This is a genomic window from Kaistella antarctica (genome assembly GCF_900109615.1).
Lineage (GTDB): Bacteria > Bacteroidota > Bacteroidia > Flavobacteriales > Weeksellaceae > Kaistella > Kaistella antarctica.
Genome location: NZ_FOIX01000004.1, coordinates 1 through 57,671 on the forward strand (window position 1 = coordinate 1; position 57,671 = coordinate 57,671).

56 protein-coding genes (1 of these 56 running past the window's edge) are annotated in these 57,671 nt (G+C 37.1%); 34 read left to right on the forward strand and 22 right to left on the reverse strand.

The genetic code is table 11. The annotated features are described in order from the left end of the window. Positions 1-260: 260 nt before the first annotated feature. The 7 genes from BMX49_RS11660 to BMX49_RS11690 all read left to right on the forward strand — a co-directional run bounded on the left by BMX49_RS11660 (position 261) and on the right by BMX49_RS11690 (position 6,525). Positions 261-728, forward strand: a complete 468-nt coding sequence (locus tag BMX49_RS11660; protein ID WP_034719893.1) for a Pvc16 family protein — start codon at positions 261-263, stop codon at positions 726-728. A 68-nt stretch (positions 729-796) separates the two neighbouring features. Further along, complete coding sequence (locus tag BMX49_RS11665) at positions 797-2,575, forward strand: phage tail sheath family protein (RefSeq protein WP_051803773.1); 1,779 nt, start codon at positions 797-799, stop codon at positions 2,573-2,575. 25 nt (positions 2,576-2,600) lie between these two features. After that, positions 2,601-3,026, forward strand: coding sequence for a phage tail protein (locus BMX49_RS11670; protein WP_034719891.1), 426 nt, complete (start codon positions 2,601-2,603; stop codon positions 3,024-3,026). Positions 3,027-3,113: 87 nt separating this feature from the next. Then, positions 3,114-4,823, forward strand: coding sequence for a type VI secretion system tip protein VgrG (gene vgrG / locus BMX49_RS11675; RefSeq protein WP_034719890.1), 1,710 nt, complete (start codon positions 3,114-3,116; stop codon positions 4,821-4,823). Positions 4,824-4,836: 13 nt separating this feature from the next. Then, the gene (locus BMX49_RS11680; protein ID WP_034719888.1) at positions 4,837-5,106 is read left to right on the forward strand and encodes a PAAR domain-containing contractile injection system baseplate protein; all 270 of its coding nucleotides are present in this window, start codon (positions 4,837-4,839) and stop codon (positions 5,104-5,106) included. Continuing rightward, on the forward strand, positions 5,106-5,627 hold the full coding sequence (locus BMX49_RS11685) for a contractile injection system tape measure protein (RefSeq protein ID WP_034719887.1): 522 nt from the start codon (positions 5,106-5,108) through the stop codon (positions 5,625-5,627). Before BMX49_RS11680 ends, BMX49_RS11685 begins: the two co-directional genes overlap by 1 nt. 52 nt (positions 5,628-5,679) lie before the next feature. Next, positions 5,680-6,525: a class I SAM-dependent methyltransferase gene (locus BMX49_RS11690; RefSeq protein ID WP_034719884.1), complete on the forward strand. Its 846-nt coding sequence runs from the start codon at positions 5,680-5,682 to the stop codon at positions 6,523-6,525. A 192-nt stretch (positions 6,526-6,717) separates the two neighbouring features. Here BMX49_RS11690 and BMX49_RS11695 read toward each other — a convergent pair whose 3' ends face one another. Continuing rightward, positions 6,718-7,824: an acyltransferase family protein gene (locus BMX49_RS11695; RefSeq protein ID WP_034719883.1), complete on the reverse strand. Its 1,107-nt coding sequence runs from the start codon at positions 7,822-7,824 to the stop codon at positions 6,718-6,720. Positions 7,825-8,113: 289 nt separating this feature from the next. Here BMX49_RS11695 and BMX49_RS11700 point away from each other — a divergent pair, with 289 nt between their 5' ends. From BMX49_RS11700 to BMX49_RS11715, 4 genes are all read left to right on the forward strand, one after another. Then, on the forward strand, positions 8,114-9,199 hold the full coding sequence (locus tag BMX49_RS11700) for an endonuclease/exonuclease/phosphatase family protein (RefSeq protein WP_034721385.1): 1,086 nt from the start codon (positions 8,114-8,116) through the stop codon (positions 9,197-9,199). A 226-nt stretch (positions 9,200-9,425) separates the two neighbouring features. Continuing rightward, positions 9,426-10,490 (forward strand): Gfo/Idh/MocA family oxidoreductase, encoded by a 1,065-nt coding sequence (locus BMX49_RS11705; RefSeq protein WP_034719881.1) that lies wholly within the window; start codon positions 9,426-9,428, stop codon positions 10,488-10,490. A 161-nt stretch (positions 10,491-10,651) separates the two neighbouring features. Next, the gene (locus BMX49_RS11710) at positions 10,652-11,794 is read left to right on the forward strand and encodes a vWA domain-containing protein (protein ID WP_034719878.1); all 1,143 of its coding nucleotides are present in this window, start codon (positions 10,652-10,654) and stop codon (positions 11,792-11,794) included. Between the two features lie 136 nt (positions 11,795-11,930). Further along, positions 11,931-13,385 carry a sigma 54-interacting transcriptional regulator gene (locus BMX49_RS11715; protein WP_051803772.1) on the forward strand — a complete coding sequence of 485 codons (1,455 nt, stop codon included), beginning with the start codon at positions 11,931-11,933 and terminating at the stop codon, positions 13,383-13,385. A gap of 203 nt (positions 13,386-13,588) precedes the next feature. Here the strand turns inward: BMX49_RS11715 and BMX49_RS11720 are convergent, their stop codons facing one another. Beyond that, on the reverse strand, positions 13,589-14,227 hold the full coding sequence (locus BMX49_RS11720) for an ankyrin repeat domain-containing protein (protein WP_051803770.1): 639 nt from the start codon (positions 14,225-14,227) through the stop codon (positions 13,589-13,591). A 378-nt stretch (positions 14,228-14,605) separates the two neighbouring features. On the opposite strand from BMX49_RS11720, the gene BMX49_RS11725 reads away from it, so the two are divergent. The 3 genes from BMX49_RS11725 to BMX49_RS11735 all read left to right on the forward strand — a co-directional run bounded on the left by BMX49_RS11725 (position 14,606) and on the right by BMX49_RS11735 (position 16,646). Then, a complete protein-coding gene (locus BMX49_RS11725) occupies positions 14,606-14,920 on the forward strand; it encodes an HPF/RaiA family ribosome-associated protein (RefSeq protein WP_034719876.1) in 315 nt (104 codons plus the stop codon). 240 nt (positions 14,921-15,160) lie between these two features. Beyond that, the gene (locus BMX49_RS11730; RefSeq protein WP_034719874.1) at positions 15,161-15,637 is read left to right on the forward strand and encodes a hypothetical protein; all 477 of its coding nucleotides are present in this window, start codon (positions 15,161-15,163) and stop codon (positions 15,635-15,637) included. 148 nt (positions 15,638-15,785) lie between these two features. Beyond that, a complete protein-coding gene (locus BMX49_RS11735; RefSeq protein ID WP_034719872.1) occupies positions 15,786-16,646 on the forward strand; it encodes a hypothetical protein in 861 nt (286 codons plus the stop codon). A gap of 286 nt (positions 16,647-16,932) precedes the next feature. On the opposite strand, the gene BMX49_RS11740 is transcribed toward BMX49_RS11735, so the two are convergent. Then, entirely contained in the window at positions 16,933-17,292 is a 360-nt protein-coding gene (locus tag BMX49_RS11740) for a hypothetical protein (protein WP_034719870.1), read from the reverse strand. Between the two features lie 509 nt (positions 17,293-17,801). Further along, positions 17,802-18,293: a hypothetical protein gene (locus BMX49_RS11745; RefSeq protein ID WP_034719868.1), complete on the reverse strand. Its 492-nt coding sequence runs from the start codon at positions 18,291-18,293 to the stop codon at positions 17,802-17,804. A 285-nt stretch (positions 18,294-18,578) separates the two neighbouring features. Between BMX49_RS11745 and BMX49_RS11750 the strand changes: the two genes are divergently transcribed. Both BMX49_RS11750 and BMX49_RS11755 read left to right on the forward strand, forming a co-directional pair. After that, positions 18,579-18,962 carry a hypothetical protein gene (locus BMX49_RS11750; protein ID WP_034719865.1) on the forward strand — a complete coding sequence of 128 codons (384 nt, stop codon included), beginning with the start codon at positions 18,579-18,581 and terminating at the stop codon, positions 18,960-18,962. A gap of 2 nt (positions 18,963-18,964) precedes the next feature. After that, complete coding sequence (locus BMX49_RS11755; protein ID WP_034719863.1) at positions 18,965-19,690, forward strand: hypothetical protein; 726 nt, start codon at positions 18,965-18,967, stop codon at positions 19,688-19,690. A 111-nt stretch (positions 19,691-19,801) separates the two neighbouring features. On the opposite strand, the gene BMX49_RS11760 is transcribed toward BMX49_RS11755, so the two are convergent. Beyond that, the gene (locus BMX49_RS11760) at positions 19,802-20,248 is read right to left on the reverse strand and encodes a KTSC domain-containing protein (RefSeq protein WP_034719861.1); all 447 of its coding nucleotides are present in this window, start codon (positions 20,246-20,248) and stop codon (positions 19,802-19,804) included. A gap of 288 nt (positions 20,249-20,536) precedes the next feature. On the opposite strand from BMX49_RS11760, the gene BMX49_RS11765 reads away from it, so the two are divergent. Then, complete coding sequence (locus tag BMX49_RS11765; RefSeq protein WP_081864369.1) at positions 20,537-22,093, forward strand: T9SS type A sorting domain-containing protein; 1,557 nt, start codon at positions 20,537-20,539, stop codon at positions 22,091-22,093. Positions 22,094-22,195: 102 nt separating this feature from the next. Here BMX49_RS11765 and BMX49_RS11770 read toward each other — a convergent pair whose 3' ends face one another. The 6 genes from BMX49_RS11770 to BMX49_RS11795 all read right to left on the reverse strand — a co-directional run bounded on the left by BMX49_RS11770 (position 22,196) and on the right by BMX49_RS11795 (position 28,067). Continuing rightward, on the reverse strand, positions 22,196-22,921 hold the full coding sequence (locus BMX49_RS11770; RefSeq protein ID WP_034719857.1) for a sterol desaturase family protein: 726 nt from the start codon (positions 22,919-22,921) through the stop codon (positions 22,196-22,198). A gap of 115 nt (positions 22,922-23,036) precedes the next feature. Next, positions 23,037-23,960 carry a mechanosensitive ion channel family protein gene (locus BMX49_RS11775; RefSeq protein ID WP_034719855.1) on the reverse strand — a complete coding sequence of 308 codons (924 nt, stop codon included), beginning with the start codon at positions 23,958-23,960 and terminating at the stop codon, positions 23,037-23,039. A gap of 182 nt (positions 23,961-24,142) precedes the next feature. Further along, a complete protein-coding gene (locus tag BMX49_RS11780; RefSeq protein WP_034719852.1) occupies positions 24,143-25,303 on the reverse strand; it encodes a metal ABC transporter permease in 1,161 nt (386 codons plus the stop codon). Next, on the reverse strand, positions 25,296-26,420 hold the full coding sequence (locus tag BMX49_RS11785; RefSeq protein ID WP_034719850.1) for a metal ABC transporter permease: 1,125 nt from the start codon (positions 26,418-26,420) through the stop codon (positions 25,296-25,298). Before BMX49_RS11785 ends, BMX49_RS11780 begins: the two co-directional genes overlap by 8 nt. 1 nt (position 26,421) lies before the next feature. Next, entirely contained in the window at positions 26,422-27,156 is a 735-nt protein-coding gene (locus tag BMX49_RS11790; RefSeq protein ID WP_034719848.1) for a metal ABC transporter ATP-binding protein, read from the reverse strand. Further along, positions 27,156-28,067, reverse strand: a complete 912-nt coding sequence (locus BMX49_RS11795) for a metal ABC transporter solute-binding protein, Zn/Mn family (RefSeq protein WP_034719845.1) — start codon at positions 28,065-28,067, stop codon at positions 27,156-27,158. Before BMX49_RS11795 ends, BMX49_RS11790 begins: the two co-directional genes overlap by 1 nt. A 198-nt stretch (positions 28,068-28,265) precedes the next feature. On the opposite strand from BMX49_RS11795, the gene BMX49_RS11800 reads away from it, so the two are divergent. The 5 genes from BMX49_RS11800 to BMX49_RS11820 all read left to right on the forward strand — a co-directional run bounded on the left by BMX49_RS11800 (position 28,266) and on the right by BMX49_RS11820 (position 32,032). Then, positions 28,266-28,829 (forward strand): YeeE/YedE family protein, encoded by a 564-nt coding sequence (locus tag BMX49_RS11800; protein ID WP_034719843.1) that lies wholly within the window; start codon positions 28,266-28,268, stop codon positions 28,827-28,829. After that, on the forward strand, positions 28,826-29,239 hold the full coding sequence (locus BMX49_RS11805) for a DUF6691 family protein (protein WP_034719841.1): 414 nt from the start codon (positions 28,826-28,828) through the stop codon (positions 29,237-29,239). The genes BMX49_RS11800 and BMX49_RS11805 overlap by 4 nt, the downstream gene beginning before the upstream one ends. Positions 29,240-29,403: 164 nt before the next feature. After that, positions 29,404-30,699, forward strand: a complete 1,296-nt coding sequence (gene tyrS / locus BMX49_RS11810) for a tyrosine--tRNA ligase (RefSeq protein ID WP_034719839.1) — start codon at positions 29,404-29,406, stop codon at positions 30,697-30,699. 105 nt (positions 30,700-30,804) lie between these two features. Further along, positions 30,805-31,557 (forward strand): acyl-CoA desaturase, encoded by a 753-nt coding sequence (locus BMX49_RS11815; protein WP_034719836.1) that lies wholly within the window; start codon positions 30,805-30,807, stop codon positions 31,555-31,557. 181 nt (positions 31,558-31,738) lie between these two features. Then, positions 31,739-32,032 (forward strand): hypothetical protein, encoded by a 294-nt coding sequence (locus tag BMX49_RS11820; RefSeq protein ID WP_034719833.1) that lies wholly within the window; start codon positions 31,739-31,741, stop codon positions 32,030-32,032. A 77-nt stretch (positions 32,033-32,109) separates the two neighbouring features. On the opposite strand, the gene folK is transcribed toward BMX49_RS11820, so the two are convergent. From folK to asnB, 6 genes are all read right to left on the reverse strand, one after another. Continuing rightward, positions 32,110-32,877: a 2-amino-4-hydroxy-6-hydroxymethyldihydropteridine diphosphokinase gene (folK, locus tag BMX49_RS11825; RefSeq protein ID WP_051803768.1), complete on the reverse strand. Its 768-nt coding sequence runs from the start codon at positions 32,875-32,877 to the stop codon at positions 32,110-32,112. A gap of 95 nt (positions 32,878-32,972) precedes the next feature. After that, complete coding sequence (locus BMX49_RS11830; protein ID WP_034719830.1) at positions 32,973-33,692, reverse strand: SDR family oxidoreductase; 720 nt, start codon at positions 33,690-33,692, stop codon at positions 32,973-32,975. A 75-nt stretch (positions 33,693-33,767) separates the two neighbouring features. Next, on the reverse strand, positions 33,768-34,577 hold the full coding sequence (locus tag BMX49_RS11835; protein ID WP_246005128.1) for a ferredoxin reductase domain-containing protein: 810 nt from the start codon (positions 34,575-34,577) through the stop codon (positions 33,768-33,770). Between the two features lie 25 nt (positions 34,578-34,602). Continuing rightward, positions 34,603-35,073: a plastocyanin/azurin family copper-binding protein gene (locus tag BMX49_RS14530; RefSeq protein ID WP_051803766.1), complete on the reverse strand. Its 471-nt coding sequence runs from the start codon at positions 35,071-35,073 to the stop codon at positions 34,603-34,605. A gap of 2 nt (positions 35,074-35,075) precedes the next feature. Further along, a complete protein-coding gene (locus BMX49_RS11845; RefSeq protein ID WP_034721375.1) occupies positions 35,076-35,633 on the reverse strand; it encodes a DUF4142 domain-containing protein in 558 nt (185 codons plus the stop codon). 318 nt (positions 35,634-35,951) lie between these two features. Beyond that, complete coding sequence (gene asnB, locus BMX49_RS11850) at positions 35,952-37,622, reverse strand: asparagine synthase B (protein WP_034719828.1); 1,671 nt, start codon at positions 37,620-37,622, stop codon at positions 35,952-35,954. A 225-nt stretch (positions 37,623-37,847) separates the two neighbouring features. Here asnB and BMX49_RS11855 point away from each other — a divergent pair, with 225 nt between their 5' ends. Continuing rightward, complete coding sequence (locus tag BMX49_RS11855; RefSeq protein ID WP_034719827.1) at positions 37,848-41,099, forward strand: T9SS type A sorting domain-containing protein; 3,252 nt, start codon at positions 37,848-37,850, stop codon at positions 41,097-41,099. Between the two features lie 75 nt (positions 41,100-41,174). On the opposite strand, the gene BMX49_RS11860 is transcribed toward BMX49_RS11855, so the two are convergent. The 3 genes from BMX49_RS11860 to BMX49_RS11870 form a co-directional block, all read right to left on the reverse strand. Beyond that, positions 41,175-42,779 (reverse strand): GMC family oxidoreductase N-terminal domain-containing protein, encoded by a 1,605-nt coding sequence (locus BMX49_RS11860; protein ID WP_034719825.1) that lies wholly within the window; start codon positions 42,777-42,779, stop codon positions 41,175-41,177. 103 nt (positions 42,780-42,882) lie between these two features. After that, positions 42,883-43,299 (reverse strand): hypothetical protein, encoded by a 417-nt coding sequence (locus BMX49_RS11865; RefSeq protein WP_126337125.1) that lies wholly within the window; start codon positions 43,297-43,299, stop codon positions 42,883-42,885. Between the two features lie 453 nt (positions 43,300-43,752). Beyond that, positions 43,753-44,958, reverse strand: coding sequence for an RsmB/NOP family class I SAM-dependent RNA methyltransferase (locus BMX49_RS11870; protein WP_034719822.1), 1,206 nt, complete (start codon positions 44,956-44,958; stop codon positions 43,753-43,755). Between the two features lie 255 nt (positions 44,959-45,213). Between BMX49_RS11870 and BMX49_RS11875 the strand changes: the two genes are divergently transcribed. From BMX49_RS11875 to BMX49_RS11930, 11 genes are all read left to right on the forward strand, one after another. After that, positions 45,214-46,194 (forward strand): tol-pal system YbgF family protein, encoded by a 981-nt coding sequence (locus tag BMX49_RS11875; RefSeq protein WP_034719819.1) that lies wholly within the window; start codon positions 45,214-45,216, stop codon positions 46,192-46,194. A 111-nt stretch (positions 46,195-46,305) separates the two neighbouring features. Then, a complete protein-coding gene (locus BMX49_RS11880; RefSeq protein ID WP_034719817.1) occupies positions 46,306-47,703 on the forward strand; it encodes an MFS transporter in 1,398 nt (465 codons plus the stop codon). Positions 47,704-47,992: 289 nt separating this feature from the next. Next, the gene (locus tag BMX49_RS11885) at positions 47,993-48,868 is read left to right on the forward strand and encodes a pirin family protein (RefSeq protein ID WP_034719814.1); all 876 of its coding nucleotides are present in this window, start codon (positions 47,993-47,995) and stop codon (positions 48,866-48,868) included. Positions 48,869-49,057: 189 nt separating this feature from the next. After that, positions 49,058-50,566, forward strand: coding sequence for a catalase (locus BMX49_RS11890; protein WP_034719812.1), 1,509 nt, complete (start codon positions 49,058-49,060; stop codon positions 50,564-50,566). Positions 50,567-50,767: 201 nt separating this feature from the next. Further along, complete coding sequence (locus BMX49_RS11895; RefSeq protein ID WP_034719810.1) at positions 50,768-51,952, forward strand: MFS transporter; 1,185 nt, start codon at positions 50,768-50,770, stop codon at positions 51,950-51,952. Between the two features lie 125 nt (positions 51,953-52,077). After that, positions 52,078-52,371 carry a GNAT family N-acetyltransferase gene (locus tag BMX49_RS11900; RefSeq protein ID WP_051803762.1) on the forward strand — a complete coding sequence of 98 codons (294 nt, stop codon included), beginning with the start codon at positions 52,078-52,080 and terminating at the stop codon, positions 52,369-52,371. Positions 52,372-52,413: 42 nt separating this feature from the next. Next, positions 52,414-52,875 (forward strand): hypothetical protein, encoded by a 462-nt coding sequence (locus BMX49_RS11905; RefSeq protein ID WP_051803761.1) that lies wholly within the window; start codon positions 52,414-52,416, stop codon positions 52,873-52,875. A 229-nt stretch (positions 52,876-53,104) separates the two neighbouring features. Continuing rightward, positions 53,105-54,667, forward strand: coding sequence for a sodium:solute symporter (locus tag BMX49_RS11915; RefSeq protein ID WP_034719806.1), 1,563 nt, complete (start codon positions 53,105-53,107; stop codon positions 54,665-54,667). Between the two features lie 192 nt (positions 54,668-54,859). Next, positions 54,860-55,054: a type II toxin-antitoxin system HicA family toxin gene (locus BMX49_RS11920; RefSeq protein ID WP_034719804.1), complete on the forward strand. Its 195-nt coding sequence runs from the start codon at positions 54,860-54,862 to the stop codon at positions 55,052-55,054. Between the two features lie 15 nt (positions 55,055-55,069). Next, positions 55,070-55,462, forward strand: coding sequence for a type II toxin-antitoxin system HicB family antitoxin (locus BMX49_RS11925; RefSeq protein ID WP_034719802.1), 393 nt, complete (start codon positions 55,070-55,072; stop codon positions 55,460-55,462). Between the two features lie 101 nt (positions 55,463-55,563). Beyond that, positions 55,564-56,100, forward strand: a complete 537-nt coding sequence (locus BMX49_RS11930) for a hypothetical protein (protein ID WP_034719801.1) — start codon at positions 55,564-55,566, stop codon at positions 56,098-56,100. Positions 56,101-56,217: 117 nt separating this feature from the next. Here the strand turns inward: BMX49_RS11930 and BMX49_RS11935 are convergent, their stop codons facing one another. Together BMX49_RS11935 and BMX49_RS11940 are read right to left on the reverse strand one after the other, a co-directional pair. Further along, positions 56,218-56,766: a phage tail-like protein gene (locus BMX49_RS11935; RefSeq protein ID WP_034719799.1), complete on the reverse strand. Its 549-nt coding sequence runs from the start codon at positions 56,764-56,766 to the stop codon at positions 56,218-56,220. A 55-nt stretch (positions 56,767-56,821) separates the two neighbouring features. Further along, positions 56,822-57,671: the 3' portion of a phage tail-like protein gene (locus BMX49_RS11940; RefSeq protein WP_051803759.1), read on the reverse strand. Its footprint extends 2,003 nt past the window's final position; 850 of the gene's 2,853 nt are visible here — the last part of the coding sequence; its start codon lies off the right edge, out of view; its stop codon occupies positions 56,822-56,824.

Genomic DNA, 57,671 nt, shown 5'->3' on the forward strand with positions numbered 1-57,671 from the left:
GGTGAAAAACAAAATTGCATATCAACAAGATTATCAGAAAAACTTAAAAATTTTAACCTAAATAATTTGCAAAATAACATAGAACATCAGGGCTACAATTTCAGGCTTTTTTACATTCGAAGACGGACTATTAATTAAAAAAAGCGGCTGCAAATTTTAAGGTGTATTCACCCTATTTTCCCTAAAGAGCTCAATAATTTTTGCCTGTCAGTTATTTAATGATAATTTTATATAGCCTAACAACACAAAACAGATGAATCATGATCTTCTTATTACTGAACGATCTGCTCCATTACTTACAAGCGAACATTCCAGAGAGAACCTTCGAGCTCAACTCTTTACCCGACCGCAACATCACTTATCAATGTGAACTTGATTGTATTCATATTACTTTGTTAAACGTTGCTGAAGATTCATCTTCTAGAATCCCGTATACTAGACCGCAACCTGGAGCTGTCACCTATAGACCAGAAAACCCTCCGGTGAATCTTAATTTAAACCTGATCATTTCTTGCTCCTTTAAGCAATATGGTGAAAGTCTGAAAGCGCTTTCGGAAGTGATTACAACTATAAACTCCAAACAAGTATTTATAACAGAAAAGTTCAAGTACACGGTTACGCTACAAAGTCTGACCATTGATCAAAATATTCAGCTGTGGAGCGCGTTTTCAGCGGGTATTTTGCCAAACGTGATATACAAAATACGTTCAGTTCCGACAGGTAATTAATCTCACTCAAACATATAATACTTAGATAATTAACTGCTACAACTTTATCTTAAAAACGAAAAAAAGCTATGCCTACTTTCAAAACTCCAGGCGTTTACGTTGAAGAAACTCCCTCACTTCCACCGAAAGTAATCGAAATAAATTCGTCGATTCCAGCACTTATTGGCTACACGCAGCGGACATCTTTTAATGAACAAGATTTACTTTACCAACCCACAAAAATAAAATCGATCTTGGAATTTGTCAGTATTTTCGGAAAGTCAGCACCATTCAACATTACAGGAGTTACCGCTAATCTTGCTGAAACCGACGCGAAGGCTAAAGTTGAAAATCAATATTTCCTCTATGATTCATTACAACTCTATTACCTCAATGGCGGCGTTCCCTGCTACATTGTTTCCATTGGCTCCTATTTTGAAACCCCAACTCTAATAGATTTTGAATCAGGTTTAAATGCACTTGATTATTTCGATGATCCCACTATTTATCTTTTTCCAGATGCGGTGAAATTGAATGCTGATGATCTTGGGAAACTTCAACAACTTTCGTTAAATAAATGTGCGAAGCTGGGCGACCGATTTAGTATTTTCGATTTCCATCGAAATACCAATTCTTCAGCTAATTTAAATTCTGCGGCGACCTTTAGAGAAAAAATTGGAATATCAAACCTGAGTTACGGTGCTGCCTATACTCCTTGGCTGAAAACGACTTTAGATAAAGATCTTACGGCAAATTCCATCGCGGGTATTTTTGAAACTATTAATGGTTTAGATGACATCATTCTCAATCAAAACATTAAAGGGAAAACGGTCAAATCTCATGTTAAAGAATATCAGGACTTATTAAGCGATATCAATAGTTTGCAAACAAATGTTGCAATCTCGGCGGTTTACCAGAAATTTCCAGATGAAGTTGCTGACTTCTCAACTGGTCCTTATGCAGATGGATCTAGAAATCCTTTTGAAAACGATGAAATTTTTAATTCTATTATCAAGTTCGTTCCGACCTCTTCCTATTTTCAAACTTTTTGGAAAGACGAGTTTTTATCAACGATCGCTACTTACAAAACCAATTATACAGGAAATCCGACTGAAAAGGAGAAATATCTGATTGCCTTATTAAATAGTCCATCGATGCGTCGCTTCAGGAATTTAGCAGAGTTTGTAAGCAATGACTTAAAATCAACTTTAGATTCTTTTGAAAAGGTGCTGTTTGATAACATTCCCTACTACGCCGCATTAATAAAAATATTAAAAAACAAAATAACCATTCTTCCACCCTCTGGACCTATTGCAGGAATTTATTGCAAAACCGATAAAGAAAAGGGAATTTGGAAAGCTCCAGCAAATATTTCCTTAAGCGCAGTTACTGGCGTCGCTCAACAATTTTCCACTACTGATTTAGACGCTTTAAATATCGATGCTGTCGCTGGCAAATCGATTAATGTCATCCGGCAAATTACGGGTCGTGGCACTATGGCAATGGGCGCCAGAACGCTGGCCGGAAATAATTCTGATTGGCGCTACATTCCAGTTCGAAGACTATTAATTTTCATTGAAGAAAATAGTAGAAGGTCTTTAGCATGGGTGGTTTTTGAACCTAATAATCAATTGCTTTGGTTAAAAGTAAAAAGCCAGTTGGAAAATTATTTGTTTGAACTTTGGAGAAGAGGAGCCTTATCCGGCTCAAAACCTGAGCAATCTTACCATGTCAATTGCGGCTTGAATTCTACAATGACTGCGCAAGATGTGTTGGACGGAAGACTTCGGATCGACATCAACTTGGCACCAATAAGACCAGCGGAGTTTATCGTGTTGAAAATTATTCAGCAATTGCAAAAGTCATAATTCACTCCTATAAAAATTAGTAATCATGGACCCTCAAAAGCACTTAGCAAAATCAAATTTCCGCGTAATTTGCGGAGAGAGCAGCATTGAATTCGCTGAAGTTTCTGGGCTTCAGGTCAAATTAAATAATTTTGACTTTAAAGTAAAAGCTGATCAAGATCTCAAGCCTGAAGATATTTCCAGCTTACAGAAATTTGTTACCCTCTCTTTGAAAAGAGGAGTAACCACCTCTGATAATGAATTTTTTAAATGGCTAAATACGAAAGCTCCTAATCAAGCAGAGAGTCGATTGATTGGTATCGCGATTTTAGACGACAGACACCGTACGGTGGGATACTATGAAATTTCAGGCATGTATCCTTCAAAAATAGATTACGTAACGCTTGATCCTGAAACTGATAAAATTGCCATTGAACGAGTTGAGCTTTCCGTTGCTAAATCGGATTCATAAATCGTTTCAAAAGATAGAGCCCAACAATGTATTATACCCAGGAACGGAAGCTGAAGGAATTATTAAAATTTGCTTAAAAACACTAAAATGCCAGAAAACAAATCTAAACCCAGCCTTTCAATTTTAAGAAATGATATTGAAATTTCTTCAAAACTCATTTATTCTGTGAGTGTTGAATTTGCGTTTTCAACCATCCCAAAAGCTACAATATTGATTAACGATCAAAATCTCGAACATCAGTTTTTCGGAGAATCTGAAAAAGAAGAATGGCAGATTGGCGAAAGAATCGATTTAAGGTTCGGGTACAATCAACAATTTGATTTGATTTTTTCTGGCGTCATTATAAAGCAAGGAATACGTTCGTCTGGAACCGAGCATTATAAATTATATCTCGAATTACGACACCGCTATTATCTCAGTTCACTTAAAAAATCTTCACGGGTTTTTAACGATAAAAGAGACAGCGAGGCGATCGAAGAAATTATGACTGATTATGGTTTTAAAAAAGAAATTGATGTTACGAACGGCTATCAGAGCCAACTCATCCAGTTCAATAGCACCGATTGGAACTTCATTAATCTGCGCGCACAAGCTAATAATAGATACGTCATTCCAAGAAATGATCTTTTTTTAGTGAAAAATATAAATAGTCTCTCGGCTGAAAAGGCGCAACTTGTTTTCGGACCTGACATTTTGAAATTGAATTTAGAAACAGACAGCAGATTTAGTTTTGAAACCTTCAGCACTATTACTTGGGATGTAAATAATCAAGAAGTCGCAGAATACGAATCGTCGAAAAATACGCCTTCCACAGCGGGAATAATCTCTTCGGTACAAATTGCTGAAAAAAGCAAACATGGAAAGGAAGATTTTTTAGGATTGGGTTCACTTTCAGAAATAGAAGCGACCAATTTATCCGACCTATATCATGGCAATGCAGAACTTTCGAAAATCAGAGGAATGATAAAATGCACAGGGAATAACGCAGTGGTAATTGGCGACTGGATTATATTAGAAGGTGTCGGAAAACAGTTTAGCGGAAAACTTTTGGTAAGTGGAATTATTCATGAACTTTCTGCCACTGAATGGTTTACTACTTATCAAATTGGAACCGATCCACAAGATTATGCAAATCAAAATGATGATAGTTTCAAAAAGCCCACCACAGAATTATTACCAGGAATTAATGGTTTACAAATTGGGATTGTTACAAAAATAACAAGTGATGATGAGAAAATTCTGGTTGAATTACCACATTTAAATCAGGGCGTAGGTTCTGTCTGGGCCCGATCTGCCAGAATGGAAGCCGGACATGAACGCGGCTGGATATTCCGACCCGAAATCGGCGATGAAGTGATTTTGGGTTTCATTAATGATGATCCACGCCAAGCCATTATTCTTGGCTCCCTGCATAGTGCAAAAAACGCGGCTCCAATTGTTGCTGAAGATGAAAACAATCTTAAAGGCTATATCAGCAAAGAAAATTTGAAGTTATTGTTTGATGATGAGCATAGAATTATCAGTATTTTAACGCCAACTGCCACGATTCAACTGGATGACAATGCCGGGAAAATCACCTTAAGAAATGAGGAAAATTTAGTAGAAATAAGCGCTGACGGAATTAAAATGGAAACTCAAAAAGATATTAAATTAAAAGCCGCCGGAAACATTGATCTTGAAGGGATCAATATCACCCTAATTGCCAATACCGAATTGACTGTGGAAGGAAAAAGAAGTACAAAAGTAACTTCTGCTGGAAGTACCGTAATCAAAGGAACTATCGTACAAATCAACTAAAACAAGATAAAAAATGCCAGATGCAGCACGAATAACAGACACAACGAGCCATGGTGGAACGATAATAGGACCAGGAATTCAGACTGTAATCATTGGCGGATTGCCTGCGGCCGTAATCGATTCTGTTCATGTTTGCGCCTTAAATCCACAACATGCGCCTGGACCATTCTTGTTGGGAAGTATGACAGTCTTGATCGGTGGAAAAATGGCTTTACGAGTTGGTGATATGGCAGCCTGCGGAGCAATAATTGTAAAAGGATGTCCCAATGTAATTATTGGGTAATGGAAACTTCAAATAATAATTTCCCAGTGCCTCTTCCAAATTGCGGAATCATTTTTCTTCATTTCTATTTTACGCAATTCTTTGAAGAGCAAGGATTACTATTAAATAAGGAATTCAAAAATTCAAATAGTAAAATCAAGGCAATTCAATTGCTGCTTTATTTAGCCACTTCTCAAGTTGATTTTAAAGATGATTTCGAATTGTCTTTTTTTAAAATACTGGTTGAAATCCCCAATGATGATTTAATCACCTTTCCAAAACCACTGACTGAAAGAGAAATAACGGATTGTAGAGTCGTGCTTCAAAGTCTGATAGAACATTGGTCTGTTTTAAAAAAAACAAGTATCGAAACGTTGCAGATTCAATTTCTTCAAAGAAAAGGCTTAGTGATGTTCGAAGATGAGTCAATAAAAGTTCACCTTGAACAAAGTGGCCTCGATATTCTGCTAACCTATTTTCCTTTCGATTATAGCCTCGTAAAGTTTGAATGGTTAAAGAAACTGTTAAGGACGAGCATATAAGTAATCTTTACAGCAAGTAACAAAACATCAAGTTTACTCCAAAACAAAAATCATGGAAGACCATTTTCAGCAAATCAGCGATAGTCAAAAAACATCCTGGAATAAATTTTCTCCTGGCTGGAAAAAGTGGCAGTCAAAATTATACGACCATATGCAACCTGCTGCGGATGGAATTATCAATCTGTTAAACCCCAGCGGTTCACAACTTATTTTAGACATTGCCGCTGGCACAGGCGAACCAGGTTTAAGCATTGCCAAAATGCTGACTGGAGGAAAAGTCATCCTTACCGATTTATCCCCGCAAATGCTAGATATTGCTAAGGAAAACGCCGCGAAAAAGGGGATCACAAATGTAGAATTCGAAGCCTGTGACGTGACTGAACTTCCTTTTGCTGACAATACGTTTGATGGTGTAAGTTGTCGCATGGGATTTATGTTTTTTCCAGACATGATTTTAGCAGCAAAAGAAATACGCCGCGTTTTAAAGCCAGGTGGAAAACTGGCAACTTCCGTTTGGGGCACTCCTGAACAGAATTTTTGGGGCACCGCGATTGGCGATGCGATCATCCGAAATATGAACTTACCCAATCCCAAACCAGATTCCCCCGGAATTTTTAGATGTGGCGAAAGTGGTCTGATGACGAATATTCTAGAGCAAGCAGGTTTCAAAAATATTACTGAACGAGAAGTAACCTGTGAACTCAACTGCGGAACCGCTGAAATTTACTGGGAAATAATGACCGAAATCGCCGCGCCAATTGTGACCGGACTTCACAATGCTGATAGAGCGATGAAAGAAAAAATTAAAAAAGAAGTCTGTGGAATAATCCGGGAAAAGTATTCTGAGGGAGAGGTAATTATTTCTGGAACAGCATTTTTAATTTATGGTAAAAAATAATGCAAGGATTTTTTACGTGCGAAAAACTTAATAATTATTGCTATTTTTAATTTTCACCTGCTTTCGGTAACGTATTGTGCTGCTTTACCGGACAAAACTGATCAGCTTTTTTAATGCCACTGACACACCCACATTAATTTAAAGCATCAATAAAAATTCTTAAATTAATCTTAATCTATAAAAACGATTACATCATATCCTTAATTTTCTCATTAAAAAATCATACAGTAAATAAAGTAGATAACTGAGAATAAAAAGCAGGAATAGATATAAGAATGTCCGTTCAAATTTTAAGGCAGGATCAACCATAAATAAAGGATTTGCCCGAAATGGACCATTGACCACAAACAAAATCATAGAGATCTTACCCATAAATAAGAAAGTTCTTCTAAAATAATCATTTGAATATTCTTTTATTTTCGTAATCAAAATCAACAACAAAACAGTCATCGACAGAAAACTTAGCGGAAAGAGCCACTCAGTTAATTGCGATCCAATAAAAACAATCAGTGCTAGAATGATAGCTGCTGGATGAAACGATTTTAATTTAAAATGCGCCATTGAAATTCCCAAAATTAGCTCTGGTAAATGTCCAATAATATTACTAAAAACTTGAAGGCTAAATGACTTATTCTGAATAGTAAATTCCAAGCCATCAACTGTAAAATAAAGAATGTAAATAATTGAGAAAGAGATTAGAAGAGGAATATAAGATTTATGTAAATTAAATTTGATGACAAACCGGTAAAGAAAAGGGAATAGAATATAGAACTGTATAATCGCCGCAAAAAACCAAAACGGACCGCTTAAAATTAGAATATTGGTAAAGCTATTTAAAGTCGACGCTAATATTAAAGAACGAATAAGAGAACCCAAAAAATCTGGCGCATTGCCGAGTTTCAGATAATAGAGTAAGCAGAATAGAATACCAAAAGCGAAAAGAAAATAAACTTTTTTCAACCTCTTTACCACAAATTTTAAATCAGACCCAATCCATTTCTTATATTGAATTGTTAAACCGTAAGCCGAAAAAAAGAAGAATAGTTGCACTCCATAATGACCTAAAAATGAAAACACCCCACCAACAATTCCCATTGCGGTTCCGCTACTAACCTTATCTAAAAACTGAAAGACGCTCGTCGAACTAAATGAAAATTCATTCTCAATGCTGTAGCCTGGTAGAAAATGCAGATAATTATGAAGAATAATCATCATAATCGCAATCCCTTTAAAAAAAAGGGTATCACTTTTTGAAAATAGATCAGAGGACGTGTTAAACTTTTTATTTTTATAAATCATCAGATTTTGTAAAAATCGATTAAGACAAATTATATTCAAACTTAGTCGATTGATCAAAAATAACAATAAAGATGTTTAAAACAATAGGCATATTGCGGGACCTTAGTTAAAAACTTTTCATCTGTACTTTTCACTAAAAATATAGATGCTCCGTCACTTTGAATATAAATTTGAATTTTTAAAAAATACTTTCAACGACAAGCGCAACCTTACAAATTTTATTATCTTTAGTGCAAATAAGTCCACGACGCCAATGTGTCGGCAAAAGGACCGCTCCTATCAAAAATTTATGCATCTATTTTATTACATTTTTTCCTCTTTTTGTATTCTAGCCAGTCTTCTTCCCTTAATTCCGAATCAGCATTGGATTTTTAGAATTTGGGAGTTTGCCAGAATTCAAGTAGTCATCTTCCAAGTGGCAATTTTGGCTTTGGGATTAATATTCTTCGAACCGAAGACGTTTATTTTCTGGGCCATAGTTGTGATAAGTATAGCATTCATAACCAATCATGTCATCATTTTAATTCCTTATACTTTTATTTATAAAAGGAAACCGGCGAAAAATGTATCTACAGATTCAGACCCAATTTCTATTATTTCGGTCAATGTGTATCAGTTTAATAATGATTATCAAAAGCTCATCGATCTCGTAAATGAAGTCAAGCCCGATATTCTACTGACCATGGAATCGAATCAAGACTGGGAAAATGCTTTAAAGGTTATTGAAAAAGATTATCCGAACTTTAAAAAAGTGGCCCTCGAAAATACGTATGGAATTCATTTTTACACCAACTTAGAGGTCGAAAATATTAAAGTCAATTATTTCATTGCCGATGATTTACCCAGCATTCAAGCCTCTTTATTAACCGAGAATGGACAACCCTTCACCTTTTTCGGCGTTCATCCGCCACCGCCAAGTCCGACCGAAGAAGATACCTCCAAGGAAAGAGATGCCGAATTATTAGCCGTGGCAAAAAAAGTAAGAGAAATAGAAAATCCCGTGATCGTGGTCGGCGATTTCAACAATGTCGCCTGGGCACGCTCTTCCATTTTGTTCAGGAAAACCTCGGAATTAATTGATCCCAGAATCGGGCGCGGATTTGTCGCCACCTTTCACGCAAACTACCGTCTGCTGAGGTTTCCCATAGATTTATTTTTCCACTCTACGGAAATATTTGTCGACGATTTTAAAACCTTGCGCAATATCGGCAGTGATCATTTGCCGCTCTATTGTAGTTTTTTCATTAATAAAAATGAAGATTTGCAAGAGGATGAAATCGAAACCCTGCACGAAGATGAGCTGGAAGAAGTAGACGAATTAATCGAGGAAGGAATTGAAGAAGATGGTAATCGCCCAACCGTCGCGACGGAATAAATGATTTTTATTACACCGAAAAAACTATTTGTTTTTAGAAGCATCAAAATTATAACTTCTTAAAAACCCGTCCCGCTGTCCACTATATCCGCTCACTGCTATCGCAGATTCGCGGGATACCGTTGCCATCGCGGCTAGAAGATCAGGCAGTTTCTATCTTCACCGAAAAAATAAGTAGCTTTTATAAAACCATCCTATTATCAATATATTTGTAAAAATTTAGCCTATGCAATTGGTAAAAGTCGGACTTTGCGCCTTTGGAATGAGTGGAAAAGTTTTTCACGCGCCGTTTTTAAAAGAACATCCGGGATTTTTCATGACTGCCGTGGTAGAAAGAACTAAACAAGAATCCAAATCAAAATATCCTGTAAGCACAATTTACAAATCAGTTGCAGAAATGGTGCAGAACGCAGATATTGATTTAGTTATCGTCAACACACCCGTTCAAACCCATTTTGAATATGTGAAAATGGCTTTGGAAGCCGGAAAAAATGTAATCGTTGAAAAACCTTTTACCGTAGATGTTTCCGAAGCTGAAACTTTAGTTAAGTTAGCCAAAGAGAAAAATCTGTTTCTGAGTGTTTATCAAAACCGGAGATTCGATCGAGATTATCTTCAAGTCCAAAACATGATAGCCGACGGAAAACTCGGAACTTTAAAAGAAGTTGAAATCCGTTTCGACCGATTCCGAACCGAACCCAGCACAAAAGAACATAAAGAAAACCCACAACTAAAAGGTTCTGGCGCGCTACATGATTTGGGTTCCCATCTCATTGATCAAGCCACTCAACTTTTTGGCTTTCCAGAAAAACTTTTTGCAGATGTTTTTTCAATGAAAGGTTCAGCCTTCGCCAATGATTATTTTGAAATTCTGCTTTTTTATAAAAATGATTTGCGTGTCCGGCTGAAATCCTCTGTCTTCAGCAAAGAAGCCCGTTACGCTTATATTCTTCACGGCGACAACGGAAGTTTATTACAGGAAAGATCGGATAATCAAGAAAATGAATTAGTCGGCGGAGCAATCCCAACTTTTAACGAAGACTGGACAAAACCTCGAACCGAACCGGATGGAATTTTAAACTATCTCACCGAGAATTCCGAAACCGAACGAACACTCACTTCCAGCCAGCCGGGAAATTACATGAATTACTATCAGGAGATTTACGAACATATCGTTTTCAGATCAGCTTTACCTTCTACTGGTTCCGAAATTATTAAAAATATGAAAATAATTGAAGCCGCTTTGGAAAGTTCGCGGCAAGGGAAAGTTGTTGAGTTGAAAGATTATTAAATTTTGCTGAGAAGATTATCCACATTTTTAAACCACCTCCACTTTTTCCTGATTTTCCAAACCCCATTTTCAAATAGCCATCATTACTTCTTTCTATATTTCAGACCACCCCTTTGGAACAATATTTCTATACCTTGCTGTCACAAATTAGGAGATAGAAGATGACGAATAAAGAATTAAATTTTGGAAAAGGATTTACTTTTCAAAAACATACTCCCGAAGAAATTTCCCATTTCGATCGGGTTTTTGATGTTTTCAAAGATTTACTGACCCACACTTCCGGCGATATTGAAGAAGCCTTCGAATGGTTGGAAATGCTGGATAAAGAATACAATATTTTTACAGATGAATATACGCTTGAAAATTTTGAAGAAGATTTAAAAAAGCGCGGTTACATCAAAGAAGATCCAGATCAAAAAGATGGAAACACTGGAACTGGAAAAGGCAAAAACTTACTTACCGCCAAACTCGAAGCAGCTTTGCGCGAATTTGCCTTAGACCAAATCTTTGGAAAACTAAAGAAAAGCGGCATCGGAAATCACAACACCAAAAAAGTTGGCGTTGGTGACGAGCGCGATGGCGAGAACCGTTCCTTTCAATATGGCGACGATTTATCCACGGTAAATATGACGGAAAGTTTGAAAAACGCCCAGATTAACAACGGAATTTCAGACTTACGTTTAACCGAAGATGACCTCATCGTCGAGGAAACCAAACACAAAGCACAGATGAGCACGGTCTTGATGATCGACATCAGCCACTCCATGATTCTCTATGGTGAAGACCGAATCACGCCGGCGAAAAAAGTTGCCATGGCTTTGGTGGAACTAATTAAAAGAAAATATCCCAAAGATTCCATCGACATTATTGTTTTTGGAAATGAAGCCTGGCCGATCAAAATTAAAGACCTTCCCTATCTGCAAGTCGGACCGTATCACACCAACACCGTTGCCGGACTTGAACTCGCTATGGATATTTTGCGCAGAAAGCGAAATACCAACAAGCAGATTTTTATGATCACCGACGGAAAACCAAGTTGCATCAAATTGCCATCTGGGGAATTTTACATGAACAGCAATGGTCTCGATGAAATCATCGTTTCCCAATGTCTGACCAAAGCCGCTCAAGCCCGAAAACTGAAAATTCCAATCACCACTTTTATGATTGCCCAAGATCCTTACCTTCGAAAATTTGTGGAAGTTTTCACCGCCCAAAATCAAGGAAAAGCTTTCTTGACTGGACTCTCTGGATTAGGCGAAATGATTTTTGAAGATTACGAAAAAAATCGAATTAAAAGAATTTAAAAGACAATAGATAATAGACCGATAGATAACAGACCTGCAAATAGAAGCGATAGAGACTCCTAAAACCCTTGCGTTCATTGCGTTTTTCACTTTGCGTCTTTGCGAGAAAAAAATAGAAATAAATCATAACATTTACATGAAAAAAGATATCACCTTTAAAGAATTAAAAGATTCCGGGTATACCCACAAAACAATTAACCAGGAAATTCAGGCCAACTTAATTGCCAGAATAAAAGCTAAAGAACCCGTCTTCGAAGGACTTTGGGGTTACGAAGACACCGTAGTGCCACAATTGAAAAAAGCAATTTTAGCTGGACATCACATCAACCTTTTAGGTTTACGTGGACAAGCGAAAACCAAAATTGCCAGGAGTATGGTAAGTTTGCTCGACGAATACATGCCGATAGTCAAAGGATCTGAAATTAATGACAGTCCCTTTCAGCCGATTTCAAAGCATGCCCGAGATTTAATCGATGAGCACGGCGACGAAACCATGATTTCCTGGATTCATCGCTCCAACCGTTTTTATGAAAAACTGGCGACGCCGGATGTGAATGTAGCCGACTTGATCGGTGACATCGATCCCATTAAAGCGGCGACTTTAAAATTACCGTACTCCGACGAACGCGTTTTGCATTACGGCATGATCCCACGTGCGAACCGTTGTATTTTTGTCTTGAATGAATTGCCCGATTTACAGGCAAGAATTCAGGTTTCCTTGTTTAATATCTTGCAGGAAGGCGACATTCAAATCCGTGGGTTTCAATTGAGAATGCCGTTGGACATTCAGTTTGTCTTTACGGCAAATCCAGAAGATTACACCAACAGAGGAAGTATTGTGACGCCTTTAAAAGACAGGATCGGCTCTCAGATTTTCACGCATTATCCTAAAACGATTGAGCTGGCGAAACAGATTACGGCGCAGGAAGCTAAAGTTTCAACTGATGATTTAGCCCAAATCACTATTCCAGATTTGGCAAAAGATCTATTAGAAGAAGTCGCTTTTGCCGCACGGGACAGTGAATACGTTGATGCGAAAAGTGGAGTCAGTGCGAGATTGACCATCAGTGCCATGGAAAACTTAATTGCCGCCGCCAAGTTGCGTTTGATTGAATCAGCTGCCAAACAAACGACGGTTCGTTTGTTAGATTTCATGTCCATCATTCCATCCATTACCGGAAAGATCGAACTGGTTTATGAAGGTGAACAGGAAGGTGCCGATCACGTTGCAAAAATATTGATCGATCAAGCCGTGATGACGCAGTTCGAACTGATTTTCCCACGCGTACCGAAACTGGAGAAAGAAGGAATCAACACGCCTTACACCGACGTTATTAAATGGTTTAATAAAAACTCACTCGAATTAAATTACGACGATACCGACGAACAATTCTACACCAAACTCAACAGCATCACGCCGATTGCGGAGGTGGTAGAAGAATACGCCGAACATTTGAGCGATGAAGATAAAGACTTTTGCAAAGAACTTATTTTATGGGCGCTGACCATTAATAAAAAACTCGATAAGTCAGAAAATGAATCTGCTTATATCTTCGACTCTGCTGGAATCGGAAAATATTACAGCAACTAAATAACTTTGCTGAATTAATTTCAGATTCACCAAGTAATAGAAATAAAAATCATCAATTTTCCTTAAAAAGAAAAACTTTGATTCAAAATAATTCCGACCAGTTTCGCTGGTCGGATTTTCTTTATCCTAAATAAAACTTACTCAGTTGCCCCAGCTTTAAGCAGTAAATCCGCAATTTTTGTCAGCGATTTATTTTTTGCATGTCACACCGGAGAAACGCCCTCACGGTCAGGAATATTGACATCAGCGCCCGCCTCGACCAACGTCTTGATAATTTTATGTTGCGTTTCATTGACGTCACTCAAGATAACCGCCTCCATCAGCGCCGTCCAGCCCAGATTGTTAACATGATCAATGGGAAAACCTGGCGTTTTACACAGAATTTCTACCACTTCCAAATGACCTTTCTCAGCCGCCGGTATAAGTGCCGTTCCGCCGTAACGATTGAATATTTTGAAATCGGCACCGTGGCTTAGACAAGAATTTAAAAGCGGAACATTTCCATTCGCGCCGGCAAATAAAAACGGACTGTTGAGCATATCATCCTGCGCATTTACATTTGATCCGGCAGAAATTAACAAGTTGGCAATTTCATTATCAACTTGGTAAGCCGCCACCATCAACGCGGTGCGCCCTTTTTTGTCCTTCAATTCCAGGTTGGGGTTGGTCCTCAAAATTTCAGTTACGAGGTTGACATCTCTTTTCTCAACCGCTTCTAATAAAGTAAATTTCGCACGCTCGGAGGGACTGTTCATCACGGTATTTTGTTTTTTATTGCCACAACTTTGTACCAGCAAACCGCCAATGAAAAAGAAGTAAATTATTTTAAAAAGCTTACACATTCTGGTAAGATAAAGTTCAAATCTTGAAATTACAAATTTACCGTGCGTATTTTTTTTATTTGGGCGCCTATTTCCATCCTCCACTCCCACTTTTTTTATTTTCGCCGAAGCTTTCCCCACGCAAAAAATAAAAAAGAGTTCCGTTCAGGCTGGGGCGTGGGGTTTCGCTACCAAAAAAAGTCAGCCCAAAATTAAATTCTAAAACCTGAGGATCGCTCAAAAATTATTCTTGCAAAAATCGGCCAGACTCTAATGCTAACCATATATTATGTTAATCTGATGTTAAACTGGTATTTTATCTGCGCTACTCTCTTCGTATAGTTTACCTTTAAATACCGATAAAAAATCGACAAACAAACAATTAAAAAATAGACTAAAATGGAAATCTTAATCAATACCGATCACAATATTTCAGGGAGCGCCGAAATGAGATCATACCTCACCGCAGATTTAGAAAGTTCTTTCGAAAGATTCAGCGAACACCTCACCCGACTTGAAGTAAAGTTGAGCGACGAAAACGCTGGCAAAGAAGGTGACAATGACAAAAAATGTGTCCTAGAAGCCCGCCTCAAAGGCATGCAACCCGTAGTCGTAACCGGCCAGGGCAACTCCATCGACCAATCGGTTACCGATGCCACCAACAAATTGAAAACCTCCCTGGATTCGATGATGGGCAGATTGAGAAGTTATTAATAGTAGTTTTTATATAATTGATATTGAAGACGCTCTTTTGGGGCGTCTTTTTCCTCATTCAATATTCTTATTTTTTTTGTTCCTTTACCCTGCATTAATTAAAATAAGGAGATTTTTATTTATTTCATCGCGCATATATTATCTGTAGTAAATTTAGTTGTTGAAAACAGATGCAAAAAGGCTCTTTTAAAAGTTGACTGTGATAAAATCATAATAAGAATCAGACAAACTAGTAAGTAAATGAAAATATCAAAACAATTATGTGGTGTAGCAGGTGAATATTATGTTGCAGCTGAAATTTCTCGGCGTGGATTTTTAGCTGCAATAACTTTAAGAAATTCGGATGGAGTGGATATTTTAGTAAGTAATATTGCAGGAAATAATATATTTTCCATTCAAGTAAAAACCACTCAAAATAAACGAAAATGGATATTTAATAAGAAAATAGAGAATGAGAAATCAGAACACAAATATTTCGTATTTGTAAATATTCCTGAAAATTTAGATTTCCAGCCTGAGTATTATATTATCAAATCCACTATTTTATCTACAAATATTTATAATGGTCATAGAATGTGGTTAAAACAGACTGGTAAGAACGGTCTGATTAGGAATGATTCAGATGCGAGACAGTTTGATCCCAAGTATTATGAAAAAGAAGATCTCTTAACCTGGAATTCATTAATCGAAATAATATCACAAGACGAAAATAAATAAAGTATACCTATATCGAGAATAAAAAATTATCTTAAAAGTTTGAACGTAGATTTAAAAAAAATCTTTTTAAACTTGATTCAGAAAAATTTTGTAATAAATATCTTTTAGAACCTAACAGTGTTTTTACCTAAAATAACTCAAGACTAATATGACACCAGAATATAGAATTGATACTGAAAAAAGAATAATTCATTACTTCAAATCATATAATGATAGCGAAGCTATCACAAACATCAAGTGCGAGAAAACCTTTTCAGATTTAGATTACGATGTAAATGTTTGGAATATCAAAACAATCAAGGAAGCTTTTTGGGTAGTTGAAGGCAAAGATATTCCTATGAATATATATACTCAAAATGCATTTTATTTTTCAGCAGATGAAGCTTACTCTTTTCACATAGGTATAATTGAAAGATTATCTAAAAGCCACCAAAATAACTTTAAGCACATAATTGACGAATTACCTTTAGATATTGAACGAATTAAATCCATTAATAGAAAACTAAATTTAGCCTCTGAAAAATTATCGCTTGATTTAGAGCCCGAAGAATTTCAAGCTGTCGGATTAATTTGTAGAGAAAGTTTGGTCGAACTATCTAAGGAACTATGTAAAAGAAATGAAGAATTAATTAAAGAAAAAGATTTTAAGGCTTCTGATTTTAAAAATGTTGCTTCCACATTCATAGATTTATATATAGATGGCTCAAAAAATTCTGCTTTGAGAAGTCATTCAAAAAAAATAGTAGACATTGCTTGGAGTTATTGTTCTACTATTGTACACTCACAAAATAAATCTTATCCTGATGTGAAGATTGCCTTATTATTCACCTCAATGGCAGTTAGTTTATTAGAAAATCTATTTTTAAAATATATAGGATTTGATAATGAAGCTATTTGTAGCGTCTGTGGAAGTAAAAAAATCATCATCGTCCAAAAAACAGAAGACATATTTATAAAATCATGCGAATCATGTAAAAACGAAGAGGCAGTTGAACAAATTGAAGAATAACCACTCCATTAGTTTATAATTTGCAGAATTACTAACCGCATTGGTCCACATTCAGAGGTCAATTTACAACTCTTTAATCCGCTCGACCTTTTTCTGCCAACTCAGCGCGCGCTGCTTTTTCAGCTTTGGTATCAAAAGGAATATTCAAAAATTAAGAGTAAGTATGTTTTCTTGAAAGTACATTTCTTATCAACCACTCATTTGTCATTCCGTAGGAATCTCAGCAGTTCAGATTCCTACGGAATGACAAATACCGTTTCCACCATTCGTGCATTTGGTTTTAAAATCACTTCTCCACAATCCTCTTATAAACCCCAAGCTCAATTTCCATCGTTTTAATCAGCTCCTCTTTTTCTACCAACTCGGCGCGCAACTCTTTTTCAACTTTGGTTTCAAAAGGAATATTCAGATGTTCGCCAATGGCCATCACCAGATTAAATTTCATGGCCTGACTCAAGCGCCACAAAATGCCAAACTGCATCGAGCGCTTTTTGAAATATTGATTAAGTGTCGTGGGCAGAATTTGTAAAGTATCTGCAATATCCTTTTTTTTCAACTGAAATTCCAAAATATACCAGTGCACGAAATTGCCTAAATCGGGATGATCATTCTCCCCTTTGGCCAAATATTTTTGTTCTCTTCCCATCACTTTGTGTTTTTATGATAACTCAAATGTAAGACATTTTAGGAAAAAATCAGCTCAACTTAAGCGCTAATTAGATAAGCTTCAACGAAGTAGGTTATTTGTTTGAACCAATAAAGGTGGTAGCTTGAACCAGTAAAGGTGGTATCTTGAACCAATAAAATTACTTGATTGAACCAATAGACTTACCTAATTGAACCAATAAAATTAGTAGCCTGAACCAATTAGAGTAGTTGCTTGAACCAATAAACTTACTTAATTGAACCAATAATGGTGGTAACTTGAACCAATAGACTTACTTGATTGAACCAATAAAGGCAGTAGCTTGAACCAATAGACTTACTTGACTGAACCAATAGTAGCATCTGATTCAATTAATTAGAAACCTAGACCTCACCAACCCTGAATTCTTTCCAAAAAAAAGCGCCCCATAGAAGGAGCGCTTTGTAAAAACATTGCCAAAGCCTACGACTTTGGCAATGATGATCAAGATAAATGTCGACAGAAATTTGCTACACTGGATTTTTTGGGAGCGTGTTCGGCGTATTTCCCTGCGAGCTAAATCGCTCGCGAAGCTGCGCCACAATTGCATCTGCCCCTGGAATCCCGGAATCGGCTGCGGCTCCAAATAATTTGTAAAGCATCAGCGCTGAACTGTAAGATTCGCTCCCCGCCAGGAGTTGGGTATCATCTAATTTTTCCACCGTTTGTTTCAGCATAGCGATCAGCTCATCCAGCTGATTAAAAAGCGCCAGGTCGGTTTGCATGTCACTCACTGAGAGAAAATTCGGCAACATACCGGCATTATTAACCCCGGCGTTGATGGCGTCTTCCGTGAAAACTTTGTTATCTACGTTAATAGCGGGCAGCAAAATTCGCTCTTCTGTGGTTAATCCGATAAGAAACGGAAGATTGGTGTCGATTGTTGTCAGCGCAGCTTTCACCGCGGCGATCTGAGCCGCCGTCGCTACAACATTGAGTCTGTTGTTTGTTAAATTTGCCATAATTTGTGTTTTTTAGGCGTTAATGTCCTATAAAATTACACAATTGTTGCGGATAATATAAAATATTTACCAACTTTTCACATACTGCAATCTAATATTTTCTACAAACAATGATCAGGTAAACTGAGTAACTATTTTAAGAAATTAAAAAAATATTTTTTTAATAAAACATCTTTTTATTCATTTTTTAACAATTTCGTATCGTTCGCAAATAATTTATTAATCACATTATATAAATTATGCGTATTTTTAACTTAGTAATTACATCACTACATTTAATAAATTATGGAAAAAAAAGATTTTGTTAAAAACCTCACATATCTCCAGTCTGCAACTAGTTTGACGGGAAAAAAATACAGATTAGATAAAATATTTGATGGCAAAATATACTTTACACGAGAAAATAAAAGTCAGTCTGAAACAATTTACATTTCAGAATTATTTGAATTATTTACAAAAGAAAGAGTACTAAACACCACAGTTGCAAAATCCTATATTTCAGGCAGAGTTCAGTCACCTGCTGTTGCTATATTAAACGAATTGAAATTAAAACAAAATAATTATCTCACTACTGTTTCTGCTTTAGCAGATGAAAAAGAAAAAATCTTTAAAAATGAAACAGCGAAGAAATCTGCAAATAATTTAAAAGACGAAACTAGATTTTTGTAGCAATGTCAGAACTTATAGGAGAAGATTATTTACTTTCTAAAAGTATTAACAAACCAATAGATTCATCACATTTCTTTTTATCAAATAATTTTGAAATGTATAAGTTCCCGGATGTGGTAAATTCAAGTTATCTGAAAATACTATCAGATTTGAAATCAAACAAACAATTTAGTTCTGATAGCTTAGCTCATTTCATAGATGGTGCAATTATGAACCATCCGATTTTAAAAAGTAGAATTGTTGAATTTGATGAAGAACAACATTTCACACCAGCAAGATTAAGTACAATAAAACACCTTAAAAAAATATTACCTGATAACTATTTTTCGACTGTCAGCAATATTTGTAATGACAAAACCTACCTCAATAATCATGTTTTGAAAAAACATCGGATGAAAAACAAAATAGAAAATTTACCAAAATCATTTTCTGATTTCATTGAGTGGCTGGAGCAATCAGACGAAAAATTATCAGGATACATTTGTGAGAAAAATGGTTTTAGATTTTTAGGTGGACGTATGGCGCAGAGAGCATATTATGATTGCTTACGCGACACGGCCCATCTTTCTGAAAAAAATAAAGATTTAGAAAGTCCATTAAGATTTGCAAAAAAAAGTTTTGAGGATATAGAAAAAATTAGTTTTAATAAGATTGAAAATAAAAGAATTAAAGAAATAATTGTGGAAATTCTACAAACTGATTATCAACTATCAATTGCTAGTACGTAAATTAGTTCCAAAAGTTTTTTTGATTTAAAATCGATTTTCACGAAATATTACCATCAAAAAAGCACAACCTCATCCAAGATTGTGCTTTTTAAATTGTAGAACAACGGGAAATTAATCCTCCATTGCTTCCCCATTTTTTCTGTAGATGTAGCTTCCGTAAATGTGTCTACGGGCAAAGCGGCTCGGCGAATCAGCGTTGACCATTTTGATGTAGGTATTACGGGGAACACCGATGTATTCGTACATTTTACCATTCAAATGCTGCACTTTCAAGATTTGTTTTTCGTAATCGAAATCCTGAATGTTTGATTTTGAAATAGTCTCGGTATATTCTTCTTTGTATTTTGCCTGCGTTTCTGGGTTGATGCTCACCAAAAAATGGTAGGCTTCAATCACAGACTTGCTTTTTTCTTCGGCTTCCAGTTTTGCCGCATCGTCGTTGACAAATTTATCAGGATGCGCATCTTTCATCGTATTCCGGTAAATGGATTTTAAATCTTTTAAAGTAGCGGTTTTATCAACCCCAAGAAGCTTTCTGTGCTCACCAACTCTTTTCATAAATGCTTTTTTATATTTTAAAGGGTGTAGAGAAGCGGCGTTTTAAATTTGATTTAAATAAGTCTTTAAAAATAACCTCTTCCACTATACCTTTTTAGCGGGTGCAAAAGTAGGGAATTAAAATTTAATGAAACCAGAAAATATAAGGTAATATTAAAACCAGGACTCACTAACTAAGACAAAACGAATACCTTAACGATTTATAATGAGTAAAAAATGGGTGTTTTCACCCATAAATTACAGTGTGGATGCAATAACTTTGGTATCTAACCAATAAATACAATTGCTATGAAAACTCTGTTTACCTACTTACTTCTATTTGTAATGTCAGTCGGCGGTTTCAAGGCACAGAAGTCTCTGAAAACTTTAGCCCCACCAATTAATAATGATTGCGCAAATGCGATTTCTCTAACGGTTAATGCAGATACAAACTGCACTATATTTAAAACCGGCACAACCATCGATGCGTACCAATCTTCAGAAATAGAACCGACCTGTGGCGCTGCTTTAGATCAACGCGATGTGTGGTTCAAATTTATTGCAACTCGTAAGATTCAAACCATTAAACTTTTAAATATTATCGGAAATCCTGATATGGTATTGGCGGCTTATATTGGCGCCTGCGGAAATTTGACACAAATTAAATGTAGCGATCCAGAAACAATGACGCTTACCAAGCTTGTGATTGGTTCAGAATATAAAATCCGGGTCTGGACCAACAGTGATACCGACACCAGATCAACATTTGATATCTGTGTGACTTCAGGACCCATACCTATTAATGACGATTGTGCCGGAGCTATTTCACTAAACGTAAGCAATACAGAATTCTGCACTGCACCCCAGAGTGGAACCACAATTAATGCAACCAATACCAGTGGCGGTCCTAATTGCAATGGTGCCGGAGTTGACGATGATGTTTGGTATTCATTCATTGCGACCTCTACAACGCACTTGGTGACGGTAGATTATGAAGATTTTCATACCAGTATGCAGATCTATTCCGGATCTTGTACGAATGAGATGATAGGAGCGTGTGTGAATGGAAATTATGGAAACTCCAACATATTGTGGAAGACTTTCACCGTAGGACAAAAATACTATCTGAGAATTTTTTCTACAAATCCAAACAACACCTTTTCTAATTTCAAAGTCTGTATTACGACTCCCTCCGTCCCTACAAATGATAACTGCGCCACACCACAAACAATTCCCTGTGACGGAATGGTCAGCGGATCGAATGCGCTTGCTACCAATGATATAATACCTACCTCTTCATGTGGATTTGCTAATCCCATCGCTTCCTCCAGAGGGGTTTGGTTTAAAGTGACTGCAACTAAAAATGGCCCGATGACGATTTCTGCGTGTGGCACAGATTACGATTCTTTCCTAAGAGTTTACACTGGCGATTGTGCAACACTGTCGTGCACCAGCAATGTTAATGGTGCTGGTTATGCAGACGCTGGCTGTCCCGGGTTAAATAATAGTCCAATAGTTACTTTCAATGCAACGATGGGAACGACCTATAGAATATTATTGACCGCCTACTCTGATACCCAGTTTGGTAATTATATAATTTCTGCAAACTGTTCTGCATTAGCAACTTCAAACGTAATTGCGACAGACGAAATTAAAGTATATCCAAACCCCTTCACGGATGTTTTGAATATTTCCGATGTGAAAGATCTTGCCACAATTTCTGTTAGGGATTTATCAGGAAGATTAGTTAAATCACTTAAAGCAAGTTCTACACTCAATCTTGTTGATTTGAAATCAGGTATTTATTTGGTTTCACTTACCTATAAAGACGGAAGTGTGAAGACGATAAAAGCAATTAAAAAATAAATGGGTAATAATCTTAGATTAAAGAAGTGGTAACAGCCACTTCTTTTTTTATGGAAAAATGTTAGACTTAAGATTAACTGAGCTCATTTTAAACTCTCGACCCTACATTTTACGACTTTCCGTACCCATCCATTTGTCCCAAAACGTAAAGTACAACCCGTAATTGGTGGTGAATTCTTTGTGGTGAAAGTGATGATGCGTGGCATCAATCCACATTTTCCCGAACTTACTTCGTCTGAAAGGAGCCGGATAAATTTCAATATCCAGATGATTGACCATGCTGCTGAAGGTCATGAAAATCAGATAAAATAAAAGTACATAAATATTCAGCGGAATGATTAATAAAATAATCGGTAGAATTAAAGCTTCCAAAATAGTTTCCCAGGGATGAAATGAAAAGGCCGTCCACGGCGTAGAACTCAAACTATTGTGATGAACTTTGTGAACTACTTTGTAGATTTTTGGAATATGCATGGCGCGATGCAGCCAGTAATAATACGTCTCGTGTACCAGCAAAACCGCGACGATGCTGACAGGTAAATACCAATATCCGTACTCCGCAGGATCGAGATAAATCCCGGTAAACTGATGGAGATACAACCAATAAAGCAAGGCGCCAAAAAAAGCAAAGATGGCGGAAGAAATAATGCTCCAGTAAATTTCTTTTTTGACTTGATCTTTTTTAAGTGGTCTTTGACTTAAGATCTTTTTGTCGGTTTTTTTGTTTTTAACTTTCAGATAATAGGCATAGAAAAAACCAGCCGTTATAAAATAGCGAATCAGTAAAATCGCGAAAAAGGCGATGACATAACCAAGAAAATCTCCCATGAATACTTTTCAGAATTGAAGAATTAAAATACAAAACTAAGGAAAACCATTTGAATTTTTCAGGATTTTTTAAGGGAGATATTTTTAAAGAAAATACTTAAAAAAACAAATCAATCTATCTTCTGATTCCTTCTGGAAACTGAACCTGAGCTGGCGCCGCATTCAATTTTGGCAACACCATTTTCAAAATTCGATTCCGTCGATCAGTCGTATCTCTGGGTTCAACGGGATACATCAATACGGCTTCCATCCAGGCATACGCATTATTTCTAAAGTAAACGCCGGGTTCCCAAAGGCTATGTTTCTGCATATTGATTCGGGGATATTTTTGTTTAAAATCTTGCCGTGCCGCCTCGAGCAGACAATCTTCCACAAACTGTAAATCGCTGGTGAAGGCCACCTGAATGGCAGTTTCGTTCCAGATAAAAGGAACCTGCGGCCCAGAGTAATTAATGATTTCTTCACGCAAAATTAAACTATTGGGAAACCGAATGGTTCGGCCACTTCGTCGGTCATTGCCCAAATAATCGCCACTGCATTCCAGAATCGACGTATCTAAATAATTAATTTCTACGACATCACCACGAAATCCTTTGATCTGAATACGATCGCCAACTAAATAGGAGCGTCTTAAAATTAAATAAATCCAGGCGATAAAAGAGGAAATCGGCGCTTGCAAGGCAAACCCTAAAATCAAGGAAATCAACCCAAAACTCACGGCCGCGGCATATAAATTTTGAAACAAGAAAGAGGCTGCAACAATTAAACTGAAGACTAAGGCTAGAAACCTGACGATGCGCAAAAGGTTGTAGCGATCGCCCTCGAGATGGTTCTGACTGTAAATCAGTTTCTCAATAAATTTGCTGATGAAAAAAATAAGGGAGATGAGAAAGAGACTTAAACTCAACTTTCGGAGGAAAGGAATATAATGTCCCCACGAACTGAAGATGGGCAGATTCACCAAATAATAAATGGCGATTAGGACCATTGCGACGGATCCGTAAATGATCGTCCATTTTCTGTTATGTTGTTTTTCCATAAAGGATAATTGAAATTTAGAGACTGAAAATTCTGCGGATTTTGTTAGAATTTAAAATCGAAAAAAAGATATGAAAAAAATAGACCAGTCGCAAATCTTTGTGAAGACTTGCGGAATGTTTTTAGAAAACCTTTAAAAATCGAGAAATTTTAACGGTGCCAGTTTAAGATGAATCGCAGAGGTTATCCTCTAAATAAAAAGAAATCATCTTTCATATCTTCAATTTGGGCATCTTCATTGGTCACAATATAATCAATGGCTTTGGTAGTAAAGTCATTTCCCTTCTCCGTCAATGAAACGATGTCGTTATCAATGGTAAACAAATTATTTTTCAAGCCTAAATTCAACACCGTTTTGCTGCGAATCTTCTGCCAGTTGATATGCTCGTTGAGATGATTCACATGACGTTCCTTTTGCTCGTGATGGTTTTTTAAATGTAGAATAAAAGTAATCAAGGAAACTTCAATTCGCTGCTGTTTCTCGCGATACAAAACCGCAATTAATCCTTTACTCGGCGCAAATAAATAGACGACCAAAAACACCAGACCCAACATGGTTGCGATACTTCCGGCAATCGAGGCATCTAAATAGTTGGCGGCCCAATAGCCGGCAATTGCACTAAAGACGCCAAAAAAACAAGCCAGCACAATCATTTTCGTAAGGTTCGTCGTCAGCAAATAAGCGGACGCCGCAGGAGCAATCATCAAAGCCACCACTAAAATAGCACCGACGGCATCAAAGGCGCCAACGGTCGTAATCGACGCCACACTCATCAAACCATAATGGATAATGGCAGGCGAAAACCCTAAGGAAGTAGCCAATCCCGCATCAAACGTACTCATCTTTAATTCTTTATAAAAAGCAAATAAAAGCGCGAGCGTTGCCAGCAAAATAATACTGATCACCCATAATGATTTCGGACCTAGATCCATGCCGTCATAATAAATCCGGTCAAACGGCGTGAAGGCCAGTTCGCCCAAAAGCACTGCGTCGATATCCAGGTGCACATCATTCGCATATTTCGCAATCATGATCACGCCAATACTGAAGAGCGCTGGAAACACCAGGCCGATGGCTGTATCTTCCTTTACCAATTTGGTCTGCTGAATTTTCTCCACCAAAACCACGGTCAAAACACCAGTCATCGCGGCGAGCAAAATCAATAAAGGTGAATTTAAATCTTGGGTAATAAAAAATCCAACCACAATCCCAGGCAAAATAGAATGGCTGATGGCATCACTAATCATCGCCATCTTCCGCAGAACCAAAAAAGTTCCTGGAATGGCGCAGGCAATCGCTACCAAACTGGCTATGATCTGTATTTCTAACTGAGCACTACTCATCTTTCAGGTTTTGATTGTACATATTCGTAGCCACTTCCACGCCTTGAGGAGTTAAACTCCACATCTCACCTTGCAAAGTCACGTAGTTTTTATTGACTAATTTTTGCAGCCCTTTCCGACTGTAGCCTTGAAAATTATTTAAAATTTTGATGGCGTGTGGATGAGAAATGTCTTCGTGATCCTCTACAATGTGGTACATAAAAGCCAAGGTTTTCTGTAATTCTAAATCGTTCCGGTTTTGAATCAATCTTATTTGTCGGAATAAAAGGCCACGTTTGGGTGAAAATATAAACGAGAACAAAACAAAAACTGAGGCAACTAAAACGATCACAGGTCCGGTTGATAAATTATTTTGAGTCGAACTGATGGCGGTGCCAAAAACTCCAGCAGCTGCACCTAAAACTGCGGCCAGAAAAACCATGACGCTTAAACTATTCGTCCACTGTCTCGCTGCGGCAGCGGGTGCTAGAAGCATGGCGCTCATCAAGACAACTCCGACCGTTTGCAAGCCCAGCACAATTGCAAGCACAATAAAACTCGTTATTAAAACATCAATGAACTTGGTATTAAACCCGAGCGTATGCGCATAATCTTTATCAAAAAGTAGAATTTTGAATTCTTTCCAGAAAAGCAGAAGTACAATTAAACATAACCCAGTGACGATGCTCATGAGCCAGACATCGCTTTCGACCAAAGTAGCAGCTTGTCCGAACAGATATTTATCCAGTCCAGCTTGATTCGCGTTGGGTTGTTTCTGTATAAAAGTCAGCAACAACATTCCAAAACCGAAGAAAACGGACAGGATTAATCCTAAAGCCGTATCCGATTTCAGATGGGTTTTGGTGGTGATTCCACGAATCCAAAAAGTACCGATGAGGCCACTAATTAAAGCTCCGATTAGAAGAACGTTGGTATCTTTGGAACCCGTAATCAGAAAAGCTAAAGCAATCCCAGGCAGGGCTGCGTGAGAAATCGCGTCACCTAATAAACTTTGTTTCCGCAACACGGCGAAACTGCCCAACATTCCGGTGACTCCGCCTAAGATAGCAGTTCCCAGCGTGATTGTTCGCAAGGTATAATCACTAAAAACAAGTTTGATGTATTCTAGTATTTCCATTTTATTTTTGAATACTCACTTTGTAATTGATGCCGTAAGTCTTCGTAAGATTATCATCATTAAAGATATCTTTCACTGGTCCAGTGGCAATTTTTTTCACATTGAGAAAGGTTACCCAATCAAAATATTCAGGAACGGTTTGCAAATCGTGATGCACCACCACAACCGTTTTGTTGGCTTTTCGAAGTTCTTTTAAAATATTGATGATCGCAACTTCAGTCGTGGCGTCAACTCCTTGAAAAGGTTCATCCATAAAATAGATTTCAGCATCCTGCACTAAAGCGCGTGCTAAGAAAATCCGCTGTTGTTGTCCGCCCGAAAGTTGGCTGATCTGTCGATCTTTAAAGGAAAGCATTCCCACTTTTTCCAAAGCTTCTAGAGCCTGTTTTTTCTCTTTTTCTTTGGGACGTTTAATCCAGCCCAGAGTACCGTAAGTTCCCATCATCACCACATCGAGCGCAGTCGTAGGAAAATCCCAATCGACACTACCCTTTTGCGGAACATAAGCGACTTTTTTGCGTTGAGAATCATAAGGTTTTCCAAAAATAGTAACGCTTCCAGCGATAGGTTTTAAAATTCCTAAAATGGCTTTAATTAAAGTTGATTTCCCCGCACCATTGGGTCCGACAATCGCCATCAAAACACCTTCGGGAATCTGTAAATCAATATCCCAAAGAACCGGTTTGTAGTTGTAAGCGACCGTAAGATCGTCTACTTTAACTGCTATTTTTTCCATTATTTTAAAGCGCTAACGATGGTGTGAACATTAAATTTAAACATTCCTATATAGGTTCCTTCGGGTGTTCCCGGATTTCCTAAAGCATCAGAAAACAAAGTTCCTCCAATAACCACGTTGTGATTTTTAGAGTTGACAGCTTTCTGCAGAGCTTCTACCGTACGTTTCGGAACGGAACTTTCAATAAAAACTGCTTTTACTTTATGATCGATAATATAGGCGGCGGTTTTTTGAACATCCTGCACCCCAGCTTCTGTCGCGGTGGACAATCCCTGCAAACCGACGACATCAAACTGATACGCTCTGCCAAAATAAGAAAAAGCATCGTGTGCCGTAACCAATCGGCGTTTGTCAACAGGAAGTGTTGCGATTTCCGCTTTAATTTCTTCTTCTAAAGTTTTCAACTTCGCCAGATAAGCTGTAGCGTTAGCTTGAAAAAACGCCTTGTCTTCTGGACGCGCTGCCGATAATTGATCAGCAACAAAAACGGTAATTTTTTCCCAATTGGTAACATCAAACCAAATATGCGGATCATAATTCGATGCAAATAAGGTGGAGCCAATCAAATCTTTTTTATCTAAAGCATCGGAAACCGCGACAGTCTTGATATTTTGTTTTTGCATTTTTTCAAAAACTTCTACCAACTTTCCTTCTAAGTGAAGACCTCCGTACAAAATCATGTCCGCATTCGAAAGTTTTGAAACGTCGCCTTCAGACGCTTTATACAAATGTGGATCTACTCCTGCACCCATTAATCCTTGAACTACCACTTTGTCTCCGCCGATATTTTCAACGAGATCGGTAATCATAGAAGTCGTGGTAACGATGTGGAATTTACCATCTTTCGGTTTTGTGTCCTTACATCCCAATAAAAAAACGCTTAGAAAAGCGATGAGTATAAATTGTTTCATTAATCTAACATTTACGGCGAAGTTATAAAAAAAAGATGATTTATAATCAATAAAGATAATTAAAGACACTGAAGACGCGAGATTAAAACAGAAAATTTTTAGAATATAATTACTAGCAAATATTTTCAACGCTGCACCCAAGTTAAGTTTCGCAACTTATCTTTTCATAAGCTTATCTTTGCCGCAAATTAAGAAAATATGAATTTGATTTATGAGCCGTGGCCGTGGTATGTCGCCGGACCTTTGATTGCCCTAACAATGTTTTTACTCCTCTACATGGGAAAACATTTTGGCATGTCTTCTAATTTGAGAACCATGTGTGCGATTGGCGGCGCTGGGAAAGTTTCCTCTTTCTTTCAATTTGACTGGAAAAGCCAACGCTGGAATTTAATGGTTGTAATTGGTGCAATCATCGGTGGATTTTTAGCTTCAACTTTTATGTCGAACAATGTGGTTGAAATCAACCCAGAAATCGCGACCCAACTTTCTCAGGATTACGGAATTGAAAGCGCTAATAATGCGTACTTACCTACGGAAATTTTTAATGTTGAAAAACTTTCTGATCCGTTTACGCTTGCGATTTTAATTGTGGGTGGATTTTTAGTTGGATTCGGAGCAAGATACGCAGGAGGCTGCACCTCAGGTCATGCGATTTCTGGGTTGAGTAATTTACAAATCCCGTCGCTGATTGCAGTGGTCGGTTTCTTCATCGGAGGTCTTGTGATGATTCATTTATTATATCCCTTAATTTTCGGTTCATGAAATATTTAAAATTTTTAGCAGTAGGTATATTCTTCGGCATCGTCATGTACAAATCAGAAGCAGCGTCGTGGTTCCGAATTTACGAGATGTTTCACTTTGCCTCTTTTCACATGTACGGAATCATTGGTTCAGCGGTGATCATTGGATTAATAGGCGTTCAGTTGATTAAGAGAAATGATATCAAAGCGTTTGACAATCAAGAGATGTGTTTGACACCAAAGAAACTTGGCATTTATAGATATTTGATTGGAGGAACGATTTTCGGTTTAGGCTGGGCACTAACTGGCGCATGTCCGGGACCGATGTTTGTTTTGGCTGGCGCTGGTTTTTACTCAATTTTAGTTGTAATTGCTGGTTCGATTTTAGGAACTTTGGCTTACGGACTTTTACATAAAAAGCTGCCACATTAAAAGTTGAAATTGTCGATACATTTAGTTTTGGAAAGTTTGGTTTAATAGAGAAAGTAGGTCTTTTCATTATTGAAGTTGAGATTCATTGTATGAAATTTCACAGACTGTCCATCTTCCATTCTCCCTCAAAATTCTTACCTTTGCCTCTTAAAATTTTTAAGATAATGAACGCTTTTATTGAAGAACTGAAATGGCGCGGGCTATTTGCCGACATGATGCCAGGAACCGAAGAACAATTGAATAAGGAAATGACCACGGCGTATATAGGCTTTGATCCGACCGCTGATTCGTTGCATATCGGAAGTTTAATCCCTATCAAAGTTCTGGCACATTATCAACAACACGGTCATAAACCAATCGCTTTAGTTGGTGGTGCAACCGGCATGATCGGTGATCCTTCTGGAAAATCAAACGAAAGAAACGCTTTAGATGAAGATACACTCAACCATTATGTGGATTGTTTGAAAGGTCAATTGTCTAAGTTTTTAAAATTTGATGGATCAGAACCAAACAGCGCCGAATTGGTGAATAATTACGACTGGATGAAAGAAATTTCATTCCTTGATTTTATTCGTGATACGGGTAAACATATTACCGTGAATTATATGATGGCCAAAGAGTCGGTGAAGAAAAGAATCACCGGTGAAGGTGGCGCAGAAGGAATGAGTTTCACCGAATTTTCTTACCAACTTTTACAAGGCTACGATTTCCTTCATTTGTACAAAGAGAAAAACATCAAACTTCAAATGGGAGGTTCTGATCAGTGGGGAAATATTACCACCGGTACAGAATTAATCCGCAGAAAAGTTCAGGGAGAAGCATTTGCGCTAACGATGCCATTAATTACCAAAGCCGACGGTTCTAAATTTGGGAAATCGGAAGCTGGCGAAAATTACTGGCTGGATGCGAAGAGAACTTCACCTTATAAATTTTACCAATTTTGGGTTAACGCAACTGATTCGGATGCAGAACGATTTATTAAATACTATACCTTCTTAAGCAAAGAAGAAATCGAGGCTTTAATTGAAGATCATAAAACAGCGCCACACGAAAGAAAACTGCAAAAGAAATTAGCAGAAGAAGTTACCGTTTGGGTTCACAACCGTGAAGAATTTGAGAAAGCCATAAAAGCTTCTGAGATTTTATTCGGACGTTCAACTGCAGAAGATTTAGTGAGTTTGAATGAAGCCACTTTTCTAGAAGTTTTCGAAGGAGTTCCACAAAAAGAGATTTTGAAATCTGAAGTGGTTGGTTGTAATATCGTAGATTTAATTTCAGACAAATCTGGTTTCTTGAAATCTAAAGGAGAAGCAAAAAGAGAATTGACCAGCAACTCTATTTCTATTAACAAAGAAAAAGTAAGCGAAACGTTTGAAGTCGCAGAAAAAGATTTAATCGATGGGAAATTCCTTTTATTACAAAAAGGGAAAAAGAATTATTTCATTGTGAAAGCTATTTAGAAATAACTGATATTCGTCAGTATTAACAAATATTTGTGAGAGCCGGATGATTTCCGGCTTTCATTTTTAAGGTTTTCATTGTATCTTTGTGAAATAATATATACTATGGTTATCATCCTATTTATCATAGTCCTTTGGTATTCTGGACTATTTTTTCAAACGTTTTTCCTGCACCGATATGCAGCACACCAATCTTTTAAAATGTCAAAATTTGGAGAGAAATTGTGCTACGTTTTAACTTGGGTTACGCAGGGTTCTAATTATCTTTCTGCTTACGGTTACGGGGTTATGCACAGAATGCACCACGCTTATGCTGATACCGAGAAAGATCCACATTCTCCGAAATACGACGACAATTTGTTTTCGATGATGTGGCGTACAAAAAAAATCTATGCTGACATCAATAGTCAGAAAGCAATTATCGAAGAAAAATTTACTAAGAATGTACCTCAGTGGGCGGCTTTCGATAAGTTCGCAAGTTCTTGGGTTTCCAGATTGGCGTGGGCAATCGCTTATACGGTATTCTTTTATTTCTTCGCAACAGCTTGGTGGCAGTGGCTTTTATTGCCAGTTGCTTATATGATGGCGCCAATTCACGGAGTTATTATTAACTGGTTTGCACATATTTACGGTTATACCAACTTTAAAGTTTCTGATACTTCTAAAAACTTATTGAGATTCGATTGGTTAATGATGGGTGAAGCGTATCACAATAATCACCACAAACATGGTGGAAGAGCGAACTTCGGTGGTGTAAGATGGCACGAAATGGATGTCACTTATCAAATCATGATTGTCTTAGACAAAATGAAACTGATTAAACTGAATCCAGTTGCTGTTGTAAAAAGAGAGCATTAAAAAAATAGAAACCGTCTCGTCTTTATTGATGAGACGGTTTTTTTTTGAACTTGTTTGGTTTTAGCAATTTAAAATTCTCGTTTTAGCGTTCGCGTTAAACTTTAGTTAATGTTTTTAATACCGAACCCATGGCTTAATTTGTGCGCCACCATTTTAATTAACAACAATTAATATTTAAATTATGAAAACTAAATTGTTATCCGTTGCCGCAGTAATCTTACTTTCAATCGGAGTTTCTGCACAAGAAAAAAATACCGTTAAACAAGAAATAAAAAAAGATGCAAAAGCAGTCGAAAATGGCGTTTCAGATGGTGCAGAATGGACTGCTAAGACGGCAAAAAAAGGAGTGAAAGCGACTAAGAAAGGAGTGAAAAAAGGAGCTAGATGGACTAAAAAAGCGGTGAAAAACACAGGCAAAGCTGTAGATGAAAGTTACAAAGACACCAAAGATTACTTAAAAAAAGAAACAAAGTAGTTTTTCGAAACTGCCTTCAAATAAAAATTCAACCATTAATTTTGGTTGATTTTTTTTGAATTTAAAAAGAGAAGATTTTACTTTTGAAGTTTAATCTCTGGTTGTAGTTGCTGAACAAAATCAATAAGGAAAGGCAATTCCTCCATATCTTGATCAGTAATAAATCCGTTGTAAGTAAGGACATCCAAATCGATTTCGCGCGGTGCATTTTTGTTTTCAGTTCTTACTCTTCCTAATAACGCTTCAATTTGTTTTAAATGCATTGTTAATTCTGACAGGCTTTTTTTGGTGTGCAGAAGAATGGCTCCATTCAAAAACTCGGGTTGCTCTTCAAACTTTAGAGGTTCTGTTTTGATAAAAGCAGTTCTCTGCATGACAAATCCTATTTCTTGAAGATGATTTAAAGCCTTAGTAAAATTATCTTCTGAATTGATATTAGAACCCATCGCGATTACAGCCGTGTGGTATCGATCTTTGCCATCGATTTCCACCATCACATTATCAGCAAAACGCAAAGCGTGAGGTTTTTCAACTTTCACCATAATATCTTGTAATGCCGCACCTACTTTTTGAATATGCATGTAAATTTCCTCCGCCAAAGCCTCAATCAAATGAAAGCTTTTATGATCAACGAAATCAATAACTCCTTTGGTGATTTCTTTATAATCCACCGCATGTTGCACGTCGTCCGTTTTCGAGGCCATCGCAGTATCATATTTAAATGAAAAAGAAATAATTACATCTTGCAATTTCTCTTTTTCCCAATCAAAGAAACCGATATAAGATCGAAGTCTTAAATTTTCTACTCGAACGATGGATAATTTTGGATTATAGGTTGCGCCCATACTTTTTTCTATTTGTTGTTTGTTTTTTTCTGTTTTTGCTTTGGAAGCAAATGTCTAAGTAAGTAGTATTTCCAGTTGTAAAATATTCAATTTTCTTAAACCAAATGTTCGCCACCATCAATATACAAAATTTGCCCAGTGAAGAATTGACTCTCTAAAATAAACTGAACTGCTTTTATAATTTCTTCTAAATTACCGATTGTTTTTAAAGGAATATTTTTCGCAAGATTCAAAAGGTAACTTTCATCTTCTCCTGGTGGTGGGAGAATCAATCCTGGTCCGATTCCATTAACTCTGATGTTTGGAGCTAATTCAACTGCGGAAATCTTAGTGAAATCTTTTAATAATTTTTTACTCAAAATATAATCGAGGTGAACGGTCTTATTTTTTTCAACTTTGGTATCCACGAAGTTAATAATATTTCCGCTGCCATACACGCTGGCAAAAGCTTTGGTGAGTAGGTAAGGGATTTTGAAATTGATCGTCATTTCTTTATCGTAAAGCTCGCTTCCTTCGTCTTTAAAATTAGAAGGAATAAAATCTGACGCACAATTCACCAATACTTCAATAATTATTTTTTTCTTTTTTAATTCCTGAAAGATTTGATCGAAATTATTTTCTTTTAAAAAATTGATCTGTAGCAATTCTACTTTGGTGTCTTCATAAATAGATTCGATTTCCTCTTTCAGTTTTTCGGCTTTGTGCTTCGACGAATTATAATGTAAAACCAAATTGTAATTCTGTTTCACTAAATGAATGGCCACGGCTTTTCCTATTCGGTCGGCGCTACCCGTTACGAGAGCATAATTTTTCATAAATGTATTTTTGGGCTAAATAATGCTCAAGTTAGAAATTTTAACTTGAGCAAGATCAATATAATAAAGAAAGGTTTAAAAACTTTCTTTGACGATAAATTCCGAGGCAATTCCTAAAGCGTGTAAATGACCTTCAATCGCTTCCATCATTGGTGGTGGACCACAGAGGTAATAATAATTTAAATCATCCTCATCGTACTTCTTAATAATTTCCGGTGAGATGTAACCATGTTCGTATCCATCTAAATCTTCATTGGAAAGAATATTAATGAAATTTCCATCAAGAACCGACTTGAAATAATCTTCTAAAATAATATCAGCCTTTCCTTTATTGGCGAAAATCAGTTTATTTCCGTTCAACCTATTTTGTTTTTCTAAATCTTTTATCATCGCAATAAACGGAGTAACTCCCGCTCCACCAGCGATAAACATTCCGGGACCTTTAAAATAGATATCGCCAAAAGAATCATAAATAAGAACCTCATCTCCGGGTTGAGCTGACAACAGTTCATTCGTCATTCCGTGATGGTCAGGATAGGTCTTTATGGTAAATTCGACCTCATCATCTTCTGGCAGAGAAGTAAAGGTGAAGCAGTTTTCCTTATCACTCCAACCCAGTTTATTCAATGCAATATCAGCAGCCTGACCTGGAATATAAGTGATCCCTGCTGGTTTATCTAGAACCACACGAAGCACATCGTGAGTAAGATTTTCAATTGATTTTATTTTTGTTAAATGTGACATATTCACTCTTTTATAATTATAAATGTACGATTTAAATCCTTTTTTAGGCGGTAATTTTTTCAATGCTTTTCCGAAGATATAAGTGATTGTTTGACCATGCGTGTCTTCGATTCCGCACGAAAATGCAGTGAGAGTCGGCATCAGTATAAATTCGATTCTGCTAATTTTATTTTACAATAATTTTACCTTTCATCACCACATGTACGGTACAATAATAATTGGATGTTTTTTCGGGTGCAAAAGTCCAGGATTGTCCATTCGCTAACATTGGAGAAGCCCAGGAATTTTTAGTTTCTGTGGCATTATGAGCAACGATATCTTTATTGATGAAGGTTACTTTTTCTCCTTTGTTTAAGGTAATAGTGGCGGGATTGAATTTCATATTTTCAATCGTAACGATGGTTGCCGTTTTTGAACTGGCATCATCAGTCGCTTCAATATTCAGCTTTTCAGTAGAATTAATTGCGGGTACAATCGCTGTCGCATTCTTCTCAGCAACCATCATTTTAGAGGTAGGCGCAGAATTATCATTCATGGCCGGCATTGTGTCTGCGGACCCAGAATTACAGCCGGCCAGGAGTAATAAACACCCAATTGCAACGGTAGAAAAATCTATTTTGAAATACGATTTTAACATGATTACATTTTAGGGGAATTCAATTTTTTATGAATCATTTCTGCATGTTCAAGATGGGTTTTAAATATCGGCAAAGCTTTTTCAAGCAGCGCTTTTAATTCAGCATTTTGAGCTTGCGGAATCAACATATTTTCTACGGCTCCGATCGCAAAAATATGATAAGTCACCTCATTATCGACGTACGCTTTGTCAAAGGCTTTTCCCGTTTTAGCATTTAAAACTGCTTTTTCTTTTTTTGCACCTTCTAATAATGATTTAGAAACATCATTGGTTAGAGGCGTAACTTTTAATTTCGTTACCAAATCGACTGCCATTTTAATGACGCCGCTATGGTCGTTTTTCATCGCGGTGGCAAAATTCTTCACCTCTTTATTCTGTGATTTTTTCAAAGCGATTTCTGCATATTCCACATCAACCTGATTTGCGGTTACGGCAACAGAGGCAATTTCTGGATCGGTCAAATTAGGAGTTTTTTGATCTTGTCCGGAAACGGCAGTTGATGACAACATGGCGGTCACTAGCACGGCGCTCGATAAAGCTAAGTTTTTTAGCGTTTTCATTTTTGCTGATTTTTTTAGGTTAATAATTAGATGACTTTGAATTTTAAATACCCTTTCCATTAAAAATTAATTTTTTTCAAATTGGAAAAAAACCTTTTAGTTAACAGACGTCTTTTAAAATTCCCTTCATCTACTTAGAGTTGAGCAAACGCAAAAAGGTTACAAAAATATTGTTAGATGAATTCTAAATGAAAATCTTTACTTCTAAAATTTTTGAACTCAGCTCATTAAAATTGAAAACTTACTACAATAGAAAAAGCCGTCTCATCAAATAATGACGAAACGGCTTTTGAATAAAATCTGAAGAAATATTTTTCTTTAGTAAGAATCTTCGTGAACCGAAAGGACGGCTCTTCCACTTGGATCGTTGGCATTTTTAAAGGCTTCATCCCACTCCAACGCTATCGGCGTAGAACACGCTACCGAGGGAACAGAAGGAACCGTTGCCGCGGCAGTTTCACTTGGGAAATGTTCTTCGAAAATCGTGCGGTATCGGTATTCTTCTTTATTCTGAGGCGTATTTAAAGGAAAACGGAATTTTGAATTGGTCATCATTTCATCCGTCACTTCATTTGCGGCAACTTCTTTTAAAGAATCAATCCAGGAGTAACCAACGCCATCCGAGAATTGTTCCTTCTGCCTCCAGGTAATGTTTTCTGGCAAAATATCTTCAAAGGCTTTTCGAAGAATCCATTTTTCAATTCGCGGTTCGTGAGCGCCAACCATTTTATCTTTTGGGTTAAGGCGCATCGCAACATCAATAAATTCTTTATCTAAAAACGGCACACGTCCTTCAATTCCCCAACTCATCAAGGCTTTGTTGGCTCGCAAGCAATCATATAGATGAAGTTTACTCAGTTTTCTAACATTCTCTTCATGGAATTCTTTAGCGTTGGGAGCTTTGTGGAAATATAAATATCCACCAAAAATCTCATCACTTCCTTCGCCTGACAGAACCATTTTTATTCCCATTGATTTAATGACCCGCGCCAATAAATACATCGGCGTGGAAGCCCGAATTGTAGTAACATCATACGTTTCCAAATGGTAGATCACATCGCGAACGGCATCTAATCCTTCTTGAATGGTGAAATGAACTTCGTGGTGAATCGAGCCGATATGGTCGGCCGCTTTTTTGGCAGCAATTAAATCTGGACTTCCTTCTAAACCAATTGCAAAACTGTGCAGTCGCGGATACCAAGCTTCCTGCGTGTCGCCACTTTCAATTCTATTTCGGGCATATTTTGCTGTAACCGCCGAAATAATAGAAGAATCTAAACCACCGGAAAGTAGAACTCCGTAGGGAACATCGCTCATTAACTGGCGGTGAACGGCATCTTCCATGGCTTTTCGCAGCACATCGATATCAGTGGTATTGTCTTTTACATTGTCGTAATCTTCCCAATCTCTTTTATACCATTGCTGCATTTCGTAACCGTCTTCCCTATATAGAAAATGTCCGGGCAAAAAGGTTTCTATGGTTTTACAAACTCCTTCCAAAGCCTTTAATTCTGAGGCTACAAAATAGCTTCCATTTTGATCCCAGCCTTGATAGAGCGGACAAATTCCCATGTGATCTCTGGCAACTAAATAAATATCATTTTCAATATCATAAATGGCAAAGGCGAAAATTCCGTTCAGTTTATCAACGAAGGTTTTTCCATATTTTTGAAATAAAGGGATAATCACTTCACAATCCGATTCTGTTTGAAAATCGTATTCCGGAAATTCTAATCGCAGTTCTCTATGGTTGTAAATTTCACCGTTCACGGCTAAAACTATTTTTTTATCTTTTGAAAACAACGGCTGTTTCCCAGAGGTTGGGTCTACAATTGCCAAACGTTCATGCGAGAAAATTACTTTCTCATTCTGAAAAATTCCGCTCCAATCTGGACCGCGATGGCGGATTTTCTTCGACATTTCTAAAACTTGAGGTCTTAATATTTCGGTTTTTTGTTTGGCGTCAAACAGGCATACAATTCCACACATAATTTTCTATAGTTGATCAGTGATGATTAATAATTGATTATAATTCTATCGCAAACATATTGCAAATGTTTATGAAACGAAAGTAAAAATTGGCCATTATGAATTATCTACTATAATTAGATTGCAATTAGTAAAAATTTAAGTTAGAAAGATTAATTTTAGCTATTAACTGAATTTTATTTAGTCGTGTTATTAAAAAATATATATTTGTTTAAATAATTTAATATGAAAAAAGCACTACTACTTCTTCTGTTTTTCACACTTTGCAACTTTACGTTTTCACAAACAGCACCCCCAAATACCAGATTATTCCAATTAAACACCATTAAAGGCAGTGTACTCTCGCTGGTTGAAATGTCGGAAAATTATGTTTACCACGTCGGAACAACCAATTCGTCGGAAGTTGGTTTTGATGGATTGGCTGCAACTACCGTGGGTTTAGATGATCTATATATTCTAAAATCAAACGCAGCGAACGGAACCAATGTTTGGTTTAAAAATTTCAATGCCGGAACGAACGGAACCATGAACGCACGTTATGTGCATGTTGATTCCTCAGAAAACGTTTATGTTTTTGGGCAATTTAAAGGAACAATTACGGTAAATGGCCGGACCATTAATGGCGTGAATGCTAATGATGCTTTTTTAATGAAAATCGACCCTAACGAAAATGCTGTTTGGGTTCAATTTTTTGAAAATGGATACAATTCTATTCGTAAAATAAAAACCGTAACTGATGGGACAGATACTTTCATTATTTATGACAATAAATTAAGAAGGCTCAATGATGTCAATGGTGATGTTCTGTTAGAAAATTCTTATGGAGCTGAAATACAATCTGTAGCATTAAAAGGTTCTGATCTCTATCTGTCAGGCGTGGCATTTTATGGCGATGCTTTTTTTGGCTCACAAGTAATTGCCGCTAAATCTGGTTTTATCGTAAAAGGAGATAAAGACGCGAGCTTTACGTCCGCATTAAAAACTGCCGGTAGCAATCAACCTTCGGTGATTAGCGATATCACTTTCGATTCTACAGGTAAATTATTATTGACAGGATTTAATACGCAAGCCATTAATATTTTCACGCCAACGCAGGCGGTTCCTTATACTTATAATCCTAATTCACAATTCGAAACAAACCTTGTTTGTTATTTCACTGCGAAAGTAAATGCTAATTTAGAAGACGTAGAATTTTTTAGAACCTCGAGTGGATTTAAGACTTCATCGGGTTATATTTTTCGTGCTGATATACTTTCATCCAAAGTAAATCCTACTCTTACAGGTTTCAACGTATTACTTTTTGTACGGGGTTCATTTCAAAATCATAGTCCTTTTACAAATGCAAATTCTTCTACTACCACCGTGCAAATGACGCCTTTCGTAGATTCCTACAGTCTTTTATTGCAGTCGAATAATAATGGAAATTATGTATCTGGCAGCCAACCCATTTTCTATGGTTCAAATATGAGCGCCAATCAAAGTAAACATTCACAGTCTACACAAAATATCAGAATTTTCAAGACTGATATTAAAAGTTCCATCACAGGAAACGTAGAATGGAGTAAAGAAAAAACTTCTGCTTTAGGTGGCACCTATTCACGACAATTTTCGAAACATTTAAAATCTGCTCCAAATGAACTTCTATTCACTGCGTTGGTAGAGGGAAAAGGTAATTTTTTCGGAAGACAAGTCAGTAATTTTCCCTCTACTAAATCAAGATATATTACCCGACTTGGTGTTGACGGTTTACCAAAATGGTTTGCTAATTTCAACGCTGATTTAGGAAAAACCGAACTCAACGTCTCTGGCGATTATATCCACGTCGATAAAGATGATAATCTATTATTCATCAGTACCATCTCCGGCTTACAATCAACATTCACTGATGCAGTTGGAACTCAGGTTATTTTTAATGGTGTTATGTCCAGTAACGAGAAAGTTTTAATAAAAATAAATAAGGATGGAATTCTTTTGTGGAGCAAACAATTAAAAATGCCTGGTAGTAGTAGATTCACAGTAATTACAGATGCAAATGCAGATGCTTATTTACTATGTACCTTGGGTGGTTATTATATCGACGACCAACAAATAAACGGTTATTCTAGCGTTGTAAAACTTGATAAAAACGGTATTTTCAAATATGGAAAGAGTTATAACATTAGTACGTATTCATTTATTCCGGTTTTTGATACCAATAATACCCTGTATTTATTTTGTGAACCAATTAATAGTCTGCAGTCCGATTATGTTTTAGACGGAATAACGATTCCTACCAGCACAGAATTTGCCGATCACCTCATGCTAAAATGTGACAGCGAAGGAAACATCATATGGGGGAAAAATTTCTATGCAAATTCAACAAATTACAATTATTCATGGCCAAATGATGTGGTTTTCGATGGAGAAAATTTTGTAATGATGGGCAATTATTCTAATTATGAGGACAGTGATTTTGTGGGTCTTGATTTAGTTCCGGTACCAAGGGTTTATCAGAACGTAGCTTACATTCCTTTTTTCGCCAAAATAACACCGACAGGAAATGTGCTATGGCAAAAACCGCTGCATTCGAATAATGCTAATACTGGCGCCTATACCAATATCGAACTAGATGAAAACAAAAATAGCTACATGTATTATTATGCTAAAGACAAAGTTTCCTTTAATGGTATTGAATATTCGTTTGACGCAGTTTCCGGTAATAAAGTTTTGACCAAGATTGATAATTCTGGAAATCTTAAATATTTCAAATCGGTTGATGGTGCAACTTATGGATCCAACTTTATAGATGTTATCGGTAATGACAAAATTAATGTTACAGGATTTACCACAGCGAATAATCTATTAAACTACCCGGTAAATAATAGCCGAGCTTCCAATTTATACATCGCCACCTTTGGAAATTTAGATTCCTATTATTTAACGCCGATCAAAGATTATTTGTCACTGAATGCTATTGAAATAGAAAACAATCCAGCTAATGCAAACACTTTTTCTTTTGATTTAATCAACAATGTAGATTGGACTGCCAACAGCGACCAACATTGGCTAAATCTTTCTTTCCTTAGTTTAACCGAGAAGAATAATTTCAAAAATTTAATATCTGGAAATGGTGACGCTAAAATTATAATGTCAGCGACCACAAATACTTCCGGAGCCAGCAGAAGTGCAACTGTTGTAGTTTCAGGAACGGGTGTCGATTCAAAATCGATTATCGTGACGCAGAGTTTTATTTTGGCCACAGGAGAAACCAAAACTTTTGTAACCACGCTTTATCCAAATCCAACTGCAGATCTATTAAATATTGAAACCAAACAAAATATTTCTAAAATAGAAATTTACGATTTGAGCGGAAGATTAGTAAAAACTGGTGCTGGTAAAGACAAACAGATCTCTGTTTCCAATTTAAATAAAGGAATGTATCTCATCAAATTGCATACAGAAAATGGAATCATTAATTCTAAATTTATTAAGAATTAAAATTTAAACTCATCTAAAAATGAAAAACACTTCCCAATCGGAAGTGTTTTTTTATGTGGATGAATCTTGTGAGTTTTAAGCAAAATCTTTCTTAATAATTTCTTCCATACAATATTCTGCAATCGCAGTTATGGTCACGAACGGATTCACGCCAATCGTACCCGGAATCAAGGAACCGTCGATGACATATAAATTTTGATGACCATTGAGTCTTCCGAACTGATCGGTGGCTTTTCCTAAAACAATTCCACCAAGCGGATGATAGCAGACATCAGCGCCAAATCCATTATGAAACAACATATGTGCGCGCGTGCCACCGTTGGCTTTATTCATCGACCGAAGAAAATATTTTGCATTGTCTTTCATGTGGGCCGTGTGAGATTTATTCCAATCCAAATCTAGCTTTTCCGATTTTACATCATAACTAACTCCTCCAAATTTCTTCAGCTTATTCACCATCAAATAAAGCGAAGTCGCCACATTCATGCCCATTGGCAGCGGCGCGATCTCTACAAAGAAGGGATATTTTTCATCTTCCCAATGATCAATTCCACCAACCGGAATCGTAGATTGCTGAAAGCCGGTACCGCCTGAAAAGGCTTTAACCCAGTTTCGTCCGGTCATAAAGTTTCCATTATTCCCCCACTCTTTACCAATATTTTGATCAATCGGAAATTGAGTTTTCGCCTGAGATTTTAACAACAATTCCAGAGATCCCATGGTTCCAGCCGCCATAATTAATTTCTTGGTCTTAATGATTTTATGCTGAATTTCTTCGCCTTTCGTATTGATGACCGAGATATCCAAGGAATAACTTTTATCTGAATTTTGGGTGATATGGTTGACCTGATGAAGTTCCAGGATTTCTAATTTTCGAGTGGCGGTGGCTTTTCTCAGATAGGTTTTGTCGAGGGAATTTTTTCCGTGGTTATTTCCGTAAATCACTTCACCAGCCAAAGCAGACCGTGGAACTTCATTCTTGTATTCCTGTTCCATATACTTAAAGTCGTACACATTTGGAACACGCACCGTTTTGTAACCAGCTTTATGAGCTTCTTCTTCACCCACTCTATTGAACTTATAAAAATCGCAATCTTCCAGGAATTCCTCCGAGGCAACATTGGTTTTCAATTCTTTATTAGCCAAAGGAAAATAATGAGAATAGAATTTATCGGTATCCAAAGTTGGAAACATTTCTTTGAAATATTCCATCTTCGGCGTTACGGCCATTCCGCCGTTCACCAGCGAACCGCCACCAACTCCGCGACCGACCCATATTTTAATATGTTCATAATCGAGACGATCGAGAGCGCCCGTAAACTTTTCTAAGCTAAACAGATTGAAAAAAGGAGCAATGCTTTTTGTTTTTAACCAAGCCGCCGAATGTCCCGGATTGCTCATGGCAGAAAACTTCTTACCAGACTTCTCCCAGTCCAAACCCATTTCTAATAAAGTAACGGGAATGTTTTTCTCGCAAAGCCTCAAAGCTGCAACCGACCCACCATAACCAGAACCGATGATGACCACGTCTTTATCGATAATTTCTGTGGGATTTTGGGATTGATTTTCCCTTGGGTCTTCTAAAGGATTTTGGGCTTTTCCAAATAAAGTGCCTGATCCTAAAAAGAAAAAGGCAGCAATTCCAAAACTACTCATCTGAATAAATTCTTTGCGATTCATAATTAACCTTAAACAAGAACCGTACTACAAAACCCATTGTTAAAGGATATTGCTGTGTAACTCACATCATTATTGATTTATAAAAACCGATTGGGAAAAACGATTACGATTCTATATTAAAAAAACGGTAGATAAAGGAAATCTCATATAAAATAAATGCAACCACCAAAACATATTGGAAAGTTCTATTCCTAATAAAGATAGCCAACAGACAAAGCGCGGCATGAACAATAATTCTAGAGTAATATTCTGGTTCACTCGCGAGGAAATAATTGTTGCCTTTTAAATAGGTGTCAATAATATCGGCTAAAAAGCAAAGTCCTAAAATTGAAAAAAACCATTTTTTACGCGAGAAAAAATAATCGTCGTATCCTCTATAATCTTTCAAATCATCAGGATAGAGAATGGCACAAAGCAGGTAATAAAGAAGAATATAAATGATGATGAAAATATAATCTGTAAAACTCCATTGCGTAATCAATTTCAAGTTAAACTCCCACCACCAAAAGTGAATGATCAAAACAAAATATAAAAGACCCATAAGAAATGAAGCAGTGAGAATTTCTTCCGACCTGGATGTTGAATAAAATTGACAGATCCTTTGATGAGATGCGTCAAACTCAACCCCAGAATAATCGCAATGATTGACTTGATATGAATGAATTCTTCCATAGAATAATATTACGAAAAAATTCTAAAATAAATTAGAATTGTCAATTAGAAATCTATCGCACTTTATGGAGGATCGTTTCATGTAATTCGAGTGGCGAACAAATATTTATGAAAGGGGCAGAAATAAAAAATAGCGCTCCAGTGGAACGCTATCAATATTTTAAAATTGTAAAAGAAGCCTGCTCTTTATTCTAGCCCGGATCGAAACGACATCCTTTTTTGAGGAGGAACGACGAAGAAAAGATAAAGTGGAGAGCCGGATTGTATTTCGAAAAAACGAAAATCTTGTGGCTCCTAAACATTATGCTTTTCGCTGGATCAACGCCATATAAAAGCCGTCGAAGCCCGAACTCGGCATAATTTTCTCTTCTTTGATCAACGTATATTCTTCATTATTTTTAAGGAAAGTTTCTACTTGCTCATTATTTTCACTTGGCAAAATAGAACAGGTCGCATACATCATCTTGCCGCCTTTTTTCAAAATCTTGGCGTAATCCTGTAGAATTTGTTGTTGCTCTTTTCGGATTCGATCGATGAATTCTTGATCGATTTTCCATTTAGAATCTGGATTTCTTTTTAGAACACCCAACCCCGAACACGGCGAATCAATCAGCAAACGATCTGCGGTTCCGTGTAGCCTTTTGATGACTTTGTTATCGTCGATTAAGCGGGTTTCAATATTATGAGCGCCGGCTCTTTTGGCGCGACGTTTTAATTCTGCCAATTTCCAGGCGTAAATATCAAGGGCGATAATCTGACCTTTGTTTTTCATCAAAGCCGCCAGGTGCAAGGTTTTTCCACCCGCTCCAGCACAAACATCAACCACACGCATTCCTTCTTCAACGTCTAAAAGCTCACCAATTTTTTGAGAAGAGGCATCTTGAACTTCAAACAAACCATCTTTAAACGCAGTCGTTAAAAACACGTTTTTCTTTTGCTCTAACTGAACTGCATCTGGATAATTTGGAATCAAGAAACTTTCAACATTCTCATCTCTCAAGTCTGACACCAATTCTTTGGCCGTCGTTTTTAAGGTGTTGACGCGGAGGATTGTCGGTGCTTGTTCGTTCAAAGCCACCATTTCCCGTTCCCAGCTTGGCCCCAATTCTCTTTCGAAAGTTTCTGCCAACCAGTCCGGAATCGAATGTTCGATCGCTTTCGTCGGAACGTTGTTTTTCTTTAATTTATTGAGGATTTCAGCATTTTTAATACCGTCAAACTCTTCAAATTTCTTGTAATGCGTTTTGGTCCACAGGCAATAGGTCAAAATTAATTTGTAAATATTGGCAGGTTTCACGCCTTCGCCCATGTAATATTCAAGGCGTTTTTTCCAACGGATGATGTCGTAAAAAGTCTGCGCCACCACTTTTCGGTCTTCGCTGCCCCATTGTTTGTGTCCTTTCAAAAGTCGTTCTATTACTTTATCGGCGTATTTTCGGTCTTCGAAAAATGTTTCTTGCAAGGCATCGTGAATTCCGATGAGTAAGTTTCTGTGTATGAGTTCCATTTCGGATAATTTAAATTGAATTCAGCCTCGAATCTTCGGGCTATAATTTTTGCAAAAATAAGGTTTTTTAACCGAAACATGATGATACTTATTTGGGCGCCTTCATCCATCTTCCGTTCCCACTTTTTTGCTGCACTGCGTTTCGCAAAAAGAGTTCCACTCAAGCTGGGGCGCAAACCTCGCCTAAAAAAACCGTAGGGATAATCGTAGTTTCGGTAAATGTGTATATTTGATATTCAATCACCAAGCAAAAACATGAAATATTTCTACGCCCTGTTTCTTATCGTTCTCAATTTTTCCAATTATTATTCACAAAGTAAAGACCTGACCGGAAAATGGATTATGGTTAAAACGATGCTCAATAACGGTAAAAACCTTGACCTTACTGATCCTCAATATTCCACAAAACAAATTTTTGAGATTAAGGAAAACGCCATTAAAATCAGCAACTTTCCCTTCGCTGCACAATTCACAAAGAACCAAATAAAAACGTCCTTTCGAACGCTTAATTTTCGTATTAAAGACAACTATTTAATTATTCAAGAAGATAAAGAAGACAAATCCAGCTCCTATTTAAAAGCCGAAGATTTTGTGAAAAAGTTTCCCGAGTTTGCATTGAAAGAAATTGAAAGAGACGGCACAACCATTCTTGTTGATAATTCATTGACTGGCTATGAATTCAACAACGAGTTATCTTTAGACGATTTCATCGACAAAAACATCAATGCTAGAAACTCCAAAGATTTCAAAAATTTGAACTTTCAAATTGAGTTTATCCTAACTACCAACAATCAGCTTAAAAACATCAAAGTTCTAAATTCAATCGATGCGTTATATGATAGTCAGTTCATCTTAGGGCTAAAAAGAGCTACCAAATATTTTAATAATCTAACCGGAAAGGATTTACTCATTTTTAAAGAAGTCAATCAGTTAAAATGGGAAAATGATTTAGCTGATAAAGAAGAACGAAAGCTATATTCCTATAGTGCCATTGGGTTGAAATATTTTTACACCAAGAAATACGACAAAGCAATTACAGAATTGTCTAAAATAAAAACTTTAAAAACCGAGCGAAATCAATTTAAAACGATCATCAAAGAATCCATGATTAAGCTTGGGATTTCTTATCTCGCCACGGGCAAAATTAATGATGCTTGTCAAACCTTCAATGAAGTTGGTGATAAAACAGATTTTGAAATAAGGAATTACCTCTTGGACTTTTGTGAGAATAAGTAGATTATTAAAAAAGAGATCGGTATTTCCTAATAGCAATTATCAATGGAAGATTTTTATAAAGTTGCTGCTAGTTGGCAACGCCTTTGCAGTGATTTGCGCTAAATTTACTGCATGCCAATAATCCAAGAAAATTCTGTTAAAAAATTCCTGCCTTTAATTCTGGCGACTTCCATTTTTATGCAGATGTTGGATTCTACCATCCTCAATACTTCGCTGCCTTCCATCGCAAAAGATTTGATGGAATCTCCCTTGAACATGCAGAACGCGATTATCTCCTACGTCTTGACTTTGGCTTTATTCATGCCGGTAAGCGGATTTTTAGCCGATAAATTCGGAACCCGAAAAATATTTATCGCGTCTTTAATTATTTTCAGCCTGGGTTCGATTCTTTGTGCAGCTTCGCAAAACCTCAACCACTTGGTCATCTCCAGAGTGATTCAGGGAATTGGCGGTAGTTTGATGACGCCAGTTGGACGACTCGCTTTAATTAAAACTTTTAAGAAAAAAGAACTCGTACAAGCCATGAACTACGCGATTATTCCCGCGTTAATCGGACCAATTCTCGGTCCGCTGGTCGGCGGTTACATGGTTGATTATTTATCGTGGCACTGGATTTTCCTGATTAATATCCCTTTCGGTTTGTTAGGAATTATCCTCAGTTTGAAATATATGCCCGATTATCGCTCGACTGAAATCACCTTTGATTTAAAGGGTTTTTTAATCTTTGCCTCAGCCTCACTCCTGCTTTCAATTTCACTGGAACTTTTTGGTACTGCAAAAAACACTACACCCGTTTTGTTAATTTTCACTTTAGGATTTTTAATGATTTACTATTATTATGTCCACGCTAAAAAAACTGCAAATCCTATTTTTCCCCTAAATTTATTTAAGGTCAGAACCTTCCGCGTTGGAATTCTAGGAAACTTAGCCACCAGATTGGGAATTAGTGCAATCCCGCTTTTATTACCTTTAATGATTCAAATCGCTTACGGACAGACTGCCGTAATCTCCGGTTGGATTGTGGCTCCAATGGCTTTAACAGCGATGTTTGGGAAATCATTCGTGATTAAAATTCTAGATAAATTTGGGTATCGCCAAACGCTGATGATTAATACGTTCATCATCGGATTTTTGATTGCCTGCTTGGGAATCCCTGGAATCGATACTTCTATTTATTGGTTTATACCGATTATTGCGGTGCTCGGTTTTTTCAACTCGATTCAATTCACAGCGATGAACACTATTGCGATTGCAGATTTGCGTGATTCTCATACCAGCAGCGGCAATTCACTCCTCGCAGTTAATCAACAGTTAGCGGTTGGGTTTGGTATTGCCATTGGGCTAATCACTTTAAAGTTATTTGAAAACAACGCAGCAGTTACTCACGGCGAAATTCATTTGGCTTTTCGCTACACCTTTTTCTTAGTCGGATTTCTAACAATTGTTACTGGGTTTGTTTTTAGAAGACTCCACTCTACCGATGGCAATAACATGAAATCGCAAGCTTAAATAAAAAACGGTTTCAAAACTAACCGTGTCAAGGTTCAAAACCTTGACAAGGTTTAGCTATTCTACTTTTAACTTAAACCACGTCAGCGGCGATCTTTTATTATAATAAATCATTCAAAAGTTTTCACAGTAAAATTGTAAAATGTCGAATATTTTGTGGCCTCTTAAAAATATTCTTCATTGATTCTGCTCTTGTCGATTTTAAGAATTGCACCTATTCATAACTTACCTTACATCAATGATTTCAAATATTTTCTGCTGTAAATTTGTATTTATAAATAAGAAAAAGATGTCAGTAAAAAAGGTAGAAATCATAGTAGCGCCAAGACCTGCGCATTTTGTAGGCGATGGTTTCAGAGTGCATAATTTTATTCCCAGTGGTCAGCGATTGGATATGAAAAGAATGGATCCCTTCATTATGTTGGATTACAATTCTAAGTTTAATTTCGGGCCAACTTCGACACCAAGAGGCGTTGGCGTTCATCCGCATCGTGGGTTTGAAACCGTGACCATTGCTTACCAAGGAAAAGTAGAACATCACGATTCTGCCGGCGGTGGTGGAATTATTGGGCAAGGCGATGTACAATGGATGACGGCGGCTTCTGGAGTTCTTCACAAAGAATTTCACGAAAGAGAATGGGCGAAAGAAGGGGGAACATTTCAAATGGTTCAGTTGTGGGTGAATCTTCCGGCAAAAGATAAAATGAGTGCGCCTAAATATCAAGCGATTGCAAATGGTGAAATGGAAATGGTAGATTTAGGAGAAAACGGATTTATAGAAGTGATTGCTGGAAATTACCTGAATAAAAAAGGTCCAGCCTCAACTTTCAGCCCAGTTCATTTAATGAATGCTAAATTGAAAACTGGTGGAACAGCCGAATTTAATTTTCCAGCCAACTTCAATACTGGAATTTTAGTTATTGAAGGAAATATCATCATTAATAATGAAGAAAAAGTACCGACCGATCATTTTGCACTCTTTCAAAATGCAGGAGAACTATTCACAATTGAAGCCACGGAAGAGAGCATTGTTTTAATTCTCAGTGGAGAACCTTTAAATGAACCAATTGTTCCGCACGGACCTTTTGTAATGAATACCAAAGAAGAAATCCATCAAGCTTTCGATGATTATAATAATGGAAAATTCGGATTTCTGGACAACTAAAAATCAGCCAATTTTAATTAATGAAACAGTCAATGTTATTGGCTGTTTTTTATTTTAATAATTATCAAAGCAATTATTTAGGAATTTCCTAAAATAAAACCCAACCATTTAAATTAAATAACTCTTTTAGATACAATGAATAATAATCGTAGATATTAATCGCTAACTTTAATCCTTAAATATTTTACCATGGACGATAAGAAAAAACTGACCAGACAAACCGGAGCACCCGTTCCAGATAATCAGAATACGCAAACCGCCGGACCAAGAGGACCGATGCTGATGCAGGACTATTGGTTTTTAGAAAAGATGGCCAACTTCGATCGAGAAGTTATTCCCGAAAGAAGAATGCATGCAAAAGGATCTGGAGCTTTTGGAACGTTCACCGTCACGCACGATATTTCCGAATATACCAAAGCAAACATTTTTAATGAAATAGGAAAACAAACAGAAATGTTTGCGCGTTTTTCTACCGTTGCAGGCGAAAGAGGTGCGGCAGATGCAGAACGAGACATTCGTGGCTTTGCTTTGAAGTTTTATACCGACGAAGGAATTTGGGATATGGTTGGAAACAACACGCCCGTTTTCTTTTTCCGTGATCCGATGAAATTCCCAGATTTGAATCACGCGGTAAAACGGGATCCAAAAACCAATATGAGAAGTGCCCAAAACAACTGGGATTTCTGGACTTTGTTACCCGAATCATTGCATCAGGTCACCATCATTATGAGTGATCGTGGTTTGCCAAATGGTTACCGACACATGCACGGTTTCGGCAGTCATACGTACAGTTTTATCAACAGCGCGAATGAAAGAAATTGGGTGAAATTCCATTTTAGAACCCAGCAGGGTATCGAGAATTTAACCGATAAAGAAGCAGGAAAATTAGTAGGAATGGATCGAGAATCCTCGCAGAGAGATTTATTCGATAATATCGAAAACGGCAATTTCCCGAAATGGAAAATGTTTGTTCAGATCATGTCGGAAGCAGAAGCAAAAACGTATCGTTTCCATCCGTTTGATTTAACGAAAGTTTGGTCTAAAAAAGATTTCCCCTTAATTGAAGTAGGAGAATTTGAATTGAATAAAAATGCGGAGAATTATTTTGCTGATGTAGAGCAAGCCGCTTTTAACCCGACGAATATTGTTCCTGGAATTGGCTTTTCTCCAGACAAAATGTTGCAAGGAAGATTATTTTCTTACGGTGATGCACAGCGTTATCGTTTAGGAGTCAATCATTATCAGATTCCAGTAAATAAACCGAGATGTCCATACAACGCTTATCACCGAGACGGACAAATGCGCGTTGACGGAAATTACGGTGGCACCAAACATTACGAACCGAACAGTTATGGTGAATGGCAGGAGCAGCCTTCTGCGAAAGAACCACCTTTGGAATTGTCTGGCGATGCTTACGCTTACAACTTCCGCGATGATGATGAAGATTATTTCACCCAGCCAGGCGATCTATTCAGAATCATTAAAGCAGATGGAAAAGCAGAAGTTTTGTTTAAAAATACGGCAGGACAGGTTGGTGGCGCAGAAAAATTCGTACAGATTCGCCATATCAAAAATTGTTACCAAGCAGATCCAGAGTATGGACAAGGTGTAGCAAACGCTTTGGGCTTGAGTATAGAAGAAGTCAATAGTTTCGATATGACGCCTTATGATCAGTGGGCGCCTTCGAAAACGAGATAAAATAAAAATCAGGATTAAATAGGATTGATGCGAAGCGGAAATGTTTTTATAAAAACATTTCCGCTTTTTTATTTTTTAAGCAAAAGTTTTTTCACTATTGTTTTTTTCAATATTGCAATTGTAAAGTTTGCCATATCATTTTCCGTGAAAATTCCCGATTTTTGCGCCTTCAAATATTAATGAAGAAGTTTTACAATAAAGATGCTAAAAGAAAAGAATAAATCTATTGCGACGCTGCTTGCATTTGCAATGATTCCGATGTCGGGTTTGGCGACTGATATTTATCTGCCTTCCATGCCGAGTATGGCGCTCGAACTTCAGCAACCCGAAACTAAAATTCAACTCACGCTCACTTTATTCTTGATCAGTTATGGCGTCACTCAGATTTTTGCGGGAAGTGTCGTAGATTCTTTCGGAAGATATCGTGTTTCGCTTGTTTCGCTCGGATTATTTGCGGTGAGTTTTTTAGTGACTGCCTTAACCAAAGATATCATGGTCATTTATGCAATGCGTGTTTTACAAGGCGTATTAGCCGGTTTTGCAGTCGTCGCAAAGCGTGCATTTTTTGTGGATGTCTTCGAAGGTGCAAAAAGAATCCATTATCTAAGTGTCATGACGATCGTTTGGTCGGTCGGTCCGATAGTCGCCCCTTTTATTGGAGGCTATCTGCAGAAACTGTTCGGTTGGCAATCTAATTTTTATGTTTTAGCGATTTACAGTTTTTTGTTATTGATTTTTGAAATCTTATTTTCTGGCGAAACCTTGAAAGTAAAAAAGCCATTTGCTATTCAGTTAGTTCTAAAGGAATACGATATGCTATTCCGAGCGAAAGATTTTTTCTACGGAATGCTCATGTGCGGCATTAGTTATGCGATGGTAATTTTCTTCAATCTTTGCGGCGCCTTTATTATCGAACATGAAATGGGTTACTCAGAAGTGGTTGCCGGTTACGTTTCTTTAATACTTGGATTTGCCTGGATGTCGGGAGGATTTTTAGGTAAATTTTTAATCAACAAAGATTTTCTTCCTAAAATCAGAGTGGCCAATTACGCCCAAATAGTTTTAATTCTTTTAATGATCTTTTCTTCTTTTTATCTGAATAGCATTTATAGTTTGGTCGCGTTTGCGTTTGTAATCCATGTGACGGCCGGATTTATTTTCAATAACTATTTCGCCTATTGCCTCGGAAGATTTCCAAATTCTGCGGGAGTTGCGGGCGGTTTAACGGGCGGTGTTTCGTATATTATTACGTCTGCAGTAAGCTACAGCATCGTTGCAATGCTTCGACCAACCATGCAGTTGGATGTTGCGGAAGGATATCTGATTATGGGAATTTTGGGATTCTTGATTTTAAGCATGACCAAATTTAGAAAGGCGTACCGTTAAAGTCGTACTTTTTTACAAAAGTATTTCCTCATGATCCAATAAGTTCGATTGTTCTCTCCTTTTGATTGGCATTATTATGGCTCGATATGGACAGAAGATTACCAAACAATTAAAAATAAAATGAGATGGCAACACAAAATTACGATATGATCAATATCGACCAAAACGACGAAACTTTTGACCTTTTCTATGATGCTGAAAAAGCAGGTTTCCTGGAATACAATAAAAACAAAGAAGGTGTTTTAGAAATTACACATACCGAAGTTGCGGAAGAATTTGGTAGAAAAGGTTTAGGAATGGAACTGGTAAAAGTGGCGGTCGAAGATGCGAAAAAGAATAATTTGAAAATTCATTCGCTTTGTCCGTATGCGAAAAAGATGATTGAGAAAACGCCGGAGTTTAAAGATCTTTTGGTTTAGTGAACGTTGCGATTAAACTATAATCATTAATAAATTTATATCATGAAATCAAGATTAAGCATTGCCTTATTGCTTGTTGGATTAGTTACATTACAATCCTGTAAAAACGAAAAAGTAGAAAGCACAGACGTTGTTTCAAACGCACCGAAGATAGACACTGCAGTTATTCCCGATCCAGAAGTGGAAATGTCCGAAAGCCCTGGAACGCAAATCTATTCTGAACTTAGAAAGCAAGATATTGCACTTCAAGCAGAAGCAGTTATCCTTAATTCCGTTGCGGAAGGCAGTAGTGAAAAAGCATATCTGATCTTCAATGAGGACGAATCTAAAGTCGAAGTTTTTTTACCAGAAAATTCTAAAGGATTCATCTACGAACGCAAAGGGACTGAGGGCAATTACACTTGGACCGATGGTTTAAATGAACTCATTCAGTGGAAAGGTTACGTTTTAAGGACCTTGAAACAAGCGAAACCTCTTTTCGCGGGAGATTTAAAATATCAATAATTACAAAAAAAATACCCTTTCGGAAAGTTCCGAAAGGGTATTTTTTTCGTCGACATTGTTTAAAGAAGCAAAAATCTGCGCCCCGACCTGAGTGGAGCTCCTTTTTTCCTTGGCTAAGTCTTTCTGCTTGGGCGAGGTTAGTATAAGGAAAAAAGAGCGGGAACGGAGGGTGGAATTGTGCGCCCAAATCATTACAAAAAAAACTATATTTGCTCATAAATTTTCAAAAATGAACACAGGAACTATTTTACTCTTATTTGTTTTCGCCTATTTTATCGGGCTCTTGGTGATCTCTTATATTACGAGCAGGAATGCGGATAATCAGTCTTTTTTCATCGGGAACAAAAAAAGTAAATGGTGGCTGGTGGCCTTCGGGATGATCGGGACGAGTTTGAGTGGCGTGACCTTTATTTCGGTGCCGGGAACCGTTGGAAAGATGACTTCTGGCGATTATGCTTTCGGTGGGTTTGAATATTACATGCTGGTTATTGGATTTTTTATAGGCTACTTTATCGTGGCCTTCGTACTTTTGCCGCTTTATTATAAAATGAATCTGACGTCGATTTACACTTATCTCGGTCGGCGTTTTAATGTGGAAGCCCATAAAATTGGATCGATATTTTTTATTATTTCACGCTCTATCGGGGCGACAGCGAGGTTATTTCTCGTCGTTAATGTTTTGCAGATTTTCCTTTTAGAAGGGTTAGGAATTCCTTTCTGGTTGACGGCAGCCGTTATTTTATTAATGGTTTTACTGTACACTTTTGAAGGTGGTGTAAAGACGATTGTGATTACCGATACGTTGCAAACTTCGTTTATGATCATCAGTTTGATCGCTTGTATTGTTTTTATTTTATCGCAACTGAATCTTTCGGCGGGTGAAGCGTACACCGTTTTAGCCCAAAAAGATTATACGCATTTTATCAATTTTGATGTCAACTCTAAAACCTTTTTCCTGAAAACTATTTTGGGTGGAATGTTTATTACCATCGCAATGACGGGATTGGATCAGGAAATGATGCAGAAAAACATCTCGGTTGACAATCTTCATAATTCGAAAAAGAATATGCTGACTTTCGCCGTGACCTTATTAATTGTGAACCTTGCTTTCTTATTTTTGGGTGGACTACTCTATCTATTTTCCATGGAAAATGGGGCGGTTTATGGTGAGATTGTAAACGTGGTAAATGGTCAGGAAAGCATCACGAATGCTTTTGGTTTTAAAGATGCTTCAACAGGCGCGATTAACAACATTATGGGTGATGATTTGTTTCCAGCACTTTCGTTGCAAGGCTATTTTCCCTTATTTATTTCGGTCATTTTTATTATCGGTTTAATTTCGGCGCTTTTCCCGTCTGCCGACGGCGCGCTCACAGCGGTAACCAGTTCTTACTGTGTCGATTTATTAAACATGAACGAAGACAAGGAGAAAACAGAAAAGCTAAAGAAGAAAACCAGAATGACTGTTCACTTGATCTTCACTGTTATTTTCTTTGTTTTAATCATGGTTTTCAAAGCCATCAATGATAAGTCCATCGTATATCTCATCATGGAAGTTGCGGGTTATACGTACGGACCACTGCTAGGACTTTTCGCTTTTGGGATTTTAACGAAATATCAGATTGTAAAGAAATACGGAATTCTGGCAGTGACTTTAGTTTCGCCAGTTTTAACTTGGTTGCTTAATTATTTTGTGACTCACAATAGCGATTATAAAATCGGTGTAGAATTGATTATTATTAATGGATTGCTGACTTTTATTGGGTTGTGGTTGATTCGGAAGAAGAGTTGAAAATTCGAGAACTAATACTTTTTGAATTTGCTTGACTAACATTGTCGAGATCTTTAAAACTAACAATATTTATTATTTGAAAAGTAAATCCGAGCTAACCACTCGGATTTTTCATTTTAAAATAAAAAAAAATTTTCCACAAAATAATAAATGTTAGTATTTTTACTATCTTTGATTCATCATTTGTAAAATATGAAAAGACTAAAAGTTGGTGAAGTAATAAAAATGCTGGAAAAAGACAGTTGGTTTCTTCATAGACAGAAAGGAAGTCATAGGCAGTACAAACATCCTGATAAAAAAGGGACAGTAACTGTAAATGGTAAACCAAGTGAAGTTTTATCGCGAATGCTCTTAAACAGCATCTTTAAACAAGCCGGCTGGAAATAATTTAAATTTAAAAAAATGCAAAAAATAAAAGTAATAATAGATTGGGATGAGAATTTCGGTGCAGTTTCAGATTTGGTTGACGGTTGCGTGGCGACTGGAAAAACATTCGATCAAATAAAAGAAAATTATGCTTCTGCTTTGGAGTTTCATCTTGAAGGTTTAGAACAGGAAGAAATTCCGCCAGAACTTTTGGGGAAATATAAACTTGAGTTTGAACTTACTGCTCAAGCGCTGTTACATCGATTTGATAAAATTCTTACGCGCGCAACTCTATCGCGGATTACGGGAATTAATGAAAGACAATTAGGTCATTATGTGTCAGGATATAGAAATCCAAAAGCAGAACAAAGAAAGAAAATTGTAGAAGCATTTCATCAGTTAGGAAAAGAATTCCTTTCGGTATCATAAATATAAATACTGCAACTAAAAGCAGGATTTTTCATTTCCAAAACTAATTCAAAAATTGCTAATTTAGCACTGAAAAACATTACCAAAAAAACACAATCACCATGAAAAAACTATTAATTCTAAGCCTGCTCTTCTTCGGAATGATCCATTCCTTCGCACAAGATAACTTCGACCTTTCCACTTTAAGGATTGGCCCTTTTACGGTTTTCATGAAAGATAAAGCGGCAGAGCAATTCAGCAAAACGAAATTGGTGACCTACGATGGTCCCAATGAATACAACAAAAAGAATAAGGTCAATTACAATGGTGAAATTATTGAAATCGCCATTATGCCCAATTGGGATGATGTAGGACAAAAGGAAAATGGTTATCAAATTTATTCCTTATCAACCAAAAGTAAAAAATTCCGCACCAAAAGCGGAATGGGTGTTGGCAGCACCAAAGATCAATTGATCGATGCTTACAGAAACTATCCCAATTTTTCCGTCAATCAAATGTGGGATGAAAAAACCGAAAAACAATCTTCTGCGATGAGCAGTTTTGTGCTGACTGATAATGATGCTGGAACGTACTTATCGTTCACACTGACAAATAATATAGTCACAGAAGTGAGTATTTATATGAATGAAGGTTGTTAATTATTTATGGTAAGAATCGAGAATACATTCGACTGTTAGAAAAAAGTAGACCTAAAAAATCCGAGTTAATAGTGCTCGGATTTTTTTTATATCAATTAACCATTTTACTGCATTAAATTAAGGTTTCCAATAAGTCCAGCCTTCACCATTGAAAACAGCCAGCCTTTTTGCACCAGCTTTGTTGATGTAGACCATCATGCCGGGAGCGGGACGGGGAATATCATCGGTACTGGCAACCATTGGTAGAACCATTGCTTTGGTTTGAGATTCTAAAATCAGAACGCCGTCTGCATCAGATGTCTTAGCACCAATAATCGCTCGAGAAGAAGCATCTTCCGTAATAGTAGAAGCTTGAGTGGTCAGCGCCGAAGTTACATTCGCTTCATTTCCGCTGCTAAGATCTACCCAGGTTGGCGAACCGTTATAATACTTTACTTTAGCTTTGGTCGGATCTGAGGCGTCCAGAATGATTGTTCCTTCTACAAGCCCAGCTCCTACCGGTTTTACTTTAACATAAGGCAGAATAATACCTTTGTTTTCTCCGGCTGCAAACTCAACCAAGACTGAATTTTTGTTCGACGCAGTTCCGATGGCATCGCCAATAATCACTTGTGAAAAGGCAGTAACAGAAACGAGCATAAATAAGATTGAAACTATATTTTTCATTGTGTATTTCTTTAATTTTTAAAATGAACTTGAGTGTAATGATTGACACCAACCATTATGGACAAGCTGGTTGAGAGAAGCAAGCCCAAACTCCATCTGCGTAAATTTTAAGACATTTATCAGTGGTATCATAAAGCATCATTCCTTCTTGTGGAGTGGTGATTCCACCTAGATCTGCTTTGGCAACTCTGGTGATGACAAAACCTTTGGTATTCGATTCTAAAGCAATGTGACCCGACTTTCTAACCATTGGCCATTGATCTGCATCTTCAATTCCCGCTCTTTGTAATAAAGTGATTCCCAGCTTCGTATCGGGACCAATCCCTGTTGTGTTTGCCGGATTATAACAGGCACAAGGCACAATTTTTAATCCATATCCACGACCTGTGATGTTGGTTGTCCCAACTACATTTTGGGTAATGGTGATCACGTTGGGAGAATTAGCATTCCACAAGATCGTATTAAAGACATTACCATTAATTAGTTCTAAAGGAAATAGGAGACCGCCCGACACTTTGCTTCCGAACATGGTTACCGTTCCAGTTGGGCTAATCACCACCTTAATTAAAGGCGCCGCTGAAGTTCCCGTCATCTGCCATATCTTTTGCGTTCCCGTTACACCGCCCGTGCCGTAGGTTGTTCCATCCAGAAAACGGATATTGATTCCGGGCGCCGGCGTACTTTCCTGCTGAAATTCTAGTTCCGAACTCGCCAGATTAACTCCATTGATATTCATATTAAAGGAATTATCTAACTTATAAATATCGAAAACAAAACCATAATTGGTAGCGGGCTGATTAAATACTTTTGGCACACCACCTTCTGCCGTAAATGTTTCACCTAAAACCTGTTCTGTACAAATCTCTGTCTGACTAAAAAGAACTTGAAGAACTTTTATATTATTA

What these genes read in the sequence shown, in the direction of transcription:
- BMX49_RS11660 (WP_034719893.1), top strand. Translation starts at nt 261, where the DNA reads ATGATCTTCTTATTACTGAACGATCTGCTCCATTACTTACAAGCGAAC.
- BMX49_RS11665 (WP_051803773.1), top strand. Translation starts at nt 797, where the DNA reads ATGCCTACTTTCAAAACTCCAGGCGTTTACGTTGAAGAAACTCCCTCA.
- BMX49_RS11670 (WP_034719891.1), top strand. Translation starts at nt 2,601, where the DNA reads ATGGACCCTCAAAAGCACTTAGCAAAATCAAATTTCCGCGTAATTTGC.
- vgrG (WP_034719890.1), top strand. Translation starts at nt 3,114, where the DNA reads ATGCCAGAAAACAAATCTAAACCCAGCCTTTCAATTTTAAGAAATGAT.
- BMX49_RS11680 (WP_034719888.1), top strand. Translation starts at nt 4,837, where the DNA reads ATGCCAGATGCAGCACGAATAACAGACACAACGAGCCATGGTGGAACG.
- BMX49_RS11685 (WP_034719887.1), top strand. Translation starts at nt 5,106, where the DNA reads ATGGAAACTTCAAATAATAATTTCCCAGTGCCTCTTCCAAATTGCGGA.
- BMX49_RS11690 (WP_034719884.1), top strand. Translation starts at nt 5,680, where the DNA reads ATGGAAGACCATTTTCAGCAAATCAGCGATAGTCAAAAAACATCCTGG.
- BMX49_RS11695 (WP_034719883.1), bottom strand. Translation starts at nt 7,824, where the DNA reads ATGATTTATAAAAATAAAAAGTTTAACACGTCCTCTGATCTATTTTCA.
- BMX49_RS11700 (WP_034721385.1), top strand. Translation starts at nt 8,114, where the DNA reads ATGCATCTATTTTATTACATTTTTTCCTCTTTTTGTATTCTAGCCAGT.
- BMX49_RS11705 (WP_034719881.1), top strand. Translation starts at nt 9,426, where the DNA reads ATGCAATTGGTAAAAGTCGGACTTTGCGCCTTTGGAATGAGTGGAAAA.
- BMX49_RS11710 (WP_034719878.1), top strand. Translation starts at nt 10,652, where the DNA reads ATGACGAATAAAGAATTAAATTTTGGAAAAGGATTTACTTTTCAAAAA.
- BMX49_RS11715 (WP_051803772.1), top strand. Translation starts at nt 11,931, where the DNA reads ATGAAAAAAGATATCACCTTTAAAGAATTAAAAGATTCCGGGTATACC.
- BMX49_RS11720 (WP_051803770.1), bottom strand. Translation starts at nt 14,227, where the DNA reads ATGTGTAAGCTTTTTAAAATAATTTACTTCTTTTTCATTGGCGGTTTG.
- BMX49_RS11725 (WP_034719876.1), top strand. Translation starts at nt 14,606, where the DNA reads ATGGAAATCTTAATCAATACCGATCACAATATTTCAGGGAGCGCCGAA.
- BMX49_RS11730 (WP_034719874.1), top strand. Translation starts at nt 15,161, where the DNA reads ATGAAAATATCAAAACAATTATGTGGTGTAGCAGGTGAATATTATGTT.
- BMX49_RS11735 (WP_034719872.1), top strand. Translation starts at nt 15,786, where the DNA reads ATGACACCAGAATATAGAATTGATACTGAAAAAAGAATAATTCATTAC.
- BMX49_RS11740 (WP_034719870.1), bottom strand. Translation starts at nt 17,292, where the DNA reads ATGGGAAGAGAACAAAAATATTTGGCCAAAGGGGAGAATGATCATCCC.
- BMX49_RS11745 (WP_034719868.1), bottom strand. Translation starts at nt 18,293, where the DNA reads ATGGCAAATTTAACAAACAACAGACTCAATGTTGTAGCGACGGCGGCT.
- BMX49_RS11750 (WP_034719865.1), top strand. Translation starts at nt 18,579, where the DNA reads ATGGAAAAAAAAGATTTTGTTAAAAACCTCACATATCTCCAGTCTGCA.
- BMX49_RS11755 (WP_034719863.1), top strand. Translation starts at nt 18,965, where the DNA reads ATGTCAGAACTTATAGGAGAAGATTATTTACTTTCTAAAAGTATTAAC.
- BMX49_RS11760 (WP_034719861.1), bottom strand. Translation starts at nt 20,248, where the DNA reads ATGAAAAGAGTTGGTGAGCACAGAAAGCTTCTTGGGGTTGATAAAACC.
- BMX49_RS11765 (WP_081864369.1), top strand. Translation starts at nt 20,537, where the DNA reads ATGAAAACTCTGTTTACCTACTTACTTCTATTTGTAATGTCAGTCGGC.
- BMX49_RS11770 (WP_034719857.1), bottom strand. Translation starts at nt 22,921, where the DNA reads ATGGGAGATTTTCTTGGTTATGTCATCGCCTTTTTCGCGATTTTACTG.
- BMX49_RS11775 (WP_034719855.1), bottom strand. Translation starts at nt 23,960, where the DNA reads ATGGAAAAACAACATAACAGAAAATGGACGATCATTTACGGATCCGTC.
- BMX49_RS11780 (WP_034719852.1), bottom strand. Translation starts at nt 25,303, where the DNA reads ATGAGTAGTGCTCAGTTAGAAATACAGATCATAGCCAGTTTGGTAGCG.
- BMX49_RS11785 (WP_034719850.1), bottom strand. Translation starts at nt 26,420, where the DNA reads ATGGAAATACTAGAATACATCAAACTTGTTTTTAGTGATTATACCTTG.
- BMX49_RS11790 (WP_034719848.1), bottom strand. Translation starts at nt 27,156, where the DNA reads ATGGAAAAAATAGCAGTTAAAGTAGACGATCTTACGGTCGCTTACAAC.
- BMX49_RS11795 (WP_034719845.1), bottom strand. Translation starts at nt 28,067, where the DNA reads ATGAAACAATTTATACTCATCGCTTTTCTAAGCGTTTTTTTATTGGGA.
- BMX49_RS11800 (WP_034719843.1), top strand. Translation starts at nt 28,266, where the DNA reads ATGAATTTGATTTATGAGCCGTGGCCGTGGTATGTCGCCGGACCTTTG.
- BMX49_RS11805 (WP_034719841.1), top strand. Translation starts at nt 28,826, where the DNA reads ATGAAATATTTAAAATTTTTAGCAGTAGGTATATTCTTCGGCATCGTC.
- tyrS (WP_034719839.1), top strand. Translation starts at nt 29,404, where the DNA reads ATGAACGCTTTTATTGAAGAACTGAAATGGCGCGGGCTATTTGCCGAC.
- BMX49_RS11815 (WP_034719836.1), top strand. Translation starts at nt 30,805, where the DNA reads ATGGTTATCATCCTATTTATCATAGTCCTTTGGTATTCTGGACTATTT.
- BMX49_RS11820 (WP_034719833.1), top strand. Translation starts at nt 31,739, where the DNA reads ATGAAAACTAAATTGTTATCCGTTGCCGCAGTAATCTTACTTTCAATC.
- folK (WP_051803768.1), bottom strand. Translation starts at nt 32,877, where the DNA reads ATGGGCGCAACCTATAATCCAAAATTATCCATCGTTCGAGTAGAAAAT.
- BMX49_RS11830 (WP_034719830.1), bottom strand. Translation starts at nt 33,692, where the DNA reads ATGAAAAATTATGCTCTCGTAACGGGTAGCGCCGACCGAATAGGAAAA.
- BMX49_RS11835 (WP_246005128.1), bottom strand. Translation starts at nt 34,577, where the DNA reads ATGCCGACTCTCACTGCATTTTCGTGCGGAATCGAAGACACGCATGGT.
- BMX49_RS14530 (WP_051803766.1), bottom strand. Translation starts at nt 35,073, where the DNA reads ATGTTAAAATCGTATTTCAAAATAGATTTTTCTACCGTTGCAATTGGG.
- BMX49_RS11845 (WP_034721375.1), bottom strand. Translation starts at nt 35,633, where the DNA reads ATGAAAACGCTAAAAAACTTAGCTTTATCGAGCGCCGTGCTAGTGACC.
- asnB (WP_034719828.1), bottom strand. Translation starts at nt 37,622, where the DNA reads ATGTGTGGAATTGTATGCCTGTTTGACGCCAAACAAAAAACCGAAATA.
- BMX49_RS11855 (WP_034719827.1), top strand. Translation starts at nt 37,848, where the DNA reads ATGAAAAAAGCACTACTACTTCTTCTGTTTTTCACACTTTGCAACTTT.
- BMX49_RS11860 (WP_034719825.1), bottom strand. Translation starts at nt 42,779, where the DNA reads ATGAATCGCAAAGAATTTATTCAGATGAGTAGTTTTGGAATTGCTGCC.
- BMX49_RS11870 (WP_034719822.1), bottom strand. Translation starts at nt 44,958, where the DNA reads ATGGAACTCATACACAGAAACTTACTCATCGGAATTCACGATGCCTTG.
- BMX49_RS11875 (WP_034719819.1), top strand. Translation starts at nt 45,214, where the DNA reads ATGAAATATTTCTACGCCCTGTTTCTTATCGTTCTCAATTTTTCCAAT.
- BMX49_RS11880 (WP_034719817.1), top strand. Translation starts at nt 46,306, where the DNA reads ATGCCAATAATCCAAGAAAATTCTGTTAAAAAATTCCTGCCTTTAATT.
- BMX49_RS11885 (WP_034719814.1), top strand. Translation starts at nt 47,993, where the DNA reads ATGTCAGTAAAAAAGGTAGAAATCATAGTAGCGCCAAGACCTGCGCAT.
- BMX49_RS11890 (WP_034719812.1), top strand. Translation starts at nt 49,058, where the DNA reads ATGGACGATAAGAAAAAACTGACCAGACAAACCGGAGCACCCGTTCCA.
- BMX49_RS11895 (WP_034719810.1), top strand. Translation starts at nt 50,768, where the DNA reads ATGCTAAAAGAAAAGAATAAATCTATTGCGACGCTGCTTGCATTTGCA.
- BMX49_RS11900 (WP_051803762.1), top strand. Translation starts at nt 52,078, where the DNA reads ATGGCAACACAAAATTACGATATGATCAATATCGACCAAAACGACGAA.
- BMX49_RS11905 (WP_051803761.1), top strand. Translation starts at nt 52,414, where the DNA reads ATGAAATCAAGATTAAGCATTGCCTTATTGCTTGTTGGATTAGTTACA.
- BMX49_RS11915 (WP_034719806.1), top strand. Translation starts at nt 53,105, where the DNA reads ATGAACACAGGAACTATTTTACTCTTATTTGTTTTCGCCTATTTTATC.
- BMX49_RS11920 (WP_034719804.1), top strand. Translation starts at nt 54,860, where the DNA reads ATGAAAAGACTAAAAGTTGGTGAAGTAATAAAAATGCTGGAAAAAGAC.
- BMX49_RS11925 (WP_034719802.1), top strand. Translation starts at nt 55,070, where the DNA reads ATGCAAAAAATAAAAGTAATAATAGATTGGGATGAGAATTTCGGTGCA.
- BMX49_RS11930 (WP_034719801.1), top strand. Translation starts at nt 55,564, where the DNA reads ATGAAAAAACTATTAATTCTAAGCCTGCTCTTCTTCGGAATGATCCAT.
- BMX49_RS11935 (WP_034719799.1), bottom strand. Translation starts at nt 56,766, where the DNA reads ATGAAAAATATAGTTTCAATCTTATTTATGCTCGTTTCTGTTACTGCC.